The sequence below is a fragment of the Streptomyces sp. NPDC006551 genome (assembly GCF_040611675.1).
Lineage (GTDB): Bacteria > Actinomycetota > Actinomycetes > Streptomycetales > Streptomycetaceae > Streptomyces.
In genome coordinates this window covers 56,624-103,952 of sequence record NZ_JBEXOT010000023.1, presented here as the reverse complement: position 1 = coordinate 103,952, position 47,329 = coordinate 56,624, and the positions used below count along the sequence as shown (strand labels likewise).

The following is a 47,329-nucleotide window of genomic DNA, read 5'->3' as shown; positions in this document are numbered from 1 at the left end:
CGTGGACAACGGCAACATGTACGTCCGCCACGGCAAGCCCGGCGCGGTCGCCGGCAGCGTCGACCTGGAGTCGATCAAGCTGGCCGCCAACTCGGTCAACGGCGACGTTCAGTTCGGCACCAACTGGACCGGCACCAACATCACGGCCGCGATCGGTATCCCCGACGTCAACAAGGACGGCGTGCCCGACATCTGGGCTCGTGATGGCGCCACCGGCAACATGAAGCTGTACTACCCGTCCACCACCAACACCAACGCACCGGTCAGGACGGTCCTGGCCGTCGACTGGAAGACCGTCAAGGCGTTCGGCTGATCCCAGCCGCCCGCTGAACACACCGAGCCCCGGTCACCTGCCACGCAGCAGACGGCCGGGGCTCGGTCGTTCGGCGGCTCAGGCCACCTCGCCCGCGATGGGCTCCGCCTCCGGTGTGCGCTTCAGCGAGGACATCACCAGCGTGATCACGCTGCCGACGACGGCCCAGGCCGAGAGGACCAGGAGCGAGCCGGTGACGTCGTTGCCCTTGAAGTACGCGATCGAGCGCGCCGCCCAGGTGCCCGCGCCCGGGGGCAGGGCGGGGCCGATCGCGTTCCAGAACGGGGGCAGCATCGGAAGCGGGAAGGCGCCGCCCGCGCTCGGGTTGCCCGCGATCACGATCAGCAGGATCGCCAGGCCGATGCCGACGATGCCGAAGAGACACTGCAGAGCCAGGGTGGCCGCGCCGACGGCGAAGACGACCAGGGCGCCCAGGCCCCACAGGGCCGCGACGCTGCCCGGCAGGGCTCCCAGGATCGGGCCGACGATGACCGCGCCGCCGAGGCCGCCCAGGATCGAGTAGAGGGCGAGCACGCCGAGCCGGATGATCGCGCGTTCGCGGTTCGCGGGCCGGGAGCCCGCGCTGATGGCGAGGATCGCGGCGCAGATGTAGCCGCCGACGCACCAGCCGACGACCAGGTAGAACGCCGAGAGGCCGTCGAAGTCCTGCCTGGAGGCGGGGGCGATGTCGACGGTTCGGAGCGTGCGCCGGTTGGCGCTCTCGACCTCGGTGAAGAGCGTGTTCAGGGCGGAGGACAGCACCGTGCCGCCGCCGGAGGCGACGAGCAGGGTGTCGGTGGTCCCGGCCGGGTTCACCACCAGGGCGCCGTCGATGTCCCGGTTCATGATCTGCTTCCGGGCCTCGGCCTCGTCCGCGACCGTCCGGGGGGCGAGCGGTTCGCCGGGAAGCTTCTCCAGCCGCCCCATGAGCTGGGCGGAGACCTGCTGCGGCGCGACCACGCCGAAGGGCACGTCCTTCGGTTTCGGGCTGTGCAGCGCCCCGACGTACGAGGCGATGAAAAGCAGCTGGAGGACGAACACGCCGAGGACGAGCAGGGCGGCTCGCGGGGTGACGGCGCTCTTCAGTTCAGCGGCGAGACTCATGCCCCCACGCTCCGGGGCGGGGGGTGTTCGCGCAGGTGGGCTGGGGCCGAATGGATGAGAGACGAGCGGAGCTCTCGCCGTATCGTACGCGCGTTCGAAATGGTCTATGGTGAAAGAGAGGGGGTGGGAACGTACGTACGAATTCGATGCGGGAGGTGCGCATGCCGGGGTTCACGCATCTGCACACCGCGTCGGGCTTCTCCCTGCGCTACGGCGCCTCGCATCCCGAGCGGCTAGCCGAGCGGGCCGCCGAGCGCGGCATGGACGCCCTCGCCCTCACCGACCGGGACACCGTCGCGGGCGTGGTCCGCTTCGCGAAGGCCTGCGCGGCGGCGGGGGTGCGCCCCCTGTTCGGTGCGGACCTCGCGCTCGCCGGTCCCGCCCCGGCGGGCCGGGACGGGACCGGCTTCGGGCCGTCCGTGCCCGGCCCGGCCGGTACCGGTGCGGGTGCCGGTCCGCGCGGTGCCGGTGCCGGTTCGGGTGGAGCCGGAGGTGGCCTCGGTCGCCCGCGCGGCCACGGCCCGAACGGGACCTCCGCGCGCCGCGTGCCCGTGCGCGGTGGCGCCTTCGTGGACGAGTCCGCGCCCCGCGCCGTCTTCCTCGCCCGCTCCCGCGAGGGCTGGGCCGCGCTCTGCCGGATGATCACCGCCGCCCACGCGGAGGGCGAGCGCCCCCTGCTGCCCTGGGACGCCAACCACGGCGACGGCCTGACCGTGCTCCTCGGCCCCGCCTCCGACGTCGGCCGCGCCCTCGCCGCCGGCCGCCCCGACCGGGCCGCCCGGCTGCTCGCCCCCTGGCGCGAGCGGTACGGCGACGCGCTGCGCCTGGAAGCCGTCCACCACGGCCGGTCCGGCACGGGCCCCGGCTCGCTGCGGCTCGCCGCCCGTACCGTCGGCTTCGCCGCCGAGCAGGGCGTCCGCCCGGTCCTCACCAACGACATCCGCTACGCCGACCCCGGCCAAGGGCCCGTCGCCGACGTCCTCGACTCCGCCCGCCGCCTCGTTCCCGTCGACCCCCGCAAGGAGCTCGACAGCGGCGAGGCCTGGCTCAAGGGCGCGGACGACATGGCGGCCGCCGCCGAACGGATCGTCGAGGCGGCGGGCTTCCGCCGGGACACCGCCCACCGGCTGCTCGAACAGACCCGGGCGGTCGCCGCCGACTGCCTGCTCGACCCGGAGGACGACCTCGGCATCGGCTCCGCCCACTTCCCCGAGCCGCACCTCGTCGGCGCCGCGCACCGCACCGCCCAGCGTGTACTCGCCTCCCGGGCCGCCGCCGGCATGGTGCTGCGCGGTTACGACAAGCGCCGTGCCTACTGGGACCGGATGCACCGCGAGCTGGACATCATCGACCACCACGGCTTCGCCACCTACTTCCTGACGGTCGCTCAGGTGATGGACGACGTCAAGGAGATGGGGATCCGGGTCGCCGCCCGGGGCTCCGGCGCCGGCTCCCTCGTCAACCACCTCCTCGGCATCGCCCACGCCGACCCGGTCGAGCACGGGCTGCTGATGGAGCGCTTCCTGTCCAAGAACCGCACCGCCCTGCCCGACATCGACATCGACGTCGAGTCCGCCCGCCGCCTGGAGGTCTACCGCGCGATCATCGACCGCTTCGGCACCGAGCGGGTCGCCACCGTCGCCATGCCCGAGACCTACCGGGTGCGCCACGCGATACGGGACGTGGGCGCGGCCCTGTCCATGGACCCCGCCGAGATCGACCGGATCGCCAAGGCGTTCCCGCACATCCGGGCCCGGGACGCGCTCGCCGCCCTCGACGAACTGCCCGAGCTGCGCGAACTCGCGGGGGAGAGGCAGAAGTACGGCAGACTCTGGGAGCTGGTCGAGGCCCTCGACAAGCTCCCGCGCGGAACCGCCATGCACCCGTGCGGGGTGCTGCTCTCGGACGCCTCGCTGCTCACCCGTACCCCCGTCGTGCCCACCAGCGGCGAGGGATTCCCCATGTCCCAGTTCGACAAGGAGGACGTGGAGGACCTCGGGCTGCTCAAGCTCGACGTCCTCGGGGTGCGGATGCAGTCCGCCATGGCCCATGCCGTCGCCGAGATCGAGCGGGCGACGGGCGAGCGGGTGGACCTCGACGACCCGGAGCAGGTCGAACCGGGCGACCCGAAGACGTACCGGCTCATCCAGTCCACCGAGACCCTCGGATGCTTCCAGATCGAGTCGCCCGGCCAGCGCGACCTGGTCGGCCGGCTCCAGCCCGCCACCTTCCACGATCTCGTCGTCGACATCTCGCTCTTCCGGCCCGGACCGGTCGCCGCCGACATGGTGCGGCCGTTCATCGAGGCCCGCCACGGCCGGGCCCCCGCCCGCTACCCGCACCCGGACCTGGAGGGCGCGCTGAAGGAGACGTACGGCGTCGTCGTCTTCCACGAACAGATCATCGAGATCGTGCGGATCATGACAGGCTGCGGCCGGGGCGAGGCCGACCAGGCGCGGCGCGGACTGTCGCACCCCGAGTCGGAGGCCCGGATCAAGGTCTGGTTCGCCCAGCGTGCGGCGGCGCGGGGGTACGACGACGAGACGATCGCCCGCACCTGGGAGATCGTGGAGGCGTTCGGCTCGTACGGCTTCTGCAAGGCGCACGCGGTGGCCTTCGCCGTCCCCACGTACCAGTCGGCCTGGCTCAAGGCGCACCACCCGGCGGCCTTCTACGCCGGGCTGCTCACCCACGACCCGGGGATGTACCCGAAGCGGCTGCTGCTCGCGGACGCGCGGCGGCGTGGGGTGCCGGTGCTGCCGCTGGACGTGAACCGGTCGGCGGCCGCCCATCGCATCGAACTGGTGTCCGATCCGCCGGAGGTGTGGGGCCTCCGGCTCGCCCTCGCCGACGTCCACGGCATCAGCGAGGCGGAGAGCGAGCGGATCGAGGCCGGACAGCCCTACGCCTCGCTGCTCGACTTCTGGGAGCGGGCCCGGCCGCGAAAGCCGGTGGCCGAACGGCTCGCGCAGGTCGGCGCGTTGGACGCCTTCGGCGCCAACCGGCGTGATCTGCTGCTGCACTTGACCGAACTGCACCGCACCCAGCGCGGAGCCGCCTCCTACGGCGGTCAACTCCCGCTCGCCCAGGGCCGCAAGACCGCCCCCATCGGTCTGCCCGACCTCGACGAGTCGGAGCGGCTCAGCGCCGAGCTGGGCGTTCTCGGCATGGACGCCTCCCGTCATCTCATGGGCGACCACCACGCCTTCCTGCGGGAACTCGGCGTGGTCTCCGCCAAACGGCTGCGCGACACCCCGCACGGGCAGACCGTTCTGGTCGCGGGCGCCAAGGCGGCCACTCAGACCCCGCCGATCCGCTCCGGCAGGCGGGTCATCTTCACCACGCTCGACGACGGCACGGGCCTGGTCGACCTCGCCTTCTTCGACGACTCCCACGAGACCTGCGCGCACACCGTCTTCCACTCCTGGCTGCTGCTCGTCCGGGGCGTGGTGCAGCGACGCGGCCCACGCAGCCTCAGCGTGGTCGGGTCCGCGGCCTGGAACCTCGCGGAACTGGTGGAGCTGCGGGCGACCGGAGGTCTGGAGGCGGTGGGGGAGCGGCTCGCCTCCCCGCCGGAGAGCACCGGTGAGAAGACCGACAGCGGTCGCCGGATCAGGATGTCGACGGGGTACGAGATGAACCCCTGGGCTGACCTCCAGCCGGCCGGCGAGGGCGCGGCGACCCCGTCGCGGAAGTTGTGGCACAGCAGTCCGGGGAGCGCGGGATGATCCTCTGTGTACGGTTCCGGCTGGAGCCGATGTACGAGGCGGTACTGCCGCGACTGGTGGAACTGCTCGGCGAGTTCACCCCGGTCGTCGAGGCCGCCCCGCCCGACACCCTGCTCGCCGACGTGCGCGGCGCGCTGCGCTACTTCGGCTGGACCCCGGCGGAACTGGCCTCGGTGGTACGGGTCAGGGCGCTCGCCCTGTACGGCGTCGACTGCGTCATCGGGGCCGGCCCCAACCCGATGCTGGCCCGGATGGCCGCCCGCGAGGCCCGCCCCGGAGCCACCCTCGTCGTCGAGGATCCGGAGGGCTTCCTGCGGGACCGCCCGGTCGCCGCGCTCGACGGGGTCGGCCGCGCCACCGCCCGTACCCTCTGCGCGTACGGACTCGACTCCATCGGCCGGGTCGCGGACGCGCCGCTCGCCGTGCTCCAGCGCCTGGTCGGCGCGAAGACGGGACGCGAACTGGGGGAGCGGGCGCGGGGCGTCGACCGTACCCCGGTCGTACCGAACGCGCTCTCCCGCTCGATGGCCGCGGAACGCTCCTTCACACACGACGAGTTGGACCCCTCGTCCCATCGCAGGGCGCTGCTCTCGCTCGCCGGGGAGCTGGGCGCCCGGATGCGGACGGAGGGCCAGGTGTGCCGCTCCCTGACGGTGACCGTGCGGTACGCGGACCGGTCCACCACCAGCCGTACCCGTACGCCGCGCGAGCCGACCGCGCACTCGGCGGCGCTCACCGCCCTCGCGTACGCGGTCCACGAGTCGTTCGGGCTGCAGCGGGCACGGGTGCGGGGGATCGCGCTGCGCGCGGAGGGGCTCTCGCCCGCCGAGGGGGCCGCGCACCAGCTGACCTTCGATCCGGCGGACGAGAAGGCCCGGCGGATCGAGGCGGTGGCGGACCGGGCGCGGGCGAAGTTCGGTCCGCGGGCGGTGCTGCCGGGTTCGCTGGCCCAGGGGCCCGGGCCGGGGGCGGGGCAGAAGCCGGGGCAGGGGCCGCTGGCCGCCTGAAGCCGTGCGGTTACTCCTTATTGACGAGAAGTCAGTTTTTGCCGACGCGTAACTTCCCAGTAAAGGCTACTCGTGCGTAGCTTGGCATGAGCAGAGCATCCCCACCTGTGGTCCGGACCACAGGGCTCGCTGTCGTCGTTCGTCCCAGATTTCCCTTGAGCCGCAAGGAGATCGCACGATGCTGCCCTGGAAACACGCGCTCAGAGCCGTGTCCGTCCTGCTGCTGACCGTCGCCGCCACCCTCGCCCCCACCGCCTCGGCCCAGGCCACCACGGCTGCCGCCGCCCCCAGCCGGGGCTGGAACGACTTCACCTGCAAGCCCTCGGCCGCGCATCCGCGCCCGGTCGTCCTCGTCCACGGCACCTTCGGCAACTCCGTCGACAACTGGCTGTTCCTCGCGCCGTACCTGGTCCACCGCGGGTACTGCGTCTTCTCGCTCGACTACGGCCGGCTGCCGAACGTGCCGTTCTTCCACGGTCTCGGCCCGATCGAGAAGTCGGCCGAACAGCTCGACGCGTACGTGGACAGGGTGCTCGCGGCCACCGGAGCCGCCGAGGCCGATCTCGTCGGCCACTCGCAGGGCGGCATGATGCCCCGCCACTACCTCAAGTTCCTCGGCGGGGCCGAGAAGGTCAACGCGCTCGTCGGGATCGCCCCCGACAACCACGGCACGACCCTGCTCGGCCTCACCGCGCTGCTGCCGTACTTCCCCGGCGCCGAGGACCTGGTCAGCGAGAAGACCCCCGGCCTCGCCGACCAGATCGCCGGCTCCCCGTTCCTCACCCGGCTCAACGAGGGCGGGGACACCGTGCCGGGCGTCACGTACACGGTCATCGCGACCAAGTACGACCAGGTCGTCACCCCGTACCGCTCGCAGTTCCTCGACGGCGAGCACGTCACCAACGTCCTCATCCAGGACAAGTGCGCGCTCGACCTCTCGGAGCACGTGGCGATCGGGACGGTGGACCGGGTCACGTTCCACGAGGTGGCCAACGCCCTCGACCCGGCCCACGCGACCCCGACGACCTGTGCGTCCGTGATCGGCTAGGCATACGGCAGGTACCAGCGGGATACAACTAGCGCCCGCGGCGGCCCGTCGGCAGCGACGAGCGACGGACCGTCGCGAAGAGCACCGCCGCGCCGACCGCCAGGACGGCGGCGCCGCCGACCGCGAGATACGGGGTCATGGCGTCGCCCCCGGTCGCGGCGAGGCCCTCGCCCGAGCCGTCGGCGGCCGAACCGGCGGGCGCCGGCTCGTTCGGAGCGGTCGGCTCGTTCGGTGTGGTCGGCGTGGTGGGCTCGGACGGGGCCGCCGCGGGCGGCGCCGAGGCCGGGGCGGCGGCGGTCTCCTTCGCGCCCGTCTCGGCCTTGTCGTCCCCGTGCCCGCCGTGCTCGACCGACGACTGGTCCTCGCCCTCCTCGATCTGCTCGTCCGTGGGAGCGGACGGCGCCGGAGCCGTACCGCCGTTGTCCCGGCCGAAGACGACGTCGGAGCAGGTGTAGAACGCCTCCGGGGAGTCGGAGCGCTGCCAGATCGAATAGATCAGGTGCCGGCCGGACTTCTTCGGCACGGTCCCCTCGAAGACGTAGTCTCCGCCCTCCAGCCTGGGGTCGGTCACCGTCGCGAACGGCTTCTCCTCCAGGTCCGACCACGTCAGCGGCTTGGACGGGTCGTAGCCGTCCTTCGTGACGTACAGCTCGATGGAACCCCGGTGCGGAGCGGTCGCCTTGTAACGGAAGCTGTGCGCCCCGGAGTCGAGCCGGCTCGCCGGCCAGTCGGCGCGTGCCAGGTCGAGGCCCCGGTACTTGTCGCTGCCGGCGCTGCACAGCTTGCCGTCCGGGATCAGCTCGCGGTGCTTGCCGGCCGCGTTGGCGATGTTCACCGCGTTCCAGTCGTAGAACGCCTGCGCCCCGCTCGCCGCCACCGCCGCCTTGCACGCGTCGGACCTCGGGCTCTCCGGCCCCTCCGCGTAACAGGCCGAGACCCGGCTCACCGGATCCGTCATCGACCCGTGCGCGGAGGCCGGGGCGGCGGCGAGTCCGGCGAGCGCGAGCGGCGCGATGCCGAGGGTGAGAACGGTGGAGGCCTTGCGGCGAGCGGTCATGAGGAGCAACTCCTTCGGCAGGGGCCGGTGGGGGGGCGCGTGGACGCGCGAAGGCGTGGACGCGAGGAAGGCGCGGGGCGGTCCGGCCCGGCGGCGCAGCCCCCCGAGAGCTACGGCACCGACGGCCCGGACCGGCCCGGCGCTCAGCAAGCTAGCCCCTCGAAACCGCGGAAACGGCTGCTGGGCGGGGTGGACGGCGATCTTTATGGTCGCCTTAAGGCGGGAGTAAGAAGCCGCTCAGGAAGCGGAGGGAGCGGGGTCGGAACGGGGCTGGAACAGGACCGGACAGGACCGAACGGACCGAACGCGGAAGTGCGCGAAGCGTGTGAGGGTGCCCCGCCGGAGAGTCGGCGTGCTCAGCCCAGCCGGCGGTAGCGGTGCTCGGGCCGGGGCGCCGCCGGACAGCCGGCCTGTTCAGCCCAGCCGGCGGTAGCGGCGCTCGGGCCGCCCCGTCCCTCCGTACCGCAGGGTGATCTCCGCGCGGCCCGTCTCCGCGAAGTACTCCAGATAGCGCCGGGCGCTGACCCGGGACAGGGAGCCCGCCTCCGCGCACTCCGTCGCCGACAGGCCCTCCGGATGCGCCCGGAGAATGCCGTCCACCAGCTCCGCCGTGGGCGCCGCCAGCCCCTTCGGGAGCTCCCGCGAACCCGGCGGGCGGGTCCCGAAGATCTGGTCCACGTCCTCCTGGCGGGCCTCGTCCAAGTCCGCCAGGCGGCTGCGCAGCGACGCCACGTGCCGCAGCTGCTCCTGCAGAGCGGTCTGGTTGAACGGCTTGATCAGATAGTGCAGCGCCCCCGCCCGCAGCGCCGAACGGATCGTGCCCGCGTCCCGAGCGGCCGTGATGAACAGCGCGTCGACCCCCAGGCCCGCCCCGCGCAGTTCCCGCAGCACGCTGATCCCGTCCATATCGGGCAGAAAGATGTCGAGCAGCACCAGATCGGGACGCAGCAGATCGGCCGCGCGCAGCGCTTCGGCGCCGCTGTGCGCGACGCCGACGACGGAGAAGCCGTCCACGGCCGACACATAACGGCTGTGCAGCTTCGCGACCATGAAGTCGTCGTCCACCACCAGCACCTTCGTCACGCCGCCACGCTAGGTCGCGACCACAAGGACCACAACGTCCGTTGATTGCGGAAGAGAGACAGCTTCTTAACGCGCAGGCAACATGTGGGCCACTTCACAACATCTACCCGAGAGGCGGCACACGTGCGTCTACGCACTCCCCTCGCCCTGTTCGGGGCGGCGCTGCTGGTGCTCGTGGGGCCGCCGCTGCTCTCCACCGGCAGCGGCTCCGACACCGGCACGCAGATCCCCGGCCTGCGATTCATGGTCCCCAACACGCCCGGCGGCGGATACGACATCACCGCCCGCACCGCTGCCAAGAACGCCGAGGACGCCGGTCTGACCACCGACATCGAGGTCTTCAACCTGCCCGGCGCCGGTGGCACCGTCGGCCTCACCCGGCTCGTCGGCGAGCACGGCAACGGCCGGCTCGCGATGTCCATGGGCCTCGGCGTCGTCGGAGCCGTCCACACCAACAAGACCCCGAAGACCCTCACCGACACCACCCCGATCGCCCGGCTCACCGAGGAGCAGGACATCGTCGTGGTCGGCAAGGACTCCCCGTACCGGACCATCCAGGACCTTCTCGCCGCCTGGCGGAAGGACCCCGGCAAGCTGCCCGTAGGCGGCGGCTCCTCACCCGGCGGACCCGACCACCTCGCGCCGATGCTGATGGCCCAGGCCGCCGGCATCGCGCCGAAGAGCGTCAACTACATCCCCTTCGACGGCGGCGGCGAACTCCTCGCCTCCATCCTCGGCGACAAGGTCGCCTTCGGCGTCTCCGGCGTCGGCGAGTACCTCGACCAGATCAGATCCGGCGAGCTGCGCCTGCTCGCCGTCACCGGCCCGGAACGCGTCCCCGGGCTCGACGCCCCCACCCTCCGCGAGGCCGGACTCGACACCGAGTTCACCAACTGGCGCGGGATCGTCGCCCCGCCCGGTCTCTCCGAAGCCGAGCGGGACAAGCTCGTCGGCCTGGTGACCAAGCTGCACGACTCCCCGCAGTGGCGGGAGTCGCTGAAGAAGAACGGCTGGAACGACGCCTTCCTGCCCGGCGAGAAGTTCGGCGACTTCCTCGCCGAGCAGGACAAGCAGGTCGCGTCGGTACTGAAGGAGCTGGGTCTGTGAGCACCCCCACCGAGAAGCGGTCCGGCTGGCTGCGCGAGCACTCCGAGCTCGGTGTCAGCCTCCTCCTCTTCGTCATCGGCGTCCTCGTCCTCACCGACGCCCTGACCATGTCCGTCGACCTCACCCAGCGCGGCCCCGTCGGGCCCAGGACCGTGCCGGTCGTCGTCGGCGCCGGCCTCCTCCTGGTCGCCGTCCTCCTCGCGGCCGACGTCCTGCGCGGCGGGCGCGGCGAAGCCGAGGGCGGCGAGGACGTCGACCTCTCCGAGCCCAGCGACTGGCGCACGGTCCTGCTGCTCGCCGGCGTCTTCCTCGCCTTCGCGGTCCTCATCGACCCCGTCGGCTTCCCCGTCGCCGGCGCCCTCCTCTTCTGGGGCGCCGCCTACGCGCTCGGCAGCCGCCACATCCACCGCGACCCCCTCATCGCCGCGGGCCTCTCCCTCCTCACGTACATCGTCTTCAACAACCTGCTCGGAGTCCCGCTGCCCGGCGGCCCGCTGATGGGAGTGCTCTGACCCATGGACTCACTGAACTCGCTCATCGACGGCTTCGGTACCGCCCTCACCCCGATGAACCTGCTGTGGGCCGCCATCGGCGTGCTCCTCGGCACCGCCATCGGCGTCCTGCCCGGCATCGGCCCCGCCATGGCGGTCGCCCTGCTGCTCCCGGTGACCTACGGACTGGAACCCACCGGCGCCTTCATCATGTTCGCCGGCATCTACTACGGAGCCATGTTCGGCGGCTCCACCACCTCCATCCTGCTCAACACCCCGGGCGAGAGCGCGGCCGTCGTCGCCGCCATGGAGGGCAACCCCATGGCCAAGGCCGGCCGCGGCGCCCAGGCGCTCGCGGCGGCCGCCATCGGCCACTTCACCGGCGGCATGATCGGCACCCTGCTGCTCGTCGCCCTCGCCCCGACCGTCGCCGCGCTCGCCGTGGACATCGGCGCACCCGACTACTTCGCCATCATGGTCCTCGCCTTCATCGCGGTGACCTCCGTCCTCGGCTCCTCCCGGATCCGCGGTCTGGCCTCGCTCCTCATCGGCCTGACGATCGGCCTGATCGGTCTCGACCAGATGACCGGTCAGCAGCGCCTCACCTTCGGCTCGCTCCAGCTCGCCGACGGCGTCGACGTCGTCATCGTCGCGGTCGGCCTCTTCGCCATCGGCGAGGCGCTCTGGGTCGCGGCCCATCTGCGCCGTACGGCGGGCGAGGCCATCCCCGTCGGACGGCCGTGGCTCGGCAAGGACGACGTCCGGCGCACCTGGAAGTCCTGGCTGCGCGGCCCCGTCATCGGCTTCCCGTTCGGCGCGATCCCGGCCGGCGGCGCCGAGATACCGACCTTCCTGTCGTACGTCACCGAGAAGCGTCTCTCGAAGCACAAGGACCAGTTCGGCAAGGGAGCCATCGAAGGCGTCGCCGGCCCCGAGTCGGCCGCCTCCGCCTCCGCCGCCGGCACGCTCGTCTCCATGCTCACCCTGGGACTCCCGACGACCGCCGTCGCGGCCGTCATGCTCGCCGCGTTCCAGCAGTACGGAATCCAGCCCGGCCCGCTCCTCTTCGAGCGCGAACCCGATCTGGTCTGGGGCCTGATCGCCTCGCTCTTCGTCGGCATGGTCCTGCTGCTCGCCCTCAACCTGCCGCTCGCCCCCGTCTGGGCCAAGCTGCTGCGTATCCCGCGCCCGTACCTCTACGCCGGCATCCTGTTCTTCGCCGCCGTCGGTGCCTACGCGGTCGGCGGCGAGGCGCTCGACCTGGTGATCCTGCTGGTCATCGGCCTCATCGGGCTCGGTATGCGGCGCTACGGACTGCCCGTCCTGCCGGCCGTCATCGGTGTCATCCTCGGCCCGGCCGCCGAACAGCAGCTGCGCCGCGCGCTGCAGATCAGCGACGGTTCCCTGACCGGGCTGGTCGACACCCCGTTCTCCGTCACCGTGTACGCGGTCGTCGTGATCCTGCTGGCCTGGCCGCTGCTGAAGAAGGTGATCAAGCGCCGTCGTAATGTGACGGTATGACAGACGCCATGCCCCGCCTCGCGGTCCCCGCCGACGTGCCCGCTGTGAAGTCCGTGACCGACGCGGCCTTCCAGCACTACATCGAACGGATCGGTCTCGTACCGGCGCCGATGGAGTACGACCACGCGGCGAACGTGGCCGCGGGGAGGGTGTTCGTCGTCGGGGACCCGGTGCTCGGCCTCGTGGTGGTGATCCCCGAGGCCGACCACCTCTACCTGGACGAGATCGCGGTCCACCCGGACGCCCAGGGCACGGGCCTCGGTCGCACCCTGCTGACCTGGGTCGAATCGCATGCCCGGGAGCTGGGACTGTCCGAGGTGCGGCTGCTGACCAACGCGATGATGTGGGAGAACCAGAAGCTCTACGAGCGGTACGGCTACGAGATCGCCGAACGCCGCCTGGACGGACCGTATGACCGTATTCATTACCGCAAGCGCCTGTCCGGGCTCCTCAACTCGCCCCCGATAGGGTGAGCTTCGGACGCGGCGCGGCGCGATCCGGTATCCCTGGCGGGCAACGCCCCCCACCGAAGGGTCTCCGCCCATGCGCGTCCGTCTCGCCCTCGCCGCCTCCACCCTGGTCGTGGCCGCCACCGCCACCGCGACCGCCGTCCACGCGGCCCCGGCCGACGACCTGTCGGTCGACGCGTACGGAACCGTCGCCGACGACGGCACGGTCGCCCTCTCCGGCACCTACCGCTGCTCCGACGACAGCGCCGGACCGGTCATGGTGGGCACCACGCTCGTCCAGAGCGACCTCTCCTCCGGGATCGGCGGCACCCGGGCCGTCTGTGACGGCCAGGTGCGGGCGTGGTCCCACTCGGGCACCGTGAAGGACCCCGCCTACCAAGCGGGCGCGGCCCGGGTGAAGGCCGCCCTGATGCAGCTCACGCCCACCGGTCCGCTGGGGCTGCCGATGCCGAACTCCCTCGCGGCGGAGGAGTCGGACGTCACGCTGCGCTGACGGCCGCCGTCCGGCGCCGCACCGACCGCCGCTCGCCGACGTCGCGGCCCCTCCGGTGCCGCGCCGCATCGCCCTGCGGGCGGTCGGACGTCGCGACGTCAACCCAGCAGTTCCAGCAGGCCCTCGCGGCCGAGCACCTCCAGCTCGTCGAGGGCGACGACCGCGCAGGCGGCCGCCTCCGGATCGGAGGTGGTGAGGCCGCTCGCCGCGAACTCGTCCTCGTCGAGCCGCAGCACCTCGCTGCCGTCCGCCGACACCCACAGATCCAGGTCCAGGTCCTCGACCACGACCTCGCCGCCCTCACCGTCGATCGCGGCCGGCCGGGTGATGTCGCAGTACCAGCCCTTGAGGGCGCCGTCCGCGGAACGGATCTCCTTGACCGCGTACCAGCGGTCGCGCCAGTAGTGCTCGACGAAGACGTCGCCCGGCTCGAACCGTACGAAGCCGAAGTCCCGTACGCCCTCCGCCGCCCAGGGGGCGCGGACGGTGAGCCGGGTGCCGTCGTCGGCGAGCACGTCCGCCGGGTAACGGATTTTGGTCCGCCCCGCCTTCACGAGCACCACATCAACCAAGCGTGCGGACATGGCGTACCTCCGTCGCGCAGATCTCGTAACCGAACCATGAGTTGATGGCCAGCATCGGCCCGTTCCCGGCGTCGTTCCCGGTGAACGCCTCCGTGCAGCCGGCGGCGCGGGCGCGGTGCAGGGAGTGGTTCTTGGCGAGCTTGGCCAGGCCGCGGCCCCGGAACGCGGGGTCGGTGCCGGTCATTCCCGAGCCGTAGCGGCCGGTGCCGTCGGTCCGCGCGGCAGTGAAGGCGGCGGGCCGTCCGTCCACGACGGCGACGGTGGTCAGCTCGTGGTCGAGCAGGGGGTGGTTCCAGGTGGTCGCCAGCCAGTGCTCGTAGTCCGTGAGCTGGGCACCCACGTCACCCGGTTCGTCGGCGGTGGTCAGCGCGTCCAGGACGAAGAGCGGGCGGGGGTCGGCGGCGAACTCGGCGGCCGTCCGCAGCTCGACACCGGCGGGCGGGTCCTGGAGCGGGGGCAGCTCGGCACCGGCCAGGTCGAGGCGGAGGAAGTGCGCGGACCGGCTGGGCGCGTACCCGTGCCTCTCGGCGAAGGCGCGGAACCCCGGCTCGTCGAGCACCCAGCTGTAGAGCGTGGTCGCGCCGACCTCCGCGAGGTGCTCCTCGGAGGCCCGCAGCAGGAGCGTGCCTGCGCCGCGGCCCCGCTTCTCCGGGTGGACGTAGATGTTGACCGAGCCGATGCCGGGCTCGGGGGCGTCGTACGCGATGCCGAGCTGCGAGCAGCCGACGATCTCCCCGTCGATCTCGGCGACCAGCGGCCGCTCATGGGCGTCGGGATGGGCGTGCGCCCAGTCGAAGGCCACCTGCGCGGCGTTGCCGAGCATGCAGGGGAGGGCTGCCCGCCGGACCCGGGCGAAGCCCGCCGCGTCCTCGGGGTCTTCGGGCCGTACATCGCGCACGATCACAGTCATGGTGCCGCACGCTACGTGCGGCGGCGGTGGGGCCGCCTCCCATTTTCCGGTGCGGCGGAGGCAGAATCGGCCCGTGACATTGCGAATCACCGTGGACACGGGCTCCCCGACCGCCCCGTACGAGCAGCTGCGCGCCCAGATCGCGGAGCGCGCCCGCTCCGGCGCGCTGCCGGTCGGCTACAAACTGCCGACGGTACGGGGCCTGGCAGAGGACCTCGGCCTGGCGGCGAACACGGTCGCCAAGGCGTACAAGGCGCTGGAGGCGGACGGCGTGATCGAGACGAGGGGCCGGCACGGCACGTTCGTCGCGGCGGCGGGGGACGCGGCGGAGCGCCGCGCGGCGTCGGCGGCGGCAGCTTTCGCGGAGGAGGCGAGGCGCCTGGGCCTGACCCGCGAGGCGGCCCGGGGCGCGGTGGACGAGGCCCTGCGGGCGGCGTACGGGGCGTGAGCGGGGTCGGCCTCCCGGCGTACGGCGCGTGAGCGGGGCCGTGCCGCCCCCGGCGTACGCGGTCTGAGCGGCGGCGGTCACCCCGGCGTACAGAACGGGGTGAGCGGGGGCGGTCACCCCGGCGTACGGAACGGGGGCGTGAGCGGGGTCGGCCACCCCCCGGCATACGCGGTCTGAGCGGCGGCGGTCCCGCCCCCCGGGGCGTACGCGGTCTGAGCGGCGGCTCCGCCCCTTGCCTACAAATACAGCCCCGCGTCCGGCCGGCGGGACTCCGGGACGCCGGCCGGAGCCGTGCCCCGGCGCAGCGCGAACAGCTCCGCGAGCGTGGCGCCCTCCCGGCCGAGGGCTTCCTCCCGGCCCTGGACATCCCCGCCGAGCCACGCGAGGGCCTCGGCGCGGGTCAGGCCGCCCACCTCGATCCGGGCCAGACAGCGGCCCGGCCGGACCACCGCCGGATGGAGGCGCTCCAGGTCCTCGTTGGTCGTGACGCCGACGAGGACGTTGCGGCCCTGGCCGAGGAGACCGTCCGTCAGATTCAGCAGCCGCGACAGCGCCTGCCCCGCCGTGTGCTTCGCCTCGCCCCGGATCAGCTCGTCGCAGTCCTCCAGGAGCAGCAGGCGCCACCGTCCCTTCGCCGTGCCCTCGTCCTCGCCGATCGCGATGTCCATCAGATAGCCGACGTCGTTGAAGAGCCGCTCCGGGTCCAGGACGCAGTCCACCTGGCACCAGTCACGCCACGAACGGGCCAGCGTCCGCAGCGCGGACGTCTTGCCCGTTCCCGGCGGCCCGTGGAGCAGCAGCAGCCTGCCCGCGATGTCGTCCGGAGTGACCTTCATCAGCCGGCCCATCGCGTCGGCCACCGGCGCCGTGTAGTTGGGCCGGATCTCCTCCCACGTGCCGGCGCTGATCTGACGCGTCGTGCGGTGTGGACCTCGCCGCGGCGACACGTACCAGAAGCCCATCGTCACGTTCTCCGGCTGGGGCTCCGGCTCGTCCCTCGCCCCGTCCGTCGCCTCCTTGAGGATCTTCTCCGCCAGCTCCGCGGACGTCGCCGTGACGGTGACGTCCGCACCCCGGTTCCACCGCGAGATCAGCAGCGTCCAGCCCTCGCCCTCGGCGAGCACGGCGCCGCGGTCGTCGTCCTTGGCCGCGCGCAGCACCTTCGCCCCGGCGGGCAGCAGCGTCGCGGCGGGCTTCACCCGGTCCAGGGTGGTGCTGTGGGAGTGCGGCTGCTCGCCCGTCGCGAAGCGGCCGAGGAACAGCGCGTCGACGACGTCGGCGGGCGAGTCGCTGTCGTCGACGTTGAGCCGGATCGGCAGCGCCCGTTCGGGTCCTGACGGATCGACGGCCACCGGCCGGTCGAAAGGCTCCGACGGCTCGAGATGCTCCGACGGGGTGGCGGGCTCCGCGGGGGTGGCAGACATGGCGCCCATAATCCGGCAATCGGGCATCGGGCGCACAGTGTTTTGGAGACCCCGCCGCCGGCCCCGGACGCACCCGATCTGTCGGTCCGCCAGTTGGCCGGATCGGAGCGGTCTCTGACGGGCAGTCGGCGGGTTCTCGCCAAATGTTCTTGGCATGGACACTTCCAGCAGGCCGTTCGCGCTGCTACTACCTAGTAACGCAGAGGTCCTGCTATCAGGGAGGTTCCATGAAACTGTCCCGACTCGCGGCAATCTCGTCCTCGCTCCTCCTCGGCGCCGTCCTCGCCCTCACCGGCGCGGGGACCGCACAGGCCGCCGAAACCGCCGCCCTCGACTATGTGGCGCTGGGCGACTCGTACTCCTCCGGCGTCGGGGCCGGGAGCTACGACAGCGCAAGCGGCGACTGCAAGCGCTCCACCCGCGCCTTCCCCGTCCTGTGGGCGAACGCCAACTCACCCTCCTCGTTCTCCTTCACCGCTTGCTCGGGCGCCCGGACGGGTGATGTGACGAGCGGGCAGCTCGGACCCCTCTCCGCCGCCACCGACCTGGTCTCGATCACCGTCGGAGGCAATGACGCCGGCTTCGCCGACGTCATGACCACCTGCGTCCTCCAGTCGGAGGCCAGCTGCATCAACCGCGTGAATCAAGCCAAGAGTTACGTCGACACCACGCTTCCCGGAAAGCTCGACGCGGTGTACTCGGCGATCAGAACCAAGGCCCCGAACGCCAGGGTCGTCGTCCTCGGCTACCCCCGCTTCTACAAGATCGGCGGCAGCTGCGTCGCCGGACTGAGCGAGAACGAGCGCCGCGCCATCAACGGCGGTGCCGACCACCTCAACGCGGCCACCGCCAAGCGCGCGGCCGACCACGGCTACACCTTCGCGAGCGTCGTCCCCGCCTTCACCGGACACGAGATCTGCTCCGGCTCGTCCTGGCTGCACAGTGTCAACTGGGGCAACATCGGCGAGTCGTACCACCCCACCGCCGCCGGACAGTCCGGCGGCTACCTGCCCAGCTTCAGGGCCGTGGTGTAAGCGCCCCGCCCGGGGAGGCGGCCCCGCCCGTCGGGGTCGCCTGCTCACAGGTCACCGAGAACCGCACCCAGTTCGACCGGGTCTCCACCGGCTCGCGGACCTCCACCCGGATCCGGTCGCGCCGCGTGTCGCCCGCCCGGTGGGTCAGCTCCGTGTGGTCGACCCTCCGCCGCTCCGGGCCGCCCGCCGCGAACTCCAGCGTCCGCCAGCCGCCCGCGGAGCTCTCCCCGCTCTCCGTGACCCAGCGGTACTCCACCGACGCGGGAGTGCGCCCCACCATCAGCGTGGCGGAGAAGGCCGGGGCTTTGGCCGCCGGTGGCGGGCACGGCCCGCTGTAACCGCCGCGCACCGCCGTCACGTACACCAGGACCGACGGGGCCGGCGGCGTGGTGGTCCCCGTGGCGGTGTTCGTCATCGTTGCTGTCGTGGTCGTCGTTGCTGTCGTGGACGCCGTCGCGGTCGCCGTCGTGGTCGCCGTCGGGGTGGCTGAGGGCGAGCCGCTCGACGGGGTGCTCGTGGTGCTCGCCGGTGGAGAGCTCGCTCCCGGCGCGCTGCTCGTAGGTCCGCCGCCCGTGCCCGTACCGCCGTCCGGATCCTCCTTCCGCAGCAACCAGTACGCCAGCACGATCCCGGCGAGCAGCAGCAGCGCGACCCCCGCTGCGAGCAGCGGCCCCGCGCGCCCCGACCGCCGCCCCCGGCCGGCAGAGGTCTCCGCTCCCGTCACGGGGCTCCGGGAGAGCGGTGCGGTGGGCAGGGGAAAAGGCAGGGGCGGGGGCGCGTCGGAGGCGTCGGTGCGAACGACCGGGCCGTACGGCTCCGCCCGTACCGTCCCCGGCTCCGGCGCTCCGCCCGTGGCCACCAGGCGCAGCTGCCGTTCCGCCTCCTCGGGGGTGAGGCGCTCGTCGGGCTCCTTGCGCAGCAACCCCTCGATCACCGGTGCCAGCGGGCCGGCTCTGCGGGGCGGCGGAAGCTCCTCGTCCACCACGGCCCGCAAGGTGCTCAGCGGAGTGTCCTGGCGGAAGGGCGAGTTGCCCTCCACCGACGCGTAGAGCAGCACACCGAGCGACCACAGGTCGGACGCCGGACCGGGCGTGTGGCCCAACGCGCGCTCCGGGGCGAGGAATTCGGGCGATCCGATCAGTTCGCCGGGCATCGTGAGCGACGAGGCGCCCTCCACCGCCGCGATGCCGAAGTCGGTCAGCACGACCCGACCGTCGTTTCCCAGCAGGACGTTGACGGGCTTCACGTCCCGGTGCAGCACCCCCGCCCGGTGCGCGGCGCGCAGCGCGGCCAGGACCTCCGCGCCGATGCGCGCGGCGCGCTCCGGGGGCATCGGGCCCTCCGCGTCGAGGACTTCGGACAGGGTGAGGCCGCGGATCAGCTCCATCACGATCCAGGGGCGGCCGTCGTCGGTGGCCACGTCGTACACCGTCACCACGTTCGGGTGCGAGATCCGGGCGGCCGCCCACGCCTCCCGCTCCAGCCGCGCGTACAGCCGGACCTCCTCGCCCGCGGGTATCCCGACCGGGGCGCGGACCTCCTTGACGGCGACCTCGCGGCCGAGGGCCTCGTCCCTGGCGCGCCACACGGTGCCCATCCCGCCCTCGCCCAGGACGTCCAGGAGCCGGTACCGGCCTGCGATCACGGTCATGGCGTGTCCCCTGTCCGTCGTTGGCCCGGTGGAGCATTTCTGCCCCCGGGCCGGGTACTTCGAACTCCCCCGGACGGCGGTCCGGCGATCTTGGTGGTGGAGATCACACTCCGTCAGATGACCCTCGGTGACGCCCTTGCGTGCAGGATGGTCGGTGACAGTTCGGCAGGTGTTCGAGCGCTGTCCAACTCGCCCTGGAATCAGCTGGATTCGGACAGTAACCGTCAACCCCCGTACGAGTGCGGTGAATCCGGCCGCCGGGATACACGGGTGTCGAGACGGGGCGATAGGGTTAACCTGCCCGGGCCGGGTGCCCTCGTTTGGGTGGGGAGTGACATGGAACAGATAGCAATGCGCAGCAGGCCGCGAGTGCCTGCCATCACGTGCGGGAGCAGCGCGACCAGTTCGCGGCTCGACCGCCATCTCGCGGTACTCGGCGGTCCCGCCGTGCCACAGCGCGAGGCGGCCGAGGCGACGCTTCTGATGCGCGAACTGACGACGCGTGACGTCACGCACAGCCGTCGCAGCAAGAGCGCGCGTGTCTCGCTCTTCGCACCCCTGCGCCGACTGCGCCGCTCGCTCTTCGGCAGCCGAGGCTAGGGCCCGCTCGGGTCCCGGCCCACCGGAAGGGTTGTGGGCACACATTCCGCTGGGCCGGGAGCTTCCCCGGACGGAGTCTGGGGGAGGGTGCGCAGAACCCCCACCCCGCTCAGGCACCCCCCCGAGGCCCGGTCACGCCACGACACCCTCCGCTCGAAGCATCCGCAGCTCGGCCGACGTGACCCCCAACTCCCCGAGAACCCGCTCCGTGTCCTCACCCAGCGCGGGGATCCGGTCCATCCGGGGCTCCGGCCCGTCGGGAAAGACGACCGGCGGCAGCAGTGAGCGCAGCGGCCCCACCGGCGATTCCACGGACCGCCAGCGGTCGCGCGCGGCGAGCTGCGGATGCTCCGCCAGGTCCGCCACGGTGTTCAGGCGGGCACAGGCGATCCCCGCCGCGTCCAGCCGGGCCAGCGCCTCGGCCGCCGTCAGCGGCGCCAGCGCGGCGGCGACCACCGCGTCCGTCCTCTCCCGGCCGGCCACCCGGGCCGTGTTCGTCGCGAACGCCGGATCGTCCGCCAGATCCGCCCGCCCCAGGACCTGTTCGGCGAGCCGCCGCCACTCCCGGTCGTTCTGTACGGACAGCAGCACCAGGCTCCCGTCGACCGTCGGATAGGCGTCGTACGGCGTGATGACCGCGTGCGCCAGGCCCGTACGCGCCGGGGGCGTTCCCCCGTGCATCCCGTGATGCAGCGGATGCCCCATCCACTCGGCCAGCGAGTCGAGCAGGGACACCTCCACCGGACCGCCGCGCCCCGTCGTCCCGCGCCGCACCAGCGCGGCGAGGACACCCGCGTACGCGTACATCCCCGCGGCGATGTCGGCCGCCGGGATCCCCGACTTGACCGGCCGCTCCTCGGTCCCGGTCACCGACACGAGACCGGCCTCGCACTGCACCAGCATGTCGTACGCCCGCTTGTGCGCGTACGGCCCGCCCGGCCCGTACCCCGAGACGTCCACCGCGATCAGTCGCGGATGGGCGGCGCAGAGCGTGGCCGCGTCCAGGCCGAGCCGGGCCGCCGCCCCCTGCGCCAGGTTCTGTACGAAGACGTCGGCGCCGGCGACCAGCCGGCGGACGAGCGCGAGGCCCCGCGCGTCCTTGAGGTCGACGGCCACCGACTCCTTGCCTCGGTTGCACCACACGAAGTGCGACGCGAGCCCCCGGGCCGCCGTGTCGTACTCCCGGGCGAAGTCCCCGCCGTCGGGGCGCTCGATCTTGACGACACGGGCGCCGAGATCGGCGAGCTGGCGGGTGGCGAAGGGGGCGGCGACCGCCTGCTCGACGGCGACGACCGTGATCCCCTCCAGGGGGAGTGGCTGAGTGCTCATGGAAGCCCTGCCTACCCTGCGGGAGCCGCGCTTGTCACTGCGGCCCTTCTCACCCGCGGGTCTTGCCGCCCACGGGTCATGTCCCCGCGGGTTCCCGTCACGGCGGCCAGGGTCGGCCGGGGGTGGCCAGGGTCGGTCAGCCGCGCCCGTACCGCCGTACCGCCGCCGGGGCGCAGAGCGCGATCAGCGCCAGCGACCAGAGCAGAGCGCCGGCCACCGGATGCGCCACCGGCCAGGCGGCGTCCGGTGGCACGGCCGCGCTGCCGGAGAGCTCGCGCACCGCCGTCGTCACCGCCGAGATCGGGTTCCACTCGGCGACCGTCCGCAGCCAGCCCGCCATGTTCTCGGTCGGGATGTACGCGTTGGAGAGCAGCGGCAGCATGAAGGTGGCGCTGCCCAGCTGGCCGGCCGCCTCCTCGCTCCGGGAGGCCAGGCCCAGCAGGATGCCCACCCAGGTCGTCGCGAACCGGAAGAGGAGCAGCAGGCCGAAGGCGCCGAGGGCCTCCAGGGCCGTGCCCTCGATCCGCCAGCCCATCGCGAGGCCGACCAGGATCATCGGGACCATGCCGAGCGCGCTGGTCACCAGGTCGGCGAGCGCCTGGCCCAGCGGTACCGCGGCCCGGCTGATGGGCAGGGTCCGGAACCGGTCCGTCACCCCTCGGTGGGCGTCCTGGGCGGCCTGGAACATCCCGGTCATCAGCCCGCCCGCCGCCGTCGCCACGAGCAGACCGGGCACCAGATAGGCCCGGTACTCGGCGCCCGGCATGGCGAGTGCGCTGCCGAAGACGTAACCGAAGAAGAGCAGGAAGACGATCGGCATCGTCTGCGTCATCACGAGGATGGCCGGGGCGTGCCGGACCCGTCGCAGATGACGGCCGAGGACGTAGGTCCCGTCGTGGACGAGAGCGCTCATGCGATCAGCTCCTCAGGGTGGAGGGGGTGGGGGCGTCGGGCCGCTCCGTGAGGCGCAGGAAGACCTCGTCGAGGGTGGGCGGACGCAGACTGGCGTCGACGATCTGGACGCCCGCCGCGTCGATCTCGCGGACGATCCGGGGGAGGGTGAGCGTGATGTCGCTGGTCACCGCTCCGACCGTGCGGCGCTCGGTGTCCAGCGTCGGAACGGAGCCGGTGAGCTGGTCCAGGACGGCCGCCGCGGCGTGGAGCTGGGAGGGATCGGCGACGACCACCTCCGCCCGGCTGCCGAGCATCGCCTTGAGTTCGGACGGCGTGCCCCGGTGGGCGGCCCGTCCTTCGTCGATCAGCACGATGTCGTCGGCGAGTTGATCGGCCTCCTCCAGGTACTGCGTGGTCAGCAGCACGGTCGTGCCCTGGGAGGACAACTCCCGCACGGCGTCCCAGATCTCTCCCCGGCTGTGCGGGTCGAGCCCGGTCGTCGGCTCGTCGAGGAAGAGGACCTGCGGCCGTACGAGGAGACTCGCGGCCAGGTCGAGGCGGCGGCGCATGCCGCCCGAGTAGGTCCGGGCGGGCCGCCCCGCGGCCTCCGTGAGACCGAAGCGCTCCAGGAGTTCGTCGGCGCGGCCGCGCGGCGCGCGCAGCAGTCCGGCGAAGAGCCGCAGGTTCTCGGCGCCGGTGAGGTCGCCGTCGACCGACGCGTACTGCCCGGTGACGGCGATCCGCTCCCGCACGCCCGCGGGGTCGCGCACCACGTCCCTTCCCGCGACGCGAGCGCTGCCCGAGTCGGGCCTGAGCAGTGTGGTCAGGACCCGTACGGCCGTGGTCTTGCCCGCCCCGTTGGGGCCGAGGACGCCGCAGACCGTGCCCTCGGGCACGGCCAGATCGAGACCGCGCAGGGCGCAGACCGCTCCGTACCGCTTCGACAGACCCTCACTAAGTACAGCGTACGTAGTAGTCATGGTTCGACCATAACGCACTACGTACGGTGTACGTAACTAGGATGGGGGGCGAGGTGATGATCCATGGCGGGCCGAGCGGCCGAACCCGAAGTGATCTGGGCGCGCCCCGAGCGCACCGGCCGAGGTCCCAAACCGGCGTACAGCAGGGACGACATCGTGGCCGCCGCGGTGCGCATCGCCGACGAGGACGGCATCGACGCGCTCTCGATGCGCCGGCTCGCGGCCGTTGTCGGCTGCGGCACGATGTCGCTCTACAACTACGTGCCGCGCAAGGAGGACCTGTACGAGCTGATGGTCGACGCGGTCAGCGGCGAGTACGACCTTCCCGATCCTTCCGGTGGCCCCCCGGCGGCCGGGGGGACCCCCAGCGGCGACTGGCGCGCGGACATGCTCGAGATGGGCCGCCGGGCCCGGGCGATCCTGCACCGCCATCCCTGGGTGATCCGGCTGATGACGACCGGGTACGCCTTCGGGCCCAACGCCCTGCGGTTCCTGGAGCACTGCCTGGCCTGCCTCGACGGGCTCGACCTGCCCGGTGGCACCAAGCTGGAGCTCATCGCGACCGTCAACGGCACCGTGATGACCATCGTCGCCAACGAACTCGCCCTCGCCGAGCGCGCCCGTGGTCTGCCCTGGTCGGAGGAGCAGGAACAGGCCGTGCGCACCGCCTACCTCACGCGCCGGCTCGCGGGCGGCGCGTACCCGCGCCTGGCCGCCGTCCTGGGCGAGGGGGGCGTCGAACGCCTCGACCCGGACGAGATCTTCGAACGGACCCTCGGGCGGGCGCTGGACTCGTTCGTGCGGGGGTAGGCCCTGATCCGCCGGACAAGCCCTGGGGGCCCTAAAGCAGGGCGAACTGGCCCTCCGGGCCCTCTTCCTGGTGGTCCAGGACGGACGCCGGGCGGCGTGCCCGGTCGGGTACGGGCAGCACGCCGGCCTCCCGCAGGGTGCCGCGCGTCAGCCGCGGCCCGGCGTCGAGGGCGGCGCGCTCCGGCTCCCGCTGGGCCAGCAGGGCGAGGACGGTGATCAGTTCCAGGAGTTCCGAGGTCCACTCCTGCGGCCAGGCTGCTGGGCCGATCGCCTCCAGGCTCCCCGGTTCGGCGGGCGCGGTCCGGTGCGCGAACCACTGCTCCAAGACGCGTACGCCCCCGACATGGAACTCCCAGGCCTCGGCGGGCACCGGCGAGATCCGGCCCCCGTCGAGGTCCAGGGTCTCCTCCCCGGGGTCGTACGCGAGCGTCGTCGGCCGGGCGGGAACCGCCGCTCGCACATAGGGCCGTCGGCCGCCGGGCAGCCGGGGCCTGTCGCCGCCGCGCGCGCCGCGCAACTGGATGCCGGTCAGCCGTCGGCCCAGCTCCACGCCCGAGAGCCAGACGGCCGGGTTCTCGGGGAGCGGGACACGGCAGCCGGCGGGGGAGGGGCGGGCGGCCGCCACCGCCCAGGCCAGCAGGTCGTGGGCGGTGACCTCGTGCCCGTACCGCTCGCTCAGCAGGGGCAGGAGACCGGGTGCGAGGTTCGGCTCCAGACCGCCGGGGCGCCGGAACAGCGGACGGATCCGGCCGGGCCGACCGGCGGGCGAGCGGCCGTCGGGCAGGGCCGCGGTCACCAGCAGGGCGGGACCGGCCGTGCCGGAACCGGACGTGGACCCGGTCCCCGGCACGTATCCCTGCTCGACGGCGAACAGCTGGTCCCCGTCGGCGACCCGCCACAGCTCTGGGCGGGCGGTGTCGATCAGCCGGTGGTCCGGGATCAGCCACTGCTCGTCGAACGGCCCGTGCGCGATCCGCACGGGCGCCGGACAGCGCCCGGACTCGCGCGCGAACCGGCCGGTGCCGGTCGTCTGTCCCGGGAGCGCGGCCACCGAACTCCACGACGTGCGCGCCCGGCTGGGCCGGAAGAGCGTCTCCCGTTCCTCCCCCTCCGTCCCGACCAGGCGGTCCCAGCGGGCGCGCAGGGTGCGGACGTCCGGGGCCACGACCCAGGACCGGCCGAGCCGCAGCGGCGCCACGGACCACGGCATGAGCTCGTCGAGCAGCGGCGCCTCGTCCGGCCGCGGGTCTTCGGTCACGTGCGGCATGCTAGTGAGCGGCCCCGCGCCGGCGCATCAGGGCGTCCACCCGCCCTGCTCGGCCCGCCCGACGTGCCCGTGGCGGGCGCTCAATGGGCCTCCACCGTCACGGTGAAGGAGAAGCGGTCGCCCCGGTACTGGATGCGCGCCACGTCCACCACACGGCCGTCCTCGCCGTAGGTCACGCCCGTGTAGTGCAGGATCGGCGAGAGCAACGGGACCTGGAGCAGGGCCGCCGTCTCCGGGTCGGCGAGCCGGGCCTCGACCGTGTCCGTGATCCGGCTGATCCGGACCCCGACCACGTCCCGCAGGACCTTCGTCATCGGCCAGCGCTCCAGAGCGGCCGGGTCGAGCCCGGCCGCCACGTCCGGACGTACACAGTTCTGGGCCCAGTTGGTGGGCTCGCCGCTCTCCCCGTCGCAGCGCAGCCGACGGTAGGCGACCACCTCCGACTCGTCGGGGAAGTACTCGGCGAGCTCACCGGGCACCGGCTCGGGGCCGTGGCCGAGGACCGTCGTCCGCTCGCCCGACTGCTGGGCCACGATCGCGTCGATCGAGCCGAGCAGCCGACGCGGAGTGGAACGCCGGGCCCCCGGCTCGATGAACGTGCCGCGCCGCCGGTGCCTGCTGATCAGCCCCTCCTCCTCCAGCTCCTTGAGGGCCTGTCGCATGGTCAGCACGCTCACGCCGTAATGGGCGGCGAGCTGCTCCTCGGTGGGCAGCCGCAGCGAGGCGTCGGGCGTGCGGCCCAGTATCGAGGCGCGCAGGGACTGCGAGACCTGGTACCAGAGCGGCAGTTTGCGGTTCAGGATCAGCGAGTCGGGAGCGAAGGCGGTCACGGTTTCTCCGTACTACGACCGGAAGTGGCGCTCAAGACCCTGCCACACGTCGTCGTAGCCCCTCTGCAGATGGTCGGCGTTCGCGGCCTGGCCGGTGGCGGTGACGGGCCAGCGGGTCTCGAACATGAAGGCGAGGCCGTCGTCGATCTTCTGCGGCTTCAGCTCCGCCGCGCTCGCCCGGTCGAAGGTCTCCCGGTCGGGCCCGTGGGCGGACATCATGTTGTGCAGCGAGCCGCCGCCCGGTACGAAGCCCTCGGCCTTGGCGTCGTAGGCGCCTTCGATCAGGCCCATGTACTCGCTCATCACGTTGCGGTGGAAGTACGGCGGCCGGAAGGTGTCCTCGCCGACCAGCCAGCGCGGGGCGAACACGACGAAGTCGACGCCCGCCAGGCCGGGGGTGTCCGTCGGTGAGGTCAGCACCGTGAAGATCGACGGGTCCGGGTGGTCGTACGAGATCGTCCCGATGACGTTGAAGCGGCGCAGGTCGTAGACGTACGGGGTGTGGTTGCCGTGCCATGCGACGACATCGAGCGGGGAGTGGCCGTAGGTCGCCGACCAGAGGTTGCCGCAGAACTTGTTGACGACCTCGACCGGCCCCTCGACGTCCTCGTAGGCGGCGACGGGCGCGCGGAAGTCGCGGGGGTGGGCGAGGCCGTTGGCGCCGATCGGGCCGAGGTCGGGAAGCTGGAAGGGCGCCCCGTAGTTCTCGCACACGTACCCGCGGGCGGTCTCGTCGAGGAGCTCGACCCGGAAGCGGACCCCACGGGGGATCAGCGCGATGTCCCCGGGGCGGGCGGCGAGCAGGCCCAGCTCCGTGCGGAGGAGGAGCCCACCGCGCTCGGGGACGATCAGCAACTCACCGTCGGCGTCGCTGAACACCCGGTCCATGGAGGCGTTGGCGTGGTAGAGGTGCACGGCCATGCCGGCGCGCTGGGTCACGTCGCCGTTGCCGCCGAGCGTCCAGAGACCGGCGAGCCAGTCCGTCCCCGGAGCCGGGTCGGGCATCGGGTTCCAGCGCAGCCGGTTGGGGTCCGGGACCGTCTCGGTGAACGGCGCCGAACGGACGGCCCCGTTGTCGATCCGGGTGAACGCCGGATGCGCGGCCGAGGGGCGGATCCGGTACAGCCAGGACCGGCGGTTGTGAGCGCGCGGCTCGGTGAACGCGCTCCCGCTCAGCTGCTCCGCGTACAGGCCCAGCGGTGCGCGCTGCGGGGAGTTGCGGCCGTGCGGCAGTGCGCCCGGGACCGCCTCCGAGCTGTGCTCGTTGCCGAAGCCGGTGGAGTACCGGAGTCCTTCGGCCGTCTTCGCGACCTGTTCGGTGCTCTCCGTGGTCATCGCGCGCTCCTGTCCTCATGCCCGAAACAATCCTATGCATGACCGTAGGATTCCGCGCCCGCTCACGTCAACGGGGCCTCGCGGCGGGGGTGGGACGAAGTACGTGCACAGGGGGTTCCAAAAGATGAACATTGCTCTACTCTCACGCCCATGTGGTGGACCCGCAGGCTCCTTGTCACGCTCTCGGTCGTCCTCGCGGCGCTTGCCGCCGCCCTTGTCACCGCCCCCGGGGTCCAGGCCCACGAGGAGCGGCCCGTCACCTTCCCCGACGGCTCCGGCAGCGTGCCGACGCTGCGCACGGGAGAGCCGGACCTCCTGGTCTGCAAGACCGACCGTGCCGACTTCGACCGCCGGATCTCTGGCTTCCCCGCCGCCCTGAAGGCCCGGAACCTGGCACTGTTCGAGCGCTGCGCGCGCGGCGGCCACCGCCATCTCCAGCAGGCCGTCGACGCCGTCGACAGACCCGGCATGACCATCGCCGTCCTGCCCGGCCTGTACGAGGAGGAGCCCTCCCAGCCCCCGCCGTCCGGAGCGTGTGCCTCACTGGACGCGCCACGATCGGCGCTCGGCTACCAGATCCTGTCGTACGAACAGCAGAAGCGGTGCCCGCACAACCAGAACCTGGTCGCGATCCTCGGCAAGAAGAACCTCCAGATCGAGGGCACCGGAGCCTCACGCCTCGACGTCGTCCTCGACGCCAGGTACACCAAGCTGAACGCCCTTCGGGCCGACCGCTCCGACGGGATCTACTTCCGCAACTTCACCGCCCAGCGCACCACCTTCAACTCGCTGTACGTCCTCGCGGCCGACGGGTTCGTCATCGACGACGTCCTGACCCGGTGGAACGACGAGTACGGGTTCCTGACCTTCGCCTCCGACCACGGCCTGTACAAGAACTGCGAGTCGTACGGCAACGGCGACTCCGGCATCTACCCCGGCTCGGCCTCCGACATCAACAACGGCCGGGGCTACGAAGTGCCCCGCTACTCCATCGAGATCACCGGGTGCCGCAGCCACCACAACATGGTCGGCTACTCGGGCACCGCCGGTGACTCGGTGTGGGTGCACGACAACGAGTTCGACCACAACATGGGCGGCGCCTCCATGGACTCCGCCTTCCCCGGCCACCCCGGGCTCCCGCAGAACCACGCCCGCTTCGAGCGGAACCTCATCCACGACAACAACCAGAACTACTACCGGTACGTCGCCGACGGCACCTGCGCCAAACCGCCGGTCGAGCGCGGCTACGAACAAGGCGTGGTCTGCCCGCAGATCTCGATGCCGCCGGGCACCGGCGTCATCACGGCGGGCGGCAACTGGAACCTGTACGAGAACAACTGGGTGTACGGGCACCAGCGCGCCGCGTTCTTCCTGAGCGCCGTCCCCGCCTTCATCCGGGGGGAGTCGGCCTGGGGCAAGCAGACCGACACCTCCCACCACAACCGCTACGCCGGGAACCATCTGGGCGTCGACCGGTCGGGCGCCTCCCGCCCCAACCGTACGGACGTGTGGTGGGACGGCCAGGGCGGCGGCAACTGCTGGCAGGCCGACACCGGGGCCTCCACCCCGGGCGCCCTGCCCGAATGCGGCGCACGGTGGGGCGAGGTGTCCGGGAACACCGACCGGCTCGTCGGCGAACCGGCCAAGCTCGCCCACCTCCTGGTCTGCGCCGACTACGACGTCCAGGCGCGGCGGCTGCCGGCCGGCTGCGACTGGTACGGCGCGCGGGGCGTCCAGCGCGTCGAGACCCAGCTCGCCCTGGCGTGCGCGGCCGTCCTGGCCTTGGTGGGCGGCGCCCTGTGGTGGCGGCGACTCCGCGGCAGCCGTCTGGCGGGCGCGGCGACCCTGACCGGCCTCCTCGGTCTGGTCCTGGACGTGGCCGGCTCCCACCTGGGCCTGACCTCCGGCTTCGTCCCCGCCCTCGCCCTTCTGCTGATCGGCGCCTGGTGGACGGCCCTGGGTCTCGCTCTGCTGCCGGTGCGCCCCGCCTTCGCCTGGACCACCCTGGCCCTGGGCGGCCTCACCCTGCTCGACGCCTTCGACAAGGCGGTCCTGATGATCCCCTGGATCCCCCTCAGCCCGGCCTGGATGCGCGGCCTGCTCGCGGTGGTCTGGGTCCTCTGGGCGGTCGTCGCGTCGGCCCGCCCGTCGGACGGGCCCGCCGCCGCGCGGGACGACGGCGCCCCCGCCCCCGCCGCCCCGAGCGCCGAGGTGACCGGATGAGCCCCATCGGGTCGGCCCGGCGCGCGCCTCGCCGTCGAACCCTCGCCCTTGCCGGGGCGGGGCTCGCCCTCCTCGTCGTCACCGGCTGCGGAGGGCGGGCCACCACGCACCACAAGCCCGGCACCAGCCACCAGGAGGCCACCACGGGCAGCGGTACGTTGCTCGCCGCCAAGGACGAGGCGGGACACCGGCTCCGGGAGGTGCCGGCGCGAGGCGCCCCGGCCGTACGGGTCGAGGCGCGGCCCGACTCCGAGGGCGGCTGGAACGTCCACCTGGCCGTGGAGAGGTTCCGGTTCACCCCGGAGAGCGTCGGCGGCGCGGCCATCCCCGGCAGAGGCCACGCCCGGCTGCTCGTCGACGGCCGGGAGACCACCCGCCTGTACGGCCCCTGGCACCATGTGCCGCCCGGCGCCCGCACCGTGACCGTCCGCCTCCACGCGGACGATCACACCGTCTGGGCCGTCGCGGGCAGCCCCGTCGAGGCCACCGCCCGCCTCGGCACGCCCGCCCCCGGCACGAGCACATCCGGCGCGCCCACGGCCGGCACGACCGCACCCGGAGCGCCCGTCCACGGCCGGACCGTCGAGATCACCATCAGCGGAACCTCCGTACAACCCCCTCCCTCCCGCGTCGAGTTGAGGAAAGGTGACAGTGTCACCCTCCGCGTCACCAGCGATCGCGACGACACCCTCCACGTCCACGGCTACGACCGCGAACTCCCGCTCCCCGCCGGCCGCCCGGCCTCCCTCACCCTCACGGCCGACCGCAGCGGACTCTTCGAGGTCGAGACCCACGCGTCCGGACTCGTGCTGACCCAGCTCGTCGTCCGGTGAACGCCCTCGCCCACGGCATCGGCTCCCAGCGCGACCTGCCCCTCTCGCCCTTCTACGCGTACGCGGGCGCCTTCGCCGCGCTCCTCGTCTCCTTCCTCGCCCTCGGTCTGCTCTGGTCCTCCTCCCGCTTCCGCGGCGACCGCGCGGGCCACCCGCTGCCCGCCGTCCTCCAGCGCCTCGCCGACGCCGCCGCCACCCGCACCGCCCTCCGCCTGCTCGGCCTGGCCGCCGCGGTCACCGTCCTCCTGCACCTCCTCCTCGGCCCCGACGACCCCGACCGCAACCCCGCACCCGGCGCCGTCTACGTCCTGCTCTGGGTCGGACTCGTGCCCGCCTCCCTCCTCCTCGGCCCCGTCTGGCGCCTCCTCAACCCGCTGCGCACCCTGCACTCCCTCCTACCGCCGAGAAATCCCCGACCGCTGCCCCCCGCCCTCGGCACCAGGCCCGCCGCCGCCGCTCTCCTCCTCTTCGCCTGGCTCGAACTCGCCGCCCCCGACCCCTCGTCCGCCTCCTCCCTCCTGACCTTTCTCGCCGTCCTCACCGCCGTCCAACTCCTCGGCGCCGCCCGCTACGGCGCACGCTGGTTCGCGCACGCCGACCCCTTCGAGGTGTACTCCTCCCTCCTCGCCCGGCTCTCCCCGTTCGGCCGCCGCGCCGACGGCCGGCTCGTCGTGCGCTCCCCCTTCAACAGCCTCGACTCCACCCCGCAGGCCCCCGGGCTCGTCGCCACCCTCTGCGTCCTCCTCGGTTCCACCGCCTACGACGGCCTCTCCGACCACCCCCGCTGGATCACCACCCTCCAGACCTCGCCCCTCGGACCCACCGCCACCGCCACCCTCGGCCTGCTCGCCGCCGTCGCCCTCGTCGCCTCCCTCTACGGCCTCTGCGCCGGCGTCCTGCGCCTGATGTCCCCCGAACTCTCCCGCCCGCTCACCTCCTTCGCCCACTCCCTCCTGCCGATCGCCCTCGGCTATCTCGTCGCCCACTACTTCACACTCTTCGTCACCGAAGGCCCACGTACCGTCATGATGGCAGCGGGCACTGACAACGCCCCCTCGCCCGCTCCGCCGCTGGGCCCCGGCGGCCTCGCCACCCTCCAGGTCCTCGCCGTCGTCACCGGCCACGTCCTCGGAGTCGTCGCCGCCCACGACCGCTCCGTGCGCCTCTTCCCACCCGCGCGAGCGGTCGCCGGTCAACTCCCCCTGTTCGCGCTGATGATCGTGTACACCCTCGGCGGCATCGGCCTGCTCGTCGCCTGACCCCGGCCGGAGCGGCATCATGGTCCCCGTGCCCCAGCCCAGCCCGCCCGACAGGCCCAGCCCGCGCGCCAACCCCAGCCCGCCCGACAGGCCCAGCCCACGCGCCCCGGTCGTCCCGCCCACGCCGCCCGCCCTGCGCCGCACCCCCGTCCAGCAGCGCAGCGCCGACCGTCTCGCCCGGATCCTCGACGCCTGCGCCGAGCTCCTCGACGAGACCGGTTACGAACAGCTGAGCACCCGGGCCGTCGCCGTCCGCGCCGGCGTCCCCATCGGCTCCGTCTACCGCTTCTTCGGCAACAAACGCGCCATGGCCGCCGCCCTCGCCCATCGCAACCTCGACCGCTACGCCGCGCGCATCACCGCCCGCCTCGCGGTACTCCCCGCCGTCGACGCCCACGCGGCCATCGACACCGTCCTCGACGAGTACATCGCGATGAAGCGCACCGTCCCCGGCTTCGCGCTGGTCGACTTCGGCGTCCCGTCTCCCGGCGAGTCGGGCGAGGACGACCCCAACCACCTGGTCGCCGACCGCCTCTGCGAGCTGCTCGCCGCCCCCCTCGGCCGTTCCGTCGACGAGACCCTGCGCCGCAAGGTCCTCGTCGGCGTCGAGGCCACCGACGCCCTGCTCCAACTCGCCTTCCGTACCGCGGCCTCCGGCGATCCGGCCCTCATCGCCGAGACGCGCGAGCTGCTGTACGCGTACCTCGCGCCCTCCCTGTCGTGACCGTGCCCGGTCGAACCCCGACCGTCGCCACCCTCCCGCTCATCCCTACCGGTCGGTATGCTCGGCGACACCCGCTGCCCGCCCCAGCGCTCCAGGGAGCCCGCCATGTCCACCGCACTGCGCATCTGCCCCCTCTGCGAAGCCACCTGCGGGCTGACCCTGACCCTCGAAGGATCCCGGGTCACCGGGGCCCGGGGTGATCGTGACGACGTCTTCAGCCAGGGCTTCATCTGCCCCAAGGGCGCCTCCTTCGGCGAGGTCGACGCGGACCCCGACCGGCTCAAGGGACCCCTCGTGCGCGAGAACGGCGCCCTCCGGGAAGCGACCTGGGCCGAGGCCTTCGACATCATCGCCGCCCGGATCCGGCCGCTCGTGGAGGAGTACGGGCCGAACGCCGTGGGTATCGTCCTCGGCAACCCGAACGTCCACACCATGGCCGGCGCCCTCTATCCGCCCCTGCTCCTCGGGGCATTGGGGACGCGGAACCTCTTCACCGCGTCCACGCTCGACCAGATGCCCAAGCATGTCTCCAGCGGGCTGCTCTTCGGCGACCCGTTCGCCGTCCCCGTACCGGACCTGGACCGCACCGCGCATCTGCTGATGCTCGGCGCCAACCCCCTGGAGTCCAACGGGAGTCTGTGCACCGCCCCCGACTTCCCCGGCAAGCTCAAGGCCCTGCGCAAGCGCGGCGGCACCCTCACCGTCGTCGACCCGCGCCGCACCCGCACGGCCGCGCTCGCCGACCGGCACCTCGCCATCCGCCCCGGCGCCGACGCCCTCTTCCTCGCCGCGCTCACCCACACCCTCTTCGAGGAGGGCCTCACCGACCTCGGCGCGCTCGACGGCCATGTCGAGGGCGTGGAGGACGTCCGGGCGGCGGTACGGGAGTTCACCCCCGAGGCGGTCGCCGCCGCCTGCGACCTGGACGCCGCCACCATCCGTACCGTCGCCCGTGAACTCGCCGCCGCGCCCTCGGCGGCCGTCTACGGACGCATCGGCAGCTCCACCGTCGCGTACGGCACCCTCGCCAGCTGGCTCGTCGACGTCCTCAACATCCTCACCGGCAACCTCGACCGCCCTGGCGGCGCCCTCTTCCCGCTCTCCGCCACCGCCCCCGCCTCCCGCCCCGCCGGCCCGGGCAAGGGCTTCGCGCTCGGCCGCTGGCGCAGCAGGGTCTCGGGCCATCCCGAGGTCAAGGGCGAGTTCCCAATGGCCGCTCTCGCCGAGGAGATCGAGACCGAGGGCGAGGGCCGGATCCGCGCGGTGATCACCATCGCCGCCAACCCGGTGCTGTCCGCACCCGACGGGCGGCGCCTCGACGCGGCCCTCGGCGCCCTCGACCTCATGGTCGCCGTCGACCCGTACCTCAACGAGACCAGCCGCCACGCCGATGTCGTCCTGCCCCCGCCGCCGCCGTCCCAGAGCGCGCACTTCGACTTCGCCTTCAACGGCTTCGCCGTCCGCAACCAGGTTCGCTACACCCCCGCCGCCGTCCCTCTGGAAGAGGGGCGCATGGACGAGTGCGAGATCCACGCCCGGCTGATCCTCGCCGTCTCCGGCATGCACGGCGCCCCGCCCTCGGCCGTCGACGACCTCGCCATCGACACCGCCCTCGCCAGGGCCGTCACCCAGGAGCACTCACCTCTCTTCGGGGGCGACGCGCGGGAACTGGCCGGGCTCCTCCAGGGCCGCACCGGCCCCGAGCGGCGCCTCGACATGATGCTGCGCCTGGGCCCGTACGACCTCGTCCTCGACGACGTCCGCCAGGCGCCGCACGGCATCGACCTCGGCGCGCTGAAGCCCCGTGTCCCTCAGCTCCTCAAGACCCGCAGCGGGCGCGTCGAGCTGCTGCCGGAGCCCCTCGCCGCCGACCTGCCCCGGCTGCGCGCCGCCCTGGACGCGGAGCCGGACGGACTCGTGCTCGTCGGCCGCCGCCATCTGCGCTCCAACAACAGCTGGCTGCACAACGTGCCCTCCCTCAACGGCGGCTCCAACCGGTGCACCCTCCAGGTCCACCCGCGGGACGCCGACCGGCTCGGGCTCGCCGACGGCAAGCCCGCCCGGATCACGGCGGAGGGCGGTGCGCTCGACGTCGAGGTGGAGATCACCGACACCGTACGGACCGGGGTGGTGAGCCTGCCGCACGGCTGGGGCCACGACCGACCCGGCACCCGCCTCGCGGTCGCCGCCGCCCGGCCGGGCGTCAACGTCAACCAGCTCCTCGACGGCTCCCGGCTCGACCCGCTCTCCGGCACCGCTGTCCTCAACGGATTCCCCGTCGACGTATCACCCCTGCCGTGACCTGGGGTTTTGCTCGTATTGCTCACGCGTCAACATCTTGTTAACGGCTGAAGAGGGCACCTAACGTCATCCGAACCGCCGCACCGGTGGAGTCCTCCCGGTGGGAGTTCAAAGGTGAACGTGAGGTGTCCTCCATGCTGACCGTCCTCGGCTTCGCCATGATCGCGACCTTCCTGGTCCTGATCATGATGAAGAAGATGTCGCCGATCGCGGCGCTCGTTCTGATCCCCGCGCTGTTCTGTGTCTTCGTCGGGCAAGGTGCCCAGCTCGGCGACTACGTCCTCGAGGGCGTCGGCAAGCTCGCGCCCACCGCGGCGATGCTGATGTTCGCCATCGTCTACTTCGGCGTGATGATCGACGTCGGCCTCTTCGACCCGATCGTCCGGGGCATCCTGCGCTTCTGCAAGGCCGACCCGGTGCGCGTGGTGGTCGGTACGGCGCTGCTGGCCGCGATCGTCTCGCTGGACGGCGACGGCTCCACCACCTTCATGATCACCGTCTCCGCCATGTATCCGCTCTACAAGCGGCTCGGGATGAGCCTGGTCGTCATGACCGGAGTCGCCGCCACCGCCAACGGCGTCATGAACACACTGCCCTGGGGCGGCCCCACCGCCCGCGCCGCCACCGCGCTCAAGCTCGACGCGGCCGACGTCTTCGTGCCGATGATCCCGGCGCTCGGCGCGGGCCTGCTCTTCGTCTTCGTCCTCGCGTACGTCCTCGGCCGCCGCGAGCGCAGGCGGATCGGCTACCTCACCCTCGACGAGGTACTGGTGACGGAGCCCGAGACCGAGACGGTCCTGGTGAAGACCGGCGCGGGTGGGGGCGCGGACGCCCGCAAGGCCGCCGGCGGGCCCGGCGACACCCCCGGGCTGCCCGAGGGCCCGGACGCCGGCCACGGCGAGGGCTTCCAGGGCCTCGACCCGGACCGCCCGACGCTGCGGCCCCGGCTGTACTGGTTCAACGCGGGTCTCACCGTCGCGCTGCTCAGCGCGATGATCCTCGAGCTGCTGCCGATTCCGGTCCTCTTCCTGATCGGCGCCGCCCTCGCGCTCACCGTGAACTACCCGAAGATGGCGGACCAGAAGGCCCGGATCGCCGCCCACGCGGACAACGTCCTCAACGTCGCCGGCATGGTCTTCGCCGCCGCCGTCTTCACCGGCGTCCTCACCGGCACCGGCATGGTCAAGCACATGGCCGACTGGCTCGTCGGCGCGATCCCCGAGGGCATGGGCCCGCACATGGCCCTGGTGACCGGCCTCCTCAGCCTCCCGCTCACGTACTTCATGTCGAACGACGGCTTCTACTTCGGCGTGCTCCCGGTCCTTGCCGAGGCGGGCGCCGCGCACGGGGTCTCGCCGCTGGAGATCGCCCGCGCCTCGCTCGTCGGCCAGGCCCTGCACATGTCGAGCCCGCTGGTGCCGGCCGTGTACGTCCTCGTCGGCATGGCGAAGGTCGAGTTCGGCGATCACACGAAGTTCACGGTGAAGTGGGCGGCGCTGACGTCGCTGGTCGTGCTGGGCGCGGGAATACTCTTCGGGATCATCTAGCCCGCGGGGTCACGTCAGGTGACCGAGCGCTCCGCCGGAGGGGTGAATATGGAGGGTGTCGCGGCCGAGTCGACACCCTCTGCGTTCATGTCATGACAGATAGTCAGATTATCGGTTGATCACCGACGTCTTCATGACTGGAGGAACCCCCGCATGTCAGCTCTGCCTGTCCGCTCCCTGCTGTCCACCGCCGTGGCCACCTGCGCCCTCGGCACGGTGGCCCTGGCCGGTGCGCCCGCGGCAGTCGCCGCCCCCGGCGACAACGGCGACGTCAAGGTCCACCACGCCGGGCGTCCCGACGAGCCGCCCCGTACGCCCGAGAACGACCAGCGCAACGAGCCCAAGGTCTGCACGTTCTACTTCTCCGCCCTCAGCTTCGACGGGCTCCAGGCGCTCACCTGGTCGGTCGTGCCGCAGCCGCTGAAGGGCGGCCTGGTGAAGAGTGGCACGATCACCGTCGATTCCGAGGGCAACGGGTTCACTCCTGACCTGGAACTCTCCGACGGCTTGTACAAGGTCGAGTGGACCTGGCCGGGTCAGATGGGCGCCAAGAAGAGCAAGGTCTTCAAGGTCGACTGCGGCAACTACACCCACCCCCCGCAGAACAGCAACGGCGGTGGCAACGGTCACGGCAAGCCCCCGCACGGCCCCGTCGGCGCGGGCGGTGGCGGTAGCGCCGAACTCGCCGCCGACGACTCCGCCTTCGGTGTCGGAACGGCACTCACCGCGGGCCTCGCCGGTACGGCCGGGCTGATCCTGCTCCGTCTCCGTCGGTCGCGCCGCCGCACCGATGGCGCCGCGTAGGTCCCGCTACACGCGCAGGCAGCGGCGCCTCTTCCGGCTCGCCCGGACGGTGGTGGTGGCCCTGTCACTGGTCGTCGGCGGCATCTGGTGGGCCCAGGACGAGGAACCGTCGGGCCCACCGATCGCGGCCGCCCCGGCCGCGCACGGGGCGGCCGAGGTGCCCGCCGAGGCCCCGGCCGTACCCGCGCACCAGCCCGACCAGAAGCCCCGGGCTCAGCCCACGCCGAAGCCCAAACCGGAGGTGAAGCCCAAGGCGGAGGTGAAGCCCAAGGCGGAGGTGAAGCCCCAGGCAAAGCCGGGGCCCAAGGTGAAACCGGGGCCCAAGGGGTCGCCCGCGCCTCTGGGGCGGTCGCGCCCCACCGGCCTCGCCGTCCCGGCGATCACCATCGAGGCGCCGGTCGTCGGGCTGGGGCTGGACTCGTCCGGTCGGCTCGCCACCCCACCGGTCGACAACCCGCGCGTCGTCGGCTGGTACCGGCAGGGCCCCACGCCGGGCGAACGCGGCACGGCCATCGTCGTCGGCCACCGCGACACCCGCACGGGACCCGCCATCTTCCTCAACCTCAACGCGCTCAGCCCCGGCAACACCGTCCGGGTCGCCCGGGCGGACGGCCGGGTCGCCGTCTTCACGGTCGACAAGGTCCGCACGTACACCAAGGCCGAATTCCCCGACAGTGAGGTGTACGGCTCCACGGGCCGGCCGGAGCTGAGGCTCCTCACCTGCGGCGGAGCGTTCGACCGGAAGAAGGGCTACGAGGCGAACGTCGTCGTCTACGCCCACCTCACGGATCTCGACCGGAAGATCTGACCGCGTTTCAGGCGGACGCCGTCCGGCGGGCCCACGCCACCCTGGTGCGTGCCCGCCGGATACGGCGGCTCCGCCGCGTACGCAGCCGCCCGGTCGACCCGCCCTGACGCCGCACGTCGAGGCCGGGCAGGACCAGGCCAGGCCAGGCGCGGCCCGGCCTTGCCGGGCAGGACCAGGCCAGGCCAGGCGCGGCCCGGCCTTGCCAGGCAGGACCAGGCCAGGCCAGGCGCGGCCCGGCCTTGCCAGGCTCTGCCCGGCCTGGCCCCGCCGGCGCGCGGCGACGCCCCGGCCCGGCCCGACGCGGACTGGTCCTCTCCGATCTGGCCTGGCCCGCAGCCGTGCCGCGCCGGCCCGACGCGGCTTGGTCCCGCCTGGTCCGGTCCGGCCCGGTCCGGTCCGGTGCGCCGTAGGGTGCGCCCCCGAGCTCGGCACGGCCCGCCGCACGGCGCCGGCCTCCCATCTCCGCGAGCCGCTCGCCGGCCCGCTCCGCAGGTACCCCCTCGGCGGCCGCCACCTCGGCCGCCCCTCCGGCGTGCCCGCGGGCCGGGAGCCCAGACCGCTTGCCGGCCCCCCGCCGCGAGTCACCGGGATCAGAGCCCACCACCCCCCAACACCTCAGGGATGCACGCATGCCCCACCCCCTGCTCGCCACCCGTCGCCGCCTGGCCGCCTGCGCCGCCGGGCTGCTGATCGTCACAGGTGCCCCCACCGCGTACGCCACGCTCGGGGACGAGACGGCTCAGGGGTCCGCCGTCTCGACCGCGCGGAGCCGCGGAGCCGCGTACCTGGAGACCCGGCTGTTCTTCGGGACCGAGCGGCCCGACGGCGGGCCCGACGTCACCGACCGGCAGTTCATGGCCTTCGTCGACAAGGAGGTGACGCCCCGCTTTCCCGGCGGGCTCACGGTGCAGGACGGCCGTGGACAGTGGCGGGACGGGAACGGCACCATCGAGAGGGAGCGTTCGTACGAGCTGATCCTGCTGTACCCGGCGGCCGAGGCGACGGTCCATGATCCGCAGATCGAGCGGATCAGGCGGGCGTACCGGACCGCCTTCGCGCAGGAGTCGGTGGCGCGGCTCGACGAGCCGACCCGCGCCGACTTCTGAGGACCGGCGGCCTTGAGACGTGGGCCACGGCGGGCGGCCCTGGCGCCAGAAAACTAACAGCGCTAGTTTGGGTCCGACGCGAACCGGTCGGTGACGTGAGGAGACAGCGGATGAAGGCCCACGACGCGATGTACATCGGCGGGGAGTGGCGCCCCGCCTCCTCCACGGACACCATCCCGGTGATCAATCCGGCGGACGAGCAGGTCATCGCCCACGTCCCGGCGGGCACCGCCGAGGACGTGGACGCCGCCGTACGCGCCGCCCGCGCCGCCTTCCCCGGCTGGGCCGCCACCCCGCCCGCCGAGCGCGCCGCCCGCATCGGCGCCCTCCGTGACGCGCTCGTGGCCCGCGCCGAGGACATCGCCGCGACGGTCACGGCCGAGTTGGGAGCCCCGCCCAAGCTCGCCGCCGCCGTCCACACCGGACTGCCGATCGCCGTCGCCGGCTCCTACGCCGAACTCGCGGCCACCCACCCCTTCGAGGAGAAGGTCGGCAACTCCACCGTCTACTCGGAGCCCGTCGGCGTCGTCGGCGCGATCACCCCGTGGAACTACCCGCTCCACCAGATCGTCGCCAAGGTCGCCCCCGCGCTCGCCGCCGGCTGCACCGTCGTCCTCAAGCCCGCCGAGGACACCCCGCTGACGGCCCAGCTCTTCGCCGAGGCCGTCCACGAAGCCGGTGTCCCGGCCGGGGTGTTCAACCTCGTCACCGGGCTCGGCCCGGTCGCCGGTCAGGCGCTCGCCGAACACGAGGACGTCGACCTGGTCTCCTTCACCGGCTCGACCGCCGTCGGCAAGAAGATCGGCGCCGCCGCGGGCGGAGCCGTCAAGCGCGTCGCCCTGGAGCTCGGCGGCAAGTCCGCCAACGTCATCCTGCCCGGCGCCGACCTCGGCAAGGCCGTCGCCGCCGGCATCGCCAACGTCATGTCCAACTCCGGGCAGACGTGCAGCGCCTGGACCCGGATGCTGGTCCACACCGACCGGTACGACGAGGCCGTGGCCCTCGCCGCCGAGGCCGTCGCCAAGTACGTCCCCGGGGAGCGCGTCGGCCCGCTCGTCAACGCCAAGCAGCAGCAGCGCGTCCGCGGTTACATCGAGAAGGGCGTCGCGGAAGGCGCCCGGATCGTCGCCGGCGGTCCCGAGGCCCCGCGGGAGACCGGCTACTACGTCTCCCCGACCGTCTTCGCCGACGTCACCCCCGGCATGACCATCGCGCAGGAGGAGATCTTCGGGCCGGTCGTCTCGATCCTCCGGTACGAGGACGAGGACGAGGCCCTCGCCATCGCCAACGGGACCGTCTACGGCCTCTCCGGCGCCGTCTGGGGAGAACCGGAGGCGGCCGTCGCCTTCGCGCGCCGTATGGACACCGGCCAGGTCGACATCAACGGCGGCCGCTTCAACCCGCTGGCCCCCTTCGGCGGCTACAAGCAGTCGGGCGTGGGGCGCGAACTCGGCGCCCACGGTCTCGCCGAGTACCTCCAGACCAAGTCCCTCCAGTTCTGAGCGCCCGAGGAGTCACGAGCGTGAGCGTCATCCGTGCCGCCGTCCTGCCCGCCGTCGGGGCTCCTCTGGAGATCACCGGCATCGAACTCCCCGAACCGGGGCCCGGACAGGTCAGGGTCCGCCTGGCCGCCGCCGGGGTGTGCCACTCCGACCTCTCCCTGACCAACGGCACCATGAGGGTGCCCGTCCCGGCGGTCCTCGGCCACGAGGGCGCCGGAACGGTCGTCTCCGTCGGCGAGGGCGTCGCCCATGTCGCCCCCGGCGACGGGGTCGTTCTCAACTGGGCGCCGTCCTGCGGCTCCTGCCACCACTGCTCGATCGGGGAGGTATGGCTCTGCGCCGACGCCCTGACGGGGGCGGGGAACGTGTACGCCGTCTCCGAGGACGGCACCGAACTCCACCCCGGGCTGAACGTGGCCGCCTTCGCCGAGGAGACCGTCGTCGCGGCCAACTGCGTGCTGCCCGTCCCCGACGGAGTCCCGCTCACCGACGCCGCCCTGCTGGGCTGCGCCGTCCTCACCGGCTGGGGCGCGGTCCACCACTCCGCCCGGGTGCGGGAGGGGGAGTCCGTCGTCGTCTTCGGCGCCGGCGGCGTGGGTCTCGCCACCCTCCAGGCCGCCCGGATCGCCGGCGCCTCGCCGATCATCGCCGTCGACGTGTCGCCGGAGAAGGAGGCCCTGGCGCGGGCCGCCGGAGCCACCGCGTACGTCGTGGCCTCCGCGACGACCGCCAAGGAGATCCGGAAGCTGACGGGCGGCCACGGCGCCGACGTGGCCGTGGAGTGCGTCGGCCGCGCCACCACCATCCGTACCGCCTGGGACTCCACCCGCCGCGGTGGCCGCACGACGATCGTCGGCATCGGAGGCAAGGACCAGCAGGTCTCCTTCCACGCCCTGGAGCTCTTCCACTGGGGCCGCACCCTCTCCGGCTGCGTCTACGGCAACTCCGATCCGGCGAAGGACCTCCCGGTCCTCGCCGACCACATCCGCTCCGGCCGCCTCGACCTGAGCACCCTGGTCACCGAGCACATCACCCTGGACGGCATCCCGGACGCCTTCGCCAACATGCTGGCGGGCAAGGGCGGCCGGGCGCTCGTGATCTTCTAGGGGGTGTCTCGTCGATCAGCCCGGATCAGCGAGCGGTGTCGAGCGTGCGTGCCAGGCGTCGCGAGCCCGGCAAGATCGACGAGACACCCCCCAGGGAGCGGCCCCGACGGGTGACGGTGGAGCGCGGAGGCCCGGGGTGCCGTGGTCCGTCAAGCGCGCGGCCGGGGCCGGCGCCTGAGAAACGCGTAACCGACGGCTACGGTGGACGCGACGACAAGGCCGAGACCCAGGCCGGTCTCCCAGTCCGCGGGACCGAAGGCTCCGCCGATGCCACCCTGGGCCCCTCGTGTGGGCATCACGGTCGGCCGGTGGGAGGGAACGACGACCGTGCCACTCCGCCGCGGCAGTACTTCGCAGGCGATCTGGTCGTCCTGCCCCTGGTCCTCGTCGAGCCGGTGCGGGTCGCTCGGGTCCCTGTTGAACTCGGCCTGGGCATCCTCCTGAAAGGCGAAGTCCCGGCAGTCGAGATCCTGCGCGTGCGCCGCCCCCGCCAGAGGGACGACGGATGCGAAGGCCAGGGCTATGCCGGCGACGGCGGTGCGGTGTTTCATGTGCGCCTCCTCGTGGTCGGTGTGACCGTCGATTCGACGCTACGAGCGGGAAGGCCGAACGGCTCGGGACAGTGGGCCGAATGGCGCTGCCCCTCAGACGGTCTCGACGCTCTCGGCCGGGGTCTTCTCGGGCTTGGGACGGGAGCGGGACACCGCCACGCCCGCCAGGCAGAGCGCGCCGCCGGCCAGGGTGAGCAGGCCCGGGAGTTCGCCGAGGAAGAGCCATGCCATGAGGACGACCAGGGCCGGTACGGCGTACGTCGTCGCGCCCATCCGGCCCGCGGTCGTACGGGCCAGGGCGTAGGCCCAGGTGGTGAAGGCGAGGGCGGTCGGGAAGACGCCGAGGTAGACCATGTTCAGGGTCGCGGGGAGCGGAGCCCGGCTCGCCTCGGCGATCAGTTGTCCGGCGAAGGGCAGACAGGCGACCGAGCCCACCAGGCAACCGAAGGTGGTGACCTGGAGGGCGCTTCCGTGCGCCAGGGCGGGCTTCTGGGCGACGACACCGCCGGCGTACGCGATGGCCGCGACCAGGCAGAGCAGGACGCCGAGGACCGAGGCGTGGCCCTCGCCGGACATCGACAGGCCGACGGCGACCGCGCCGGCGAAGGACACCACCATCCCCGCGATCAGCCGCGGCGGCAGCGACTCGCGCAGGAACCGGGCGCCGAGCAGCGCGATCAGGATCGGGCCGATGTTCACGACCATCGCGGCGGTACCCGCGTCGACCTCCTGCTCGCCCCAGTTGAGCGCCACCATGTACGCGCCGAACCACAGCAGACCGGAGACGAGGATCCCCGGCCAGGCCGCCCGGGGCGGCACCCCTTCCCGGCGTATCAGGAGCACGGCGCCGAGGACGAGCGCCCCGGCGAGCAGTCGGCCGAGGGCGAGGGCGCCGGGGGAGTAGGCGGCCCCGGCGCTGCGGATGGAGACGAACGCGGAGGCCCACAGGACGACCGTGACACCGGCGGCGGCGAGAGCGAGCCGGGAGGTTGCGGGGGAGCTGGTCATGCGGAGACCGTAGGGCCCCGACCTTTCGGCGGTCACCGAATTATCACCGGCGTGATGCCCAGTACCCGGTGGAGGGCGTCCTCCCCCTCGGGAGTCACCTTCACGGCCCGCTCGGACCCGATCCGCACGCACCAGCCGTTCTCCAGCGCGTGCCGGCACAGCGCCGCACCCGCGATACCGGCCAGGTGCGGCTTCCGCTCGGTCCAGTCGAGGCAGCCCCGGGCGACCGGCCGCCGCCCTCTGGCCTCCAGGGGGATGCCCAGCTCCCCGAACCAGTCCACGCCCCGGTCCGTGAGCGCGAACCCGGTGTCCTGGCGGAGCAGTCCGCGTACGGTCATGGCCTCGGTGATCGCGATCCCGAGCCGCCCGGCCAGGTGGTCGTAGCAGGTACGCCCCCGCGCCATCGCCTGGCCCGCGCTCGCGGCCCGCAAGGTGTGCGGCGGCTCCGGGACGGCGGGCTCGGCGCGGGCCGCGAGGTCCTCGACGAGGTGGGCGACGCCGGGGTCGGCGAGGCGAACGTAACGGTGCCTGCCCTGTCGCTCCTCGGCGAGCACCCCGCCCGCGACGAGCTTCCCGAGATGCTCGCTGGCGGTGGACGGCGCCACGCGCGCGTGCCGGGCCAGCTCCCCGGCGGTCCAGGCGCGCCCGTCGAGCAGGGCGAGCAGGAACGCGGCGCGGGTCTCGTCCGCGAAGAGCGCCGCGAGCGCGGCGAGGTCTCTGGGTGCCATGGGAACCAGGGTCCCGCACGCACTGTTCGGCAGCGGCCGAACGGTTCCTCCGGCGTGCTCCAGCCGCGGCGTCCGGCCGTACCGCCGCTATGAGCCGCTCACCGACTCCTGCTTCGGCCACTTCCCCCGTGCCCCCGCCTCGTACTGCATCGCCAGCCCGTCGAGCAGCGCCCGCAGCCCCGTGTCGAACGCCCCCTCGTCGACCTTCTGGCGGTGCTCCGCCAGGAGGTGCGCCTGGCCGAGGTGAGGGTAGTCGGCCGGGTCGTACGCCGTCTCGTCGTCGACGAAGCCGCGGGCGAAGGAGCCGAGCGCCGAGCCGGTGACGAAGTACCGCATCAGCGCGCCGATGTAGGTCGCCTGGGCCGGGGGCCAGCCCGCCCGGACCATGGCGCCGAAGACGGCGTCCGCCACGCGCAGGCCCGCCGGACGACGGCCGGGGCCCTGGGCCAGGACCGGGACGATGTTCGGGTGGTCGGCGAGCGCGGCGCGGTAGGAGGCGGCCCAGTCGTGCAGGGCCGTACGCCAGTCGCGGTCGTCGTCCTCGTCGAACATCGACAGGTCGACCTTCGCGCTGACCGCGTCGGCGACGGCGTCGAGGATCTCGTCCTTGGTGCGGAAGTGGTTGTAGAGCGACGGCCCGCTCACCCCCAACTCGGCCGCGAGACGGCGTGTGGAGACGGCCGCGAGGCCCTCGGCGTCCACGAGCGCGCTCGCCGTCTCTACGATCCGGTCTCTGCTCAGGAGGGGCTTGCGCGGTCGGGCCATGGCGCACATAGTAGGCGTGCACCCTGGAAACTAGCAGTGCTAATTAAATCGCCCGAAGGTCGGTGTCGCAGTGAATCTGGAGCTGAGCGAGGAGCAGGCGGCCGTACGGCAGCTCGCCGAGGACTTCGTCGCGCGCGAGGTCGCTCCCCATGTCGTCGCGTGGGACCGCGCCGAGAACGTCGACAAGTCGATCGTGAAGAAGCTCGGCGCGGTCGGCTTCCTCGGCCTCACCATCCCGGAGGAGTACGGCGGCTCGGGCGGTGACCACCTCGCCTACTGCCTGGTCACCGAGGAGCTCGGCCGCGGCGACTCCTCGGTGCGCGGCATCGTCTCCGTCTCGCTGGGCCTCGTCGCCAAGACAGTCGCCTCCTGGGGGAGCGAGGAGCAGAAGCGGGAGTGGCTGCCCCGGCTCACCGCGGGCGACGCGGTCGGCTGCTTCGGTCTGACCGAGCCCGGGACCGGCTCCGACGCCGGGAACCTGACCACCAAGGCCGTCCGCGACGGCGACGACTACGTCGTCAACGGTTCGAAGATGTTCATCACCAACGGCACCTGGGCCGATGTCGTCCTGCTCTTCGCCCGCACCAACGACACCCCCGGCCACAAGGGCGTCTCCGCCTTCCTCGTCCCCACCGACGCCCCCGGCCTCACCCGCCGCACCATCCACGGCAAGCTCGGCCTGCGCGGTCAGGCGACCGCCGAGCTGGTCCTGGAAGACGTCCGCGTCCCGGCCTCCGCCATGCTGGGGTCGGAGGGAAAGGGCTTCACCATCGCCATGTTCGCCCTGGCCAAGGGCCGCATGTCGGTCGCCGCCGGCTGTGTCGGCATCGCGCAGGCGGCCCTGGACGCCGCCGTCCGCTACGCCGGGGAGCGCGAGCAGTTCGGCAAGCCGATCGCCTCCTACCAGCTGGTGCAGGAGCTCATCAGTGACATCGCCGTCGACGTGGACGCCGCCCGGCTGCTGACCTGGCGGGTCGCCGATCTGATCGACCGGGGCGAGGAGTTCGCCACCGCCGCGTCGAAGGCGAAGCTGTACGCCTCCGAGGCCGCGGTCCGCTCGGCGAACAACGCCCTCCAGGTCTTCGGCGGTTACGGCTACATCGACGAGTACCCGGTGGGCAAGCTGCTGCGCGACGCGCGCGTGATGACGCTGTACGAGGGCACCAGCCAGATCCAGAAGCTGATCATCGGCCGCGCGCTGACGGGCGTCTCCGCCTTCTGAGTCCTCGCGACGAGTCCCGCGACGAGTCCCGCGACGGGGCCCCGCGATGAGTACGCGCTGAGTATCCGGACGGATGTGGCGGGCGCCACATCCGTTCGATGCTGTCCGGCATGAGCGACACACCGGTCAAGCAGCAGAACACGGCCGCCTACTACATGCAGGCCGTCATCTCCTTCGGGCTCGCCCTCGCGGCCGTGAGCATCGGCATCTTCAACCTGGACGCCGACGCCTGGGTGCGGTCCTTCCTCGCCATCGCGGTCCTCTACCTCACGACCTCCGCCTTCACCCTCGCCAAGGTGGTCCGCGACCGCCAGGAGGCCGGCCAGATCGTCAGCCGGGTCGACCAGGCGCGGCTCGAGAAGCTCCTCGCGGAGCACGACCCCTTCCAGAAGCTCTGAGCCGAGCCGGCTCTGAGTGAAGCCGACTCCGAGTGAGCCGTCTCCGAGTGCGCGGCTTCGAGCGCCGCTTCTCTAAGCGCTTGCTCAGCTTCGTTGTATGGTGTTCGTCCTGACCGGCTGGAGAAGGGGCGAACGATGAGCGCGGCGGACGCGGCGGAGGAGACGCCCGGCGGCGAGGACGTGCCGTGGGGCGAGGTCACGCCCGAAGCGGCCAGGCGGCTGCTGGTGGCGGCCGTCGAGGCCTTCGCCGAGCGGGGGTACCACGCCACCACGACCCGTGACATCGCCGGCCGTGCCGGGATGAGCCCTGCCGCGCTCTACATCCACTACAAGACCAAGGAAGAGCTGCTCCATCGGATCAGCCGCATCGGCCACGACAAGGCCCTGGAGATCCTCCGGGCCGCGGCCGACGGCGACGGCACGGCCGGTGAGCGGCTCGCCGACGCGGTGCGCTCCTTCGTGGGCTGGCACGCCGAACGCCACACCACCGCGCGGGTCGTCCAGTACGAGCTCGACGCGCTGGGCCCCGAGCACCGCGCCGAGATCGTGCGGCTGCGCCGCGAGTCCGACGCGGCCGTGCGCCGGATCATCGACGAGGGCGTGGAGGCGGGGGAGTTCGACGTACCGGACGTGGCGGGTACCACCGTCGCGGTGCTCTCGCTCTGCATCGACGTCTCGCGCTGGTTCAACACCCAGGGCCGCAGGACGCCGGACGAGGTCGGCGCGCTCTACGCCGACCTCGTCCTGCGGATGGTCGGCGCTCAGAAGTAGTAGCGCGACACCGACTGGGCGACGCACACCGGCTTGTCGCCGCCCTCGCGCTCCACGGTCACGGTCGCGGTCACCTGCACACCGCCGCCCGCCTCCGTCACCTCGGTCAGCACCGCGCCGGCGCGCACACGCGAGCCGACGGGCACGGGCGCGGG

Annotated in this window: 44 protein-coding genes and 1 pseudogene (1 of these 45 only partly in view); 27 read left to right on the top strand and 18 right to left on the bottom strand. The window is 72.7% G+C overall.

Features of this window, described 5'->3' with window-relative positions; translation table 11 throughout:
* Positions 1–313, top strand: a pseudogene (locus ABZY12_RS21215) (hypothetical protein); the annotation flags it as partial.
* Between the two features lie 78 nt (positions 314–391).
* On the opposite strand, the gene ABZY12_RS21210 reads toward ABZY12_RS21215, so the two are convergent.
* Complete coding sequence (locus ABZY12_RS21210) at positions 392–1,417, bottom strand: ABC transporter permease (protein ID WP_356892504.1); 1,026 nt, start codon at positions 1,415–1,417, stop codon at positions 392–394.
* Between the two features lie 161 nt (positions 1,418–1,578).
* On the opposite strand from ABZY12_RS21210, the gene ABZY12_RS21205 reads away from it, so the two are divergent.
* The 3 genes from ABZY12_RS21205 to ABZY12_RS21195 all read left to right on the top strand — a co-directional run bounded on the left by ABZY12_RS21205 (position 1,579) and on the right by ABZY12_RS21195 (position 7,200).
* Complete coding sequence (locus ABZY12_RS21205; protein WP_356892502.1) at positions 1,579–5,145, top strand: DNA polymerase III subunit alpha; 3,567 nt, start codon at positions 1,579–1,581, stop codon at positions 5,143–5,145.
* Positions 5,142–6,152: a hypothetical protein gene (locus ABZY12_RS21200; protein WP_356892500.1), complete on the top strand. Its 1,011-nt coding sequence runs from the start codon at positions 5,142–5,144 to the stop codon at positions 6,150–6,152. The genes ABZY12_RS21205 and ABZY12_RS21200 overlap by 4 nt, the downstream gene beginning before the upstream one ends.
* 178 nt (positions 6,153–6,330) lie before the next feature.
* Positions 6,331–7,200 carry an alpha/beta fold hydrolase gene (locus tag ABZY12_RS21195; RefSeq protein ID WP_356892498.1) on the top strand — a complete coding sequence of 290 codons (870 nt, stop codon included), beginning with the start codon at positions 6,331–6,333 and terminating at the stop codon, positions 7,198–7,200.
* A 28-nt stretch (positions 7,201–7,228) separates the two neighbouring features.
* On the opposite strand, the gene ABZY12_RS21190 is transcribed toward ABZY12_RS21195, so the two are convergent.
* Together ABZY12_RS21190 and ABZY12_RS21185 are read right to left on the bottom strand one after the other, a co-directional pair.
* A complete protein-coding gene (locus ABZY12_RS21190; RefSeq protein WP_356892496.1) occupies positions 7,229–8,257 on the bottom strand; it encodes a lytic polysaccharide monooxygenase in 1,029 nt (342 codons plus the stop codon).
* Positions 8,258–8,671: 414 nt separating this feature from the next.
* Complete coding sequence (locus tag ABZY12_RS21185) at positions 8,672–9,340, bottom strand: response regulator (protein WP_356892494.1); 669 nt, start codon at positions 9,338–9,340, stop codon at positions 8,672–8,674.
* A 123-nt stretch (positions 9,341–9,463) separates the two neighbouring features.
* Between ABZY12_RS21185 and ABZY12_RS21180 the strand changes: the two genes are divergently transcribed.
* The 5 genes from ABZY12_RS21180 to ABZY12_RS21160 all read left to right on the top strand — a co-directional run bounded on the left by ABZY12_RS21180 (position 9,464) and on the right by ABZY12_RS21160 (position 13,422).
* A complete protein-coding gene (locus ABZY12_RS21180; RefSeq protein WP_356892492.1) occupies positions 9,464–10,447 on the top strand; it encodes a tripartite tricarboxylate transporter substrate binding protein in 984 nt (327 codons plus the stop codon).
* A complete protein-coding gene (locus ABZY12_RS21175) occupies positions 10,444–10,959 on the top strand; it encodes a tripartite tricarboxylate transporter TctB family protein (RefSeq protein ID WP_356892490.1) in 516 nt (171 codons plus the stop codon). Before ABZY12_RS21180 ends, ABZY12_RS21175 begins: the two co-directional genes overlap by 4 nt.
* Positions 10,960–10,962: 3 nt before the next feature.
* A complete protein-coding gene (locus ABZY12_RS21170; protein WP_356892488.1) occupies positions 10,963–12,459 on the top strand; it encodes a tripartite tricarboxylate transporter permease in 1,497 nt (498 codons plus the stop codon).
* The gene (locus ABZY12_RS21165; RefSeq protein ID WP_356892486.1) at positions 12,456–12,932 is read left to right on the top strand and encodes a GNAT family N-acetyltransferase; all 477 of its coding nucleotides are present in this window, start codon (positions 12,456–12,458) and stop codon (positions 12,930–12,932) included. The genes ABZY12_RS21170 and ABZY12_RS21165 overlap by 4 nt, the downstream gene beginning before the upstream one ends.
* 70 nt (positions 12,933–13,002) lie before the next feature.
* Positions 13,003–13,422, top strand: a complete 420-nt coding sequence (locus tag ABZY12_RS21160) for a DUF6299 family protein (protein WP_356892484.1) — start codon at positions 13,003–13,005, stop codon at positions 13,420–13,422.
* A gap of 98 nt (positions 13,423–13,520) precedes the next feature.
* Here the strand turns inward: ABZY12_RS21160 and ABZY12_RS21155 are convergent, their stop codons facing one another.
* Together ABZY12_RS21155 and ABZY12_RS21150 are read right to left on the bottom strand one after the other, a co-directional pair.
* Positions 13,521–14,006: a DUF402 domain-containing protein gene (locus tag ABZY12_RS21155; RefSeq protein WP_356892482.1), complete on the bottom strand. Its 486-nt coding sequence runs from the start codon at positions 14,004–14,006 to the stop codon at positions 13,521–13,523.
* Positions 13,987–14,916, bottom strand: coding sequence for a GNAT family N-acetyltransferase (locus tag ABZY12_RS21150; protein ID WP_356892480.1), 930 nt, complete (start codon positions 14,914–14,916; stop codon positions 13,987–13,989). The genes ABZY12_RS21155 and ABZY12_RS21150 overlap by 20 nt, the downstream gene beginning before the upstream one ends.
* Positions 14,917–14,989: 73 nt before the next feature.
* Here ABZY12_RS21150 and ABZY12_RS21145 point away from each other — a divergent pair, with 73 nt between their 5' ends.
* On the top strand, positions 14,990–15,364 hold the full coding sequence (locus ABZY12_RS21145) for a GntR family transcriptional regulator (protein ID WP_356892478.1): 375 nt from the start codon (positions 14,990–14,992) through the stop codon (positions 15,362–15,364).
* Positions 15,365–15,600: 236 nt separating this feature from the next.
* Here ABZY12_RS21145 and ABZY12_RS21140 read toward each other — a convergent pair whose 3' ends face one another.
* Entirely contained in the window at positions 15,601–16,788 is a 1,188-nt protein-coding gene (locus tag ABZY12_RS21140) for a DUF5925 domain-containing protein (protein WP_356892476.1), read from the bottom strand.
* 227 nt (positions 16,789–17,015) lie between these two features.
* On the opposite strand from ABZY12_RS21140, the gene ABZY12_RS21135 reads away from it, so the two are divergent.
* On the top strand, positions 17,016–17,822 hold the full coding sequence (locus ABZY12_RS21135; protein ID WP_356892474.1) for an SGNH/GDSL hydrolase family protein: 807 nt from the start codon (positions 17,016–17,018) through the stop codon (positions 17,820–17,822).
* Here ABZY12_RS21135 and ABZY12_RS21130 read toward each other — a convergent pair.
* A complete protein-coding gene (locus ABZY12_RS21130; RefSeq protein ID WP_356892472.1) occupies positions 17,806–19,473 on the bottom strand; it encodes a serine/threonine-protein kinase in 1,668 nt (555 codons plus the stop codon). The genes ABZY12_RS21135 and ABZY12_RS21130 overlap by 17 nt on opposite strands.
* Before the next feature lie 336 nt (positions 19,474–19,809).
* Here ABZY12_RS21130 and ABZY12_RS21125 point away from each other — a divergent pair, with 336 nt between their 5' ends.
* On the top strand, positions 19,810–20,073 hold the full coding sequence (locus tag ABZY12_RS21125; protein WP_356892470.1) for a hypothetical protein: 264 nt from the start codon (positions 19,810–19,812) through the stop codon (positions 20,071–20,073).
* Positions 20,074–20,205: 132 nt separating this feature from the next.
* Here ABZY12_RS21125 and ABZY12_RS21120 read toward each other — a convergent pair whose 3' ends face one another.
* The 3 genes from ABZY12_RS21120 to ABZY12_RS21110 form a co-directional block, all read right to left on the bottom strand.
* Positions 20,206–21,402, bottom strand: coding sequence for a CaiB/BaiF CoA-transferase family protein (locus tag ABZY12_RS21120; protein WP_356892468.1), 1,197 nt, complete (start codon positions 21,400–21,402; stop codon positions 20,206–20,208).
* A gap of 136 nt (positions 21,403–21,538) precedes the next feature.
* Positions 21,539–22,315 carry an ABC transporter permease gene (locus tag ABZY12_RS21115; protein WP_356892466.1) on the bottom strand — a complete coding sequence of 259 codons (777 nt, stop codon included), beginning with the start codon at positions 22,313–22,315 and terminating at the stop codon, positions 21,539–21,541.
* 4 nt (positions 22,316–22,319) lie between these two features.
* On the bottom strand, positions 22,320–23,276 hold the full coding sequence (locus tag ABZY12_RS21110; RefSeq protein ID WP_356892464.1) for an ATP-binding cassette domain-containing protein: 957 nt from the start codon (positions 23,274–23,276) through the stop codon (positions 22,320–22,322).
* A gap of 63 nt (positions 23,277–23,339) precedes the next feature.
* On the opposite strand from ABZY12_RS21110, the gene ABZY12_RS21105 reads away from it, so the two are divergent.
* Positions 23,340–24,086: a TetR/AcrR family transcriptional regulator gene (locus tag ABZY12_RS21105; protein WP_356892462.1), complete on the top strand. Its 747-nt coding sequence runs from the start codon at positions 23,340–23,342 to the stop codon at positions 24,084–24,086.
* Between the two features lie 31 nt (positions 24,087–24,117).
* Here ABZY12_RS21105 and ABZY12_RS21100 read toward each other — a convergent pair whose 3' ends face one another.
* The 3 genes from ABZY12_RS21100 to hmgA all read right to left on the bottom strand — a co-directional run bounded on the left by ABZY12_RS21100 (position 24,118) and on the right by hmgA (position 27,518).
* Positions 24,118–25,353: a type ISP restriction/modification enzyme gene (locus tag ABZY12_RS21100; protein ID WP_356892460.1), complete on the bottom strand. Its 1,236-nt coding sequence runs from the start codon at positions 25,351–25,353 to the stop codon at positions 24,118–24,120.
* Positions 25,354–25,433: 80 nt separating this feature from the next.
* Entirely contained in the window at positions 25,434–26,183 is a 750-nt protein-coding gene (locus ABZY12_RS21095; RefSeq protein ID WP_356892458.1) for a GntR family transcriptional regulator, read from the bottom strand.
* A gap of 12 nt (positions 26,184–26,195) precedes the next feature.
* Complete coding sequence (gene hmgA / locus ABZY12_RS21090; RefSeq protein WP_356892456.1) at positions 26,196–27,518, bottom strand: homogentisate 1,2-dioxygenase; 1,323 nt, start codon at positions 27,516–27,518, stop codon at positions 26,196–26,198.
* Positions 27,519–27,668: 150 nt separating this feature from the next.
* Between hmgA and ABZY12_RS21085 the strand changes: the two genes are divergently transcribed.
* The 11 genes from ABZY12_RS21085 to ABZY12_RS21035 all read left to right on the top strand — a co-directional run bounded on the left by ABZY12_RS21085 (position 27,669) and on the right by ABZY12_RS21035 (position 41,731).
* The gene (locus tag ABZY12_RS21085; RefSeq protein WP_356892454.1) at positions 27,669–29,741 is read left to right on the top strand and encodes a right-handed parallel beta-helix repeat-containing protein; all 2,073 of its coding nucleotides are present in this window, start codon (positions 27,669–27,671) and stop codon (positions 29,739–29,741) included.
* A gap of 5 nt (positions 29,742–29,746) precedes the next feature.
* A complete protein-coding gene (locus tag ABZY12_RS21080; protein WP_356892514.1) occupies positions 29,747–30,574 on the top strand; it encodes a hypothetical protein in 828 nt (275 codons plus the stop codon).
* Positions 30,571–31,833, top strand: coding sequence for a hypothetical protein (locus ABZY12_RS21075; protein WP_356892452.1), 1,263 nt, complete (start codon positions 30,571–30,573; stop codon positions 31,831–31,833). The genes ABZY12_RS21080 and ABZY12_RS21075 overlap by 4 nt, the downstream gene beginning before the upstream one ends.
* 133 nt (positions 31,834–31,966) lie before the next feature.
* Entirely contained in the window at positions 31,967–32,557 is a 591-nt protein-coding gene (locus tag ABZY12_RS21070) for a TetR/AcrR family transcriptional regulator (RefSeq protein ID WP_356892512.1), read from the top strand.
* A gap of 105 nt (positions 32,558–32,662) precedes the next feature.
* Positions 32,663–34,858, top strand: coding sequence for a molybdopterin oxidoreductase family protein (locus tag ABZY12_RS21065; RefSeq protein ID WP_356892450.1), 2,196 nt, complete (start codon positions 32,663–32,665; stop codon positions 34,856–34,858).
* A gap of 134 nt (positions 34,859–34,992) precedes the next feature.
* The gene (locus ABZY12_RS21060; protein WP_356892510.1) at positions 34,993–36,405 is read left to right on the top strand and encodes a CitMHS family transporter; all 1,413 of its coding nucleotides are present in this window, start codon (positions 34,993–34,995) and stop codon (positions 36,403–36,405) included.
* Positions 36,406–36,558: 153 nt separating this feature from the next.
* Positions 36,559–37,209 (top strand): hypothetical protein, encoded by a 651-nt coding sequence (locus ABZY12_RS21055; protein WP_356892448.1) that lies wholly within the window; start codon positions 36,559–36,561, stop codon positions 37,207–37,209.
* Positions 37,196–38,017: a class F sortase gene (locus ABZY12_RS21050; RefSeq protein ID WP_356892446.1), complete on the top strand. Its 822-nt coding sequence runs from the start codon at positions 37,196–37,198 to the stop codon at positions 38,015–38,017. Before ABZY12_RS21055 ends, ABZY12_RS21050 begins: the two co-directional genes overlap by 14 nt.
* Positions 38,018–38,646: 629 nt before the next feature.
* Entirely contained in the window at positions 38,647–39,123 is a 477-nt protein-coding gene (locus tag ABZY12_RS21045; RefSeq protein WP_356892444.1) for a DUF3574 domain-containing protein, read from the top strand.
* 110 nt (positions 39,124–39,233) lie between these two features.
* A complete protein-coding gene (locus tag ABZY12_RS21040; RefSeq protein ID WP_356892442.1) occupies positions 39,234–40,625 on the top strand; it encodes an aldehyde dehydrogenase family protein in 1,392 nt (463 codons plus the stop codon).
* A gap of 20 nt (positions 40,626–40,645) precedes the next feature.
* Positions 40,646–41,731 carry a zinc-binding dehydrogenase gene (locus ABZY12_RS21035; protein ID WP_356892440.1) on the top strand — a complete coding sequence of 362 codons (1,086 nt, stop codon included), beginning with the start codon at positions 40,646–40,648 and terminating at the stop codon, positions 41,729–41,731.
* 149 nt (positions 41,732–41,880) lie between these two features.
* Here the strand turns inward: ABZY12_RS21035 and ABZY12_RS21030 are convergent, their stop codons facing one another.
* The 4 genes from ABZY12_RS21030 to ABZY12_RS21015 form a co-directional block, all read right to left on the bottom strand.
* On the bottom strand, positions 41,881–42,282 hold the full coding sequence (locus tag ABZY12_RS21030; RefSeq protein ID WP_356892438.1) for an excalibur calcium-binding protein: 402 nt from the start codon (positions 42,280–42,282) through the stop codon (positions 41,881–41,883).
* Positions 42,283–42,375: 93 nt separating this feature from the next.
* Complete coding sequence (locus ABZY12_RS21025; RefSeq protein ID WP_356892436.1) at positions 42,376–43,290, bottom strand: DMT family transporter; 915 nt, start codon at positions 43,288–43,290, stop codon at positions 42,376–42,378.
* A 32-nt stretch (positions 43,291–43,322) separates the two neighbouring features.
* Positions 43,323–44,018 (bottom strand): winged helix-turn-helix domain-containing protein, encoded by a 696-nt coding sequence (locus tag ABZY12_RS21020; RefSeq protein WP_356892434.1) that lies wholly within the window; start codon positions 44,016–44,018, stop codon positions 43,323–43,325.
* A gap of 87 nt (positions 44,019–44,105) precedes the next feature.
* Entirely contained in the window at positions 44,106–44,783 is a 678-nt protein-coding gene (locus tag ABZY12_RS21015; RefSeq protein ID WP_356892432.1) for a TetR/AcrR family transcriptional regulator, read from the bottom strand.
* 70 nt (positions 44,784–44,853) lie between these two features.
* Here ABZY12_RS21015 and ABZY12_RS21010 point away from each other — a divergent pair, with 70 nt between their 5' ends.
* The 3 genes from ABZY12_RS21010 (at position 44,854) to ABZY12_RS21000 (ending at position 47,174) form a co-directional block, all read left to right on the top strand.
* Entirely contained in the window at positions 44,854–46,005 is a 1,152-nt protein-coding gene (locus ABZY12_RS21010; RefSeq protein WP_356892430.1) for an acyl-CoA dehydrogenase family protein, read from the top strand.
* Positions 46,006–46,115: 110 nt separating this feature from the next.
* On the top strand, positions 46,116–46,403 hold the full coding sequence (locus ABZY12_RS21005; RefSeq protein WP_356892428.1) for a YiaA/YiaB family inner membrane protein: 288 nt from the start codon (positions 46,116–46,118) through the stop codon (positions 46,401–46,403).
* Between the two features lie 135 nt (positions 46,404–46,538).
* Entirely contained in the window at positions 46,539–47,174 is a 636-nt protein-coding gene (locus ABZY12_RS21000; RefSeq protein WP_356892426.1) for a TetR/AcrR family transcriptional regulator, read from the top strand.
* Here ABZY12_RS21000 and ABZY12_RS20995 read toward each other — a convergent pair.
* Positions 47,165–47,329 carry the final stretch of a MaoC family dehydratase gene (locus ABZY12_RS20995; protein ID WP_356892424.1) on the bottom strand. 297 nt of this gene lie beyond the right edge of the window, so the window shows 165 of its 462 coding nt (coding positions 298–462); its start codon lies beyond the right edge, outside the window — the gene reads right to left on this strand; its stop codon occupies positions 47,165–47,167. The genes ABZY12_RS21000 and ABZY12_RS20995 overlap by 10 nt on opposite strands.

Coding starts and splice junctions, on each gene's coding strand:
- ABZY12_RS21210 (WP_356892504.1), bottom strand. CDS start 1,417: ATGAGTCTCGCCGCTGAACTGAAGAGCGCCGTCACCCCGCGAGCCGCC.
- ABZY12_RS21205 (WP_356892502.1), top strand. CDS start 1,579: ATGCCGGGGTTCACGCATCTGCACACCGCGTCGGGCTTCTCCCTGCGC.
- ABZY12_RS21200 (WP_356892500.1), top strand. CDS start 5,142: ATGATCCTCTGTGTACGGTTCCGGCTGGAGCCGATGTACGAGGCGGTA.
- ABZY12_RS21195 (WP_356892498.1), top strand. CDS start 6,331: ATGCTGCCCTGGAAACACGCGCTCAGAGCCGTGTCCGTCCTGCTGCTG.
- ABZY12_RS21190 (WP_356892496.1), bottom strand. CDS start 8,257: ATGACCGCTCGCCGCAAGGCCTCCACCGTTCTCACCCTCGGCATCGCG.
- ABZY12_RS21170 (WP_356892488.1), top strand. CDS start 10,963: ATGGACTCACTGAACTCGCTCATCGACGGCTTCGGTACCGCCCTCACC.
- ABZY12_RS21165 (WP_356892486.1), top strand. CDS start 12,456: ATGACAGACGCCATGCCCCGCCTCGCGGTCCCCGCCGACGTGCCCGCT.
- ABZY12_RS21160 (WP_356892484.1), top strand. CDS start 13,003: ATGCGCGTCCGTCTCGCCCTCGCCGCCTCCACCCTGGTCGTGGCCGCC.
- ABZY12_RS21155 (WP_356892482.1), bottom strand. CDS start 14,006: ATGTCCGCACGCTTGGTTGATGTGGTGCTCGTGAAGGCGGGGCGGACC.
- ABZY12_RS21150 (WP_356892480.1), bottom strand. CDS start 14,916: ATGACTGTGATCGTGCGCGATGTACGGCCCGAAGACCCCGAGGACGCG.
- ABZY12_RS21140 (WP_356892476.1), bottom strand. CDS start 16,788: ATGTCTGCCACCCCCGCGGAGCCCGCCACCCCGTCGGAGCATCTCGAG.
- ABZY12_RS21135 (WP_356892474.1), top strand. CDS start 17,016: ATGAAACTGTCCCGACTCGCGGCAATCTCGTCCTCGCTCCTCCTCGGC.
- ABZY12_RS21130 (WP_356892472.1), bottom strand. CDS start 19,473: ATGACCGTGATCGCAGGCCGGTACCGGCTCCTGGACGTCCTGGGCGAG.
- ABZY12_RS21125 (WP_356892470.1), top strand. CDS start 19,810: ATGGAACAGATAGCAATGCGCAGCAGGCCGCGAGTGCCTGCCATCACG.
- ABZY12_RS21120 (WP_356892468.1), bottom strand. CDS start 21,402: ATGAGCACTCAGCCACTCCCCCTGGAGGGGATCACGGTCGTCGCCGTC.
- ABZY12_RS21115 (WP_356892466.1), bottom strand. CDS start 22,315: ATGAGCGCTCTCGTCCACGACGGGACCTACGTCCTCGGCCGTCATCTG.
- ABZY12_RS21110 (WP_356892464.1), bottom strand. CDS start 23,276: ATGACTACTACGTACGCTGTACTTAGTGAGGGTCTGTCGAAGCGGTAC.
- ABZY12_RS21105 (WP_356892462.1), top strand. CDS start 23,340: ATGGCGGGCCGAGCGGCCGAACCCGAAGTGATCTGGGCGCGCCCCGAG.
- ABZY12_RS21100 (WP_356892460.1), bottom strand. CDS start 25,353: ATGCCGCACGTGACCGAAGACCCGCGGCCGGACGAGGCGCCGCTGCTC.
- hmgA (WP_356892456.1), bottom strand. CDS start 27,518: ATGACCACGGAGAGCACCGAACAGGTCGCGAAGACGGCCGAAGGACTC.
- ABZY12_RS21085 (WP_356892454.1), top strand. CDS start 27,669: ATGTGGTGGACCCGCAGGCTCCTTGTCACGCTCTCGGTCGTCCTCGCG.
- ABZY12_RS21065 (WP_356892450.1), top strand. CDS start 32,663: ATGTCCACCGCACTGCGCATCTGCCCCCTCTGCGAAGCCACCTGCGGG.
- ABZY12_RS21060 (WP_356892510.1), top strand. CDS start 34,993: ATGCTGACCGTCCTCGGCTTCGCCATGATCGCGACCTTCCTGGTCCTG.
- ABZY12_RS21055 (WP_356892448.1), top strand. CDS start 36,559: ATGTCAGCTCTGCCTGTCCGCTCCCTGCTGTCCACCGCCGTGGCCACC.
- ABZY12_RS21050 (WP_356892446.1), top strand. CDS start 37,196: ATGGCGCCGCGTAGGTCCCGCTACACGCGCAGGCAGCGGCGCCTCTTC.
- ABZY12_RS21045 (WP_356892444.1), top strand. CDS start 38,647: ATGCCCCACCCCCTGCTCGCCACCCGTCGCCGCCTGGCCGCCTGCGCC.
- ABZY12_RS21040 (WP_356892442.1), top strand. CDS start 39,234: ATGAAGGCCCACGACGCGATGTACATCGGCGGGGAGTGGCGCCCCGCC.
- ABZY12_RS21030 (WP_356892438.1), bottom strand. CDS start 42,282: ATGAAACACCGCACCGCCGTCGCCGGCATAGCCCTGGCCTTCGCATCC.
- ABZY12_RS21025 (WP_356892436.1), bottom strand. CDS start 43,290: ATGACCAGCTCCCCCGCAACCTCCCGGCTCGCTCTCGCCGCCGCCGGT.
- ABZY12_RS21020 (WP_356892434.1), bottom strand. CDS start 44,018: ATGGCACCCAGAGACCTCGCCGCGCTCGCGGCGCTCTTCGCGGACGAG.
- ABZY12_RS21015 (WP_356892432.1), bottom strand. CDS start 44,783: ATGGCCCGACCGCGCAAGCCCCTCCTGAGCAGAGACCGGATCGTAGAG.
- ABZY12_RS21005 (WP_356892428.1), top strand. CDS start 46,116: ATGAGCGACACACCGGTCAAGCAGCAGAACACGGCCGCCTACTACATG.
- ABZY12_RS21000 (WP_356892426.1), top strand. CDS start 46,539: ATGAGCGCGGCGGACGCGGCGGAGGAGACGCCCGGCGGCGAGGACGTG.